Raw genomic sequence first — 43,906 nt, 5'->3', positions numbered from 1 at the left:
CAGTAATCTGTCCTCGGTCATCGGGAACTCCTCTTCGTCACGGTTGAAGTGTGCAAACTCCACCATAACGATGAACCCGGTGGCCACCAGCGACGCCGCATTCCGGGGTGGGGCATGCCCCACCCCGGAATACACCATCGCCTACACCGGAAATTACACCACGAGCGCGGACGCTAACTCCCCGCTGGAGCTTTCATAGGCAGCCGCCGCATCGCCAAAGCGCAGTCCGCCAATCTGAAACTCATGCAGGTGGTAATTCCACCAGTTAAACGCCGCTTGGATCGTCAGGTGCAATTGCTCCAGATTCCAGTCGATCGGTACGATCAGACGCCTCCAAGCAGGAGGGTCAATACCGTCGATTGACACACGAATCTGAACTGCGTTGAAGGGTGCAAACATATCGGCGGCAAGCCTTCGCATGATGACTGCGTCAAGTTCTGTCGTCAGCATGAAGCGCTACGTCAGCACCAGCATCGTGGTCCGGCCATCGGTGTAGCTCCTAATCTGAAACTTCGCGACCCCCGCTTCAAATGCGCTGATCCTTGGTCCAACCGGGGGCCTGATGCCATCAACCCGTGAAGGGTCGGCTACGCCTTGGCGTGCCGCCGCTTCGTCTTCGCCTACGCGGTGATTGCGGCCCTCGGCCGGACACATCGGGCGCCTGTCAGCGGGGGATGGTCCTCCGCTCGAAACAGGAGCCGGACCGATGTCCCTCGACGCCGCTTATGCCTTCGCAAACAGCCTCGCTGGCACCCTGATGGTCGCCATCATCATCTTCCGGGCGGGCGACGGCACGCTGTCTGTCACTCCCTGCAACGAGTTTGACGGCGATGCCGAGGTCGTGGCCGAGATCGATCCGTTCGACGTCTGACGTCTGGCGGAACAGCTTCGCGGGCGGAGATCGGTTCGATTTCCGCTCCCGAAGCACGTCGAATTTCGCTATACTCTGCAAAGCGCCTTGGTGGTGGTGGTTGGCGCACCCGTCAGACCTTTCTCACGGAGGCCACCACCATGATCGTCTTCGCCATTCTCGGTTCGCTCGTCGCCATCGGCGTGCTTTGCTGGCTGTTGTTCACGCTCGCCGTCTTTGCCCTTCCAGCTTTCATCGGCGTCAGCGCGGGCATCTGGGCGCATCAGACCGGCGCCGGCCTGCTCGGTGCCATCGTCATCGGCGCCGTTGGTGCCGTTATCGCACTCGGCGTCGGCCAGCTTCTGCTCGCCATCCTGCGGCCAGCCTGGCTGAAACTCCTCGTCGCATTGGCTTTCGTCGCGCCCGCAGCCATCGCGGGCTTTCACGCGACGCATGGCATCGTGAAACACACCATGCCGTCGGAAACCTGGCAGCTCGTGTTCTCGGTCATCGGGGCGATTGCCGTTGCGATCACGACCTTCATCCGCGTGACGTCACTCACCCCGCCAGGATCGACCAGCCGGGGCGTTGCCAATGCCTGAATGCCGAACTGACCGCAGAGCCGGACCAGAAAGCCGACGTGCACCACGCACCAACCATCGACCGACCTGATGTGGGATCGGGCGAAGGGCGCGCACGTCAGTGCGCAACCTGTCATGGCGCAGTGCTCGCTGATCGTCTGATCCCAGGCTGCTCATTCGCCGACTGACCAAACGCAGGCTGACGGGCGTCACCGGTCAGGCGCCCCTCATCAGCAGGACGAGACGTGTCAGCTCAGAGCTCGGAAACGCCGATCACGTGAACCGCGCGTGCCAATTCGGCCGATGCCTTGCGCCGCCACGTCATCCCCTCGGGATCTAGCCAGATCGAGCGCACCCGAGCGGCCTCTTCAATGGCCTGATCTGGCCGAAGACCGGCTCACGCCTCGCTCGCCTATGGCGCAACAGCGGCGTCACAACTTTCTTCCCCTGCCGGCTGCGCCGTCATTCCTCGCGGGACAAGAAAGTTCCTCCTTTGCTGTCAGGCCCCAAGCCTACCCCAGCGAGCTGGGGACCCCAGGCAGGGGTGCGCCGTCGATCGTCTCCGGCCCGTCGATCGCCATCGAGGCCGCAATGGTGCGGGCTCGAGACTTCAGATCGAGGAGAAATGACATGGCCACCATCGGCACCTTCAAGAAGACCGGCACGAACGAGTTCACCGGCGAGATCGTCACCCTGAGCGTTCAGGCCAAGAACGTCCGCATCGTCCCCGAGACCCGGGCCACCGGCGAGAACGCCCCCAGCCACCGCGTCCTGGTCGGTCGCGCCGAGATCGGCGCCGCCTGGTCCAAGCGCTCCAACGAGGGCCGCGACTATCTTGGTCTCAAGCTGGACGACCCGAGCTTCAACGCCCCGATCTACGCCAACCTGTTCAACGACGAGGACGGCGAAGCTTTCAGCCTCATCTGGTCCCGCCCCAGCCGCCGCAACGGCGACTGAGGCTCCGGCGACGCCCCGTCCGGTCGATCCGGACGGGCCTTCGTCAGCCAAAGCATCCGAATCAGGTTGCGGCCTGAACTACTCGAGCGACCGCAATAGACGCTCTTCAGTCTGGCCCGAGAAGCCAAGAGCGACTATTATAGTCGTAGTTCTGGCGTGCGCTGAGGTCCGAGTGGAGGTGATCATGCATGATCACCGCCCGACTGTCGCGGGCCGCACGCGCGCTGCTGGGTTGGACACAGGAGACGCTCGCTGACGAAGCCCGTGTATCACTGACCGCGCTCAAGCGCCTCGAGTCGGAGAGCGACTTGAAGGTCTACGAGAGCACGCGCGATCAGGTGCGCCGGGCATTCGAAGCGCATGGCATCGTCCTCTTGCAGTCTGACCAAGGTGAAGGGGTGATGCTCGTCCATGGCCGAAAAGCCGCCAGCGACATGCGGAAGAGAAGCTAGCGCCGTTCCACGACGGCCAACCCGCGTTGCGGGCCAGCAGCCATACCAGTTGCCGTCGAAGTCGGGCTTGGTTAACGCCATGTCGACACGCAGGGGCTCTGTGATTCCAGGTGGGGCGTCGTGACCAAGGCAGACTTCCTCGAACGACCGCCGGAGAGCGCGTCGATCACCGACTATGATCGGGCGCACATGACGCTCTACCTCCGTCTCCTTGATGCCGCGTCGGACGGCGCTGCTTGGCAAGAGGCCGTGTCGATCCTGTTCGGCATAGACCCGGCCGCCGAACCGGAGCGCGCCCGGCGCATCCATGACAGCCATCTCGATCGTGCCAAATGGATGACCCTGCACGGCTACCGCGAGCTCGCACAAGAGCACCCGCGTCACTGATGCGGGGGTGATGCCGCAGCGGCATCGCCCGTTTCCATTTCTCCGGCTTCCACTTGTGCTTGCGTGGCGGAATCCTGCGCATCGAAGCTGCTGCAGGTTTGCTGGCGGAGGATGCATGACCCCCGACATCTCGCACTGGCGATCGTCCGAGCGCTACGAATACGTCGAAAGCCTCGTCTCGCCCGAACTCGCCTGGGAATGGCTGCGCCGGAACGAAGACTATCAGCGCGACTTCGAGGCCGCTCAGCTGGAACCGAACGCCGACACCGCAGCAACCGAGGCGACGAGGTCTCGATGGGGGCTGCGATTTCCTGTTGTCGCCCGCCCTCGACGCCAAAGAGGCCGCGCCCATCTGGGCGCCCACCGTGAACACTGGTGTCGTACTATTGACCGCACCGCCCGCCATCCTGCCGAAGGACGACACGTCACAATCCATTGACGCGCAGGCGCCCGGCCAATCAGACGCGCAAGGCTCCCACTTCGTTCATACCCTCACGAATGGCGAACGGCTCCAGATCCTGCGCCTCGGCGGATTCGGCGCGGACGAAGGCGCGGCGGCCGTCATCCCGCTCGGCCCCGAAGGCTTCGATCGGCTCGAGGCCGTCGCCCGTCTCCTGAGTTCGCTTCATGGTCGCGCGATCCCTGCCGACACACGGCTCACGCGGCAGCAACGTCAACGTGCGCGACGGATGTTGCAGGCCGTGGACGGTCGTCTCAGCGGCGCCAGCTACCGCGAAATCGCCGTGACACTGTTCGGCACGCGCGACCTTGCCGATGAACCGTGGAAAACATCCTCGCGCCGGTTCGCGACCATGGACCTCGTGCGCGGCGGCCTCGCCATGATCGCCGGCGGCTATCGACGCCTGCTGAGCCATCGCCGTCGACGCTAGCACGCCTGGTGTGGGGATTTGCTCCCGCCAGCTTCCCACTCCCTCCGCAACTTCGCGGTCCGCCAGGGTAGCCGCCAACCGCCGCTGTCCCCCTGCGGCTCTCGCGCAAACTCGGAGGCCCGATCATGTCACCCAATGGCGCCGGCGTGCCGCAACGCTTTCTCCGTACGCCTGAAGCGGCGCGCTTCCTCGGTCTCTCGGATCGCACGCTCGAGAAACACCGGACCTACGGCACCGGTCCCGCCTATCGCAAGCTCGGCGGGCGCGTCGTCTACGCGCTCGAGGACCTGAAAGCGTGGGCTGACCTCGGGTTTGTCACCTCGACGTCCGATCCGCGCGGGAGCGTCCTTCCCGCCAAGCGCCATGCCGCCGTCACGCCTGCCTTCGGCGGCGGCCAGGCCCGCTGAGCCGTCCGGCATGTCCCCGCGGCAGCGCCCCCTCTCCTTGAGCGAACGATCGCGGCTCGACCCGTTCATCGTCGCCACCGGCGACGCCAGTCCGCGCGACCAGCGCGATCTGATGGAGCGGCCCTTCTTCTCGCTCGCCAAGGCCAAGCGCACCTCACCGATCCACTACGAAGCCGGCGACGTCCGCGTCGAAGTCTTCGCGGTCCCGGAGCATGGCATGGCGACCATCTGGGACGCCGACATCCTGATCTGGGCCGCGAGCCAGATTGTCGAAGCCGCGAACCTAGGCTTTCAAACGTCACGCTTCCTGCGCTTCACGCCATATCAACTCCTGACTGCCATCGGGCGCCAGACCGGATCGCGCGACTATCGGCTCCTCAAGGGCGCTCTGGCGCGCCTTCAGTCGACGGTCATCCGCACCACGATCCGCAACGGCGAGCATTGGCGGCGTCAGCAATTCTCCTGGATAAACGAGTGGGGGGAATGCACGACGCGCGACGGCCGCGTGGAGGGCATGGAGTTCGTCCTGCCCGACTGGCTCTATCGCGGTGTCATTGACCGCTCGCTCGTCCTCGCCATCGATCCCGCCTATTTCCGACTGACCGGCGGCATCGAGCGCTGGCTCTATCGGGTCGCCCGCAAGCATGCCGGCCGTCAGCCCGCGGGCTGGACCTTCGAAATCGCGCACTTGCACGCCAAATCGGGCAGCCAGGCGCGTGTTTCCGACTTCGCCATCGACATCCGCCGCATCGTCGCCCGCCAGCCGCTGCCCGGCTATCGCTTGGCTCTGGAGCGCGCCGGTCGTCAGGAACGCCTGCACATCCGCCCCATCAACTTGTCCACAGGCCCTGTGGATGGCGTTGTGGATGCGATCGGGACTTCGGGCGCAAACGGTATCGGGATTTCGGGCGTTGCCGCCTCGGGACTTCGGGCGCGGAAATCGCAACTAACCCTCTGGCCTGAAACGGCGATTCCGAGCCTTAACTTAGAGTCTAACAACGAATCTAACTTCTTGTTGGAGCGGGGCAACGGTGGAAAACCACCCCGCGGCCGACGGAGCGCACGGTCATGATCGTCGCGTTGCTCAACCAGAAGGGCGGCGTTGGCAAGACGACGCTCGCCCTTCATCTCGCCGGCGAATGGGCCAGCCGCGATCAACGCGTCATGCTCATCGACGCCGATCCGCAGGGTTCTTCACTCGACTGGTCCGAAGCCCGCGCCCGTGAAGGCCTGCCTCGCCGGTTCGCCGTCATCGGACTGGCGCGCGACACCTTGCACCGCGAAGCGCCCGAACTGGCGCGCGGCGCCGATCATGTGGTGATCGATGGGCCGCCGCGCGTCGCCGGCCTCATGCGCTCGGCCCTGCTTGCCGCCGATCTCGTCCTCATCCCGGTTCAGCCGTCGCCCTTCGACGGATGGGCGTCAGCCGAGATGCTGGCACTGCTCCGCGAGGCACGCCTGTTCCGCCCGTCGCTTGTCGCCCGGTTCGTGCTCAACCGCTGTGGCGCGCGCACCATCATCGCACGCGAGACCGCGAAGGCACTCGCCGAACACGATCCGCCGGTGCTGGCGAGCGCGATAGGCCAACGCGTCGGCTTCGCGGATGCCGCGCAATCCGGCCGCCTGATCTCGGAGCTCGATGGCCAGCGTGCCGGCACGCGCGAGATCGCAGCGCTTTGCGCCGAAGTTGGAAGGCTCGCACCATGACCAGGCGCAGCTTCGCCGCGCGGCCCGGCGACCCGGACACTTGGATCAAGACCGCCGACGATCCGCGCGGCCGCAGGGCTGACGCCATCGCCTACACCGCGCGCCTCACGATCGACGTCACGCCGGACCTGCGCGGCCGGATCAAGGTCACCGCGTTCCAGCGCGGCCAAACCGTCGCCGACATGCTGCGCGAGCTCCTCGCGGGCGCGTTTCCTGCCGAGGGGGACGCGCCATGAGCGCACCCTCACTTCATGGCGCAGCGGGCGTTCGGCCGTCATCACCTCCCGGTCGGCTCACCGAGGTCGAACTGGTTTGGCGCGAGAAGCAGATCGAGCACTGGATCCGCTTCGGCCATGCGGTCCACGAACAGATCCTCGACCGACGGCGCCGCGTCCTCAGCTTCCCCGCCGGGGCTGTCTTCGCCTTCGTCCGCTGGGCATCAAATGGCTTTGGCACCGTCGTCTCGCGCATCGACATCCTGCGCGCCGTCAGCGTGAGCGAAGGCTATCAGACGCTACCCTCGGTGCGACCCGGTGGTGAAATCCTGCTGCAAACAAGCGGCTGGCCGAGCGTCGAACGCGTGCTGCTTCTGATCGACGCGATCGAAGCGCTCGACATCGACCCCGCCGAAGCTGCCCCCGACTACTGGCGCCATGTCCACAACCGGCTCGCCGCCGGCGACGCCCCGCGATCCTACTGCCGACAGCAGCACCGCGCCTGGCGCTTGCGACAGAGGGCCGAGCCATGACGCGCGCCGGCTACCTGCTGACGGCCACGGGCGCCGCGCTCCTGCTGATCACGCTGGCCATGGTGCACGTTGCACCGCGGCTCGTCTGGAACGCATCGGCCAGCGTCCCGGTCGGTCTCTACGAGATCGGCCCGGCGACACCGCTCGAGGTCACCGACCTTGTCGCGGTCAATGCGCCGGAGCCGCTTACCGCATTCCTCGCGGACCGGGGTTATCTGCCACGCGGCGTGCCGCTCTTGAAACGCGTTGCCGCACTTCCCGGGCAAACGGTCTGCCGTTCGGGTGGCGACATTACCGTCGACGGAATCACAGTCGGCAATGCGCTCGACCGCGACCGTCTGGGGCGCACGCTGCCCATCTGGCAGGGCTGCCACAGGCTCGGCGCGAGCGAACTCTTCCTCATGAACATCGGCGTCCGGGACAGCCTGGACGGCCGCTACTTCGGGCCTCTCGCCTTCACCACCGTGATCGGCCGGGCCACGCCTCTGTACACCGACGAAGACGGCGAAGGTCGCTTCGTTTGGCGCGCGCCGACGCGGTGACGGCGCAGCCATGACCCGTTCCACCGCATCGCCAAGGAGGTCGCCATGAGCCTGATCGGAGAATTCACCCGCACCAAGAGCGGCTATGGCGGCCGCATTCGCACGCTCGCCCTCGACGCCACTCTGGTGCTCGTGCCGGCGGAGCACTCCGACGCCGAGAACGCGCCCGACTATCGCGTTCACCTCGGCGACGACGCCGATGGGCCGGAAGTGGGCGCGGGATGGAAGCGCACCGGCGAGAAGGCCGGCGAGTATGTGTCGTTGCAGTTCGACGATCCGACCTTCGCGCAGCCAATCCGAGCCAACCTGTTCCAGTCGGCCGACAACAAATCAGCATGGGGTCTCTACTGGAACAGGCCGACCAAGCGCAGCGAGCGGGACTGATCGATGCGCGTCTCCCGTCGCCAGCCCGCTGCCGGACCGAAAGTGGCCGCCCGCCGACTGCCCTTCCTTCTCCTTTCCGGCCTGGCCTTTGCCGGCGCGATGCCCGCGCCGTCTCTGGCGCAGACCTCGGTCATCGAGCGACCCGCGGCAGGCTCGCCACACACACAAGCGGTCGCCGAGGCAGCGCAGCGGTTCGGCATTCCCGAGCGCTGGATCTGGGCAGTCATGCGCGTCGAGAGCGGCGGTCGTGTCCGCGCGGTTTCGCCCAAGGGCGCGATGGGACTCATGCAGATCATGCCCGCGACCTGGGCGGACCTGCGGGCGCGCCACGGTCTGGGGGCCGATCCCTTTGACCCGCGCGACAACATCCTCGCTGGTTCAGCCTATCTGCGCGAAATGCACGACCGCTACGGCGCGCCGGGCTTCCTCGCGGCCTACAATGCCGGCCCCGGGCGCTACGATGACTATCTCTCGGCTGGCCGCGCGCTGCCCGCCGAGACCATCGCCTACGTGGCCGCGATCGCGCCGTTGGTCGGCAGTGAGCCGCTCGCTGCCGGCGTCGCGGTCGAGACCGCCGACCCGCTCGCGTGGACTCGGTCTCCGTTGTTCGTCGCGCGCTCCAACGGCAGCGTTGCAGCAGAACGATCGCAGCCCGATCGTCAAAGGAACGGCAGCCGAACCGCAGATCCGCAGCAACCCCCAATCGCCGGTTCGACGCAGACGGCAGGCATCTTCGTGACCCGCGCCGATGATAGGGGGCGCCCATGACAAGAAACGCACTCCGGCGCGGTGTAGCGAGTTCCCGGAAAGAGGCGGCAGGGGGTGGTTGGGGCGAAACAGACACGACCAACAGACGGCGAGATAAAAGCGGCTCGCCACTCGCGCACAAGCCATTGCTTTCGCATGGCTTTTCACGTGCCGGTCGGTCGGGGACAGTGCCGCTTCCGGCTATTTTCCACGCTATTTCAAGGACATTGCCGGCACTGTCCGGCGTTTTGCCTGCCGGAGGCCGGCGATGAGCGAGGGCGACAGCGACTTCCGGGTCCGGCCAGGCCGCATCGGTTCGACGCGGGCGCCGAAACCCAAGAGCTTCATCAACCAGGTCCTGCGCGCCGCCAAGCGCTCGGGGCATGTCGGCACTGGCGGCGGTCAGGGCCGCAGGGCATCCGGCTATGGCCGTTCGAGCTTCGGGCGCGGACGGATCGCGTTCAGCCGCGCGCGGCTTTTCAGCTCGTCGCGCCGCGTCGTCGTCAAGGCGCGGATCGCCCGCCACCAGGGCCGGGCCTTCCGGTCTGCGCCGCTCAATGCCCACCTCTCTTATCTCAAGCGCGACGGCGTCACGCGCGACGGTGAAAAGGCCGTGATGTTCGATGCCGACAGCGACCGCGCCGATGACGCTGGTTTCGCCGCGCGCTCGAAGGACGACCGGCACCATTTCCGCTTCATCATCTCGCCCGAGGACGCCGGCGAGATGACGGACCTGCGCGCCTTCACGCGCGACCTCGCGCGTCAGATGGAAGCCGACCTCGGGACCCGGCTCGATTGGGCCGCGGTCGATCACTGGAACACCGACAATCCCCACGTCCACCTGCTGGTGCGAGGCGTTGACGCCCAGGGCGCCGACCTCGTCATCTCACGCGACTACATCAGCCGCGGCTTGCGATCCCGGGCCGAGGATCTCGTGTCGATCGAACTCGGCCCGAAGCCGGAGCACGAAATCAAAACGGCGCTCGAGCGCGAAATCACGGCCGAGCGCTGGACTCGTCTCGATGTCGAGGTTCGCATAGCCGCCGACGAGACGGGCTTCATCGATCTTCGTCCCGAGCAATCCGGTGCTGCTGATCCCCAGACCCGGCGGCTCATGATCGGCCGACTCCAGTACCTGGAGAAGATGGGCCTTGCGTCATCCGCCAGCCCCGGCGAGTGGATGGTCGGCCTCGACGCCGAACGCCACCTGCGCGACCTCGGGCTTCGCGGGGACATCATCAAGACCATGCACCGCGCCTTCGCCGAGCGTGGTGAGGATCGCGCTGTCGCCGACTATGTCATCGAAGGCGGCAGCGGACAGGCGCCGATCATCGGGCGGCTGGTCGATCGCGGCCTGCACGACGAGTTGACGGGCGAAGCCTATGCGGTGATCGATGGCACCGATGGCCGGGCCCACCATGTCCGGTTCCGCGGTGTCGAGGCCTTCGAGCATGCGCCTGCGATCGGCGGCATCGTGGAGGTTCGGCGCTTTGGCCGAGCCGATGAGCCGCGCCCGACGCTTGTTCTCGCGAGCCGGTCAGACCTCGAACTCGGCCAGCAGATCAAGGCGCCGGGGGCCACCTGGCTGGACCATCGGCTTGTGGAGGCGGACCCCATGCCGCTGTCGATGGGAGGCTTCGGGCGAGAGGTGCGCGAAGCCCTGCAGGCACGGGCCGAGCATCTCGCCGACCAAGGCCTCGGTCGACGCCAAGGCCAGCGGATCATCCTGCAACGCGACCTCCTCGCCACGCTGCGGCGGCGCGAACTGGATGCGGTCGGGGCGCGCCTCTCCGCCGAGACCGGTCTGGCGCACATGAAGCCGACCGCCGGTGATCAGGTCGCGGGCATCTATCGCCAGCGTCTCGACCTCTCCTCCGGCCGGTTCGCGATGATCGACAACGGCCTCGGCTTCCAGCTTGTACCCTGGTCCCGCGAGATCGAACGCAAGCTCGGCCAGCATGTCGCTGGCGCCGTGAAGGATGGCGGCGGCATCGAATGGGGCCTCGGCCGCAAGCGCGGGCTCGCCCTCTAGCCAGCAAGGAAGAAAGCACCGCCACCGATGTCCGCGACGAAAATCCTCTGGGGCCAAATCACCACAGTGTTCCTCATCGTGCTGCTCACGACCTGGGGCGCGACCCAATGGACCGCCTGGCGGCTCGGCTTTCAGGCGCAGCTCGGCACGCCGTGGTTCGAGCTGGCGGGTTGGCCGGTCTACTATCCACCCGCCTTCTTCTGGTGGTGGTACTTCTACGACGCCTATGCCCCGCCGATCTTTGTTGAAGGTGCCATCATCGCCGCCTCAGGCGGCTTCATCTCCATCGCCGTCGCCATAGCGATGTCGGTATGGCGTGCCCGTGAGGCGAAGAATGTGGAGACCTATGGCTCGGCCCGCTGGGCTGAACTCCGGGAGGTGAAGGCAGCGGGCCTGCTCGGACCCGATGGCGTCGTCCTGGGAAAGCTCGGCGACGACTATCTCCGGCACGATGGACCGGAGCATGTCTTGTGCTTCGCACCGACCCGATCGGGTAAGGGTGTCGGCCTCGTCGTTCCCACGCTCCTCACCTGGCCGGGCTCCGCCATCGTCCACGACATCAAGGGCGAGAACTGGCAGCTGACCGCCGGCTTCCGCGCGAGGCACGGCCGCGTCCTGCTGTTCGATCCCACCAACGCCAAGTCGGCCGCCTACAACCCGCTCCTGGAAGTGCGGCGCGGCGAGTGGGAAGTCCGCGACGTGCAGAATGTCGCCGACGTTCTCGTCGACCCCGAGGGCTCGCTCGACAAGCGCAATCACTGGGAGAAGACGAGCCATTCTTTGCTCGTCGGCGCCATCCTGCATGTGCTGTACGCGGAAGAGGAGAAGACGCTCGCCGGTGTCGCCGCCTTCCTGTCGGATCCGCGCCGTCCGATCGAGGCGACGCTGAAGGCCATGATGACGACGCCGCATCTCGGCCCTGGCGGCCCTCATCCCGTGGTGGCGTCGACGGCGCGCGAACTCCTCAACAAGAGCGACAACGAGCGCTCAGGCGTCCTGTCCACCGCCATGTCCTTCTTGGGCCTCTATCGCGACCCGGTGGTGGCGGAAGTGACGCGCCGCTGCGACTGGCGGATCGCCGACCTCATCGCCGATGAGAAGCCAGCAACGCTCTACCTCGTGGTTCCGCCATCCGACATCTCCCGGACGAAGCCGTTGATCCGGCTCGTGCTCAACCAGATCGGCCGACGCCTGACCGAGGATCTGCATGCGCGAGACCGGCGGCATCGCGTGCTGATGATGCTCGACGAGTTCCCGGCGCTCGGCCGCCTCGACTTCTTCGAGTCCGCGCTCGCCTTCATGGCGGGTTACGGCCTGAAGTCATTCCTCATCGCCCAGTCATTGAACCAGATCGAAAAGGCCTATGGCCCGAACAACGCGATCCTCGACAACTGCCATGTGCGCGTGAGCTTCGCCACCAATGACGAACGCACCGCCAAGCGTGTGAGCGACGCGCTCGGCACGGCGACCGAGATGAAGGCGATGCGGAACTATGCCGGGCATCGGCTCAGCCCGTGGCTCGGTCATCTGATGGTCTCGCGCTCAGAGACGGCGCGGCCGCTCCTCACACCCGGCGAGGTGATGCAGCTGCCGGCCACAGACGAGATCGTCATGGCCGCCGGTGTCCATCCCATCCGAGCCAAGAAGGCCCGTTACTTCGAGGATCGCCGCTTCAAGGAGCGCATCCTGCCATCGCCCGACCCGGCGAAATGCGGGCGTTCGGCCCGAAAGGACGCATGGTCCGAGTTGAAGCCGCAGCGGCCCGACGCAGTGCTCGCGGCTGAGCTCGACAAGGCGGAGGACGCTGCCAATGGCGGGCTGCGGCGCGAGCCGGAGCTGCCCGACCATGTCGCGATCGCCAAGGAAACAACCGGACCTGCCGCGGCCGACGAGTTTTCCATCATGCTGGACGATGAGCCGGAAGACGCGGCGCGGCAGCGTCAGGCGCTGCGCCAGCAGATGCGCGGCGTGGCGAGACAGGTCGCGCTCGATCCCAATGACGGCATCGATCTGTGAGGCAACCATGCGCGACCGGATGAACGTTTATTTCCCGCCCGAGATGCTCCGCCAGATCGCCGATCTCGCCGACCGTAAGAAGCTCTCCCGCTCCGCGATCGTCGAAGCGGCGGTTGCGTCATTCCTGTCACCTGATGGCGCGGACAAGCGCGAGGCCGCGTTCGCGCGCCGCCTCGATCGCCTGTCGCGCCAGGTGCAGCGCTTGGAGCGCGACCTCGGCGTCACCGCAGAGACACTGGCCCTCTTCGTCCGGTTCTGGCTGACGATCACGCCGCCCTTGCCGAACGATGCTCAACCATCAGCACAGGCCAAAGGGCGGGAACGCTACGAGGGATTCATCGAGACGCTAGGGCGGCGCCTGCAGAAGGGGCAGAGTTTCCTTCGGGAGATCCCACAAGACGTGGCCGGTGCAAATGATCCCGATCATTGAAGAGGAAATTCCACACTCAGCCGCCGCGAGAGGCCGAGATAGACGCAACGTCGCGGCCTTTCAATGCAACAAATAGCGCGCTGGACGCATCAAACGCGCTTGACGCGCACCAGAAAAGGGCCTACACGCATCATCTTAGCGAGACAGCGCATCGCGCCGCCAGGAATCACCAATGGACCACTTCTCGATCATTCAGGCCCTATGTCGCGCGGCAATGGCCGACGCTTCACCCGCCCTACGTAAGCAGATCGAGCGACTTCGCGACGCTTTGGCTAAGGATGGGGAGGCGAAGCAGTCCGCTGCTCTGACCAGCATCCTCACGACCGCTGATCGGACGAAGGAGCTTTCGCCAAGCCGGATCGAGCGCTCCAAGGCACAGATCTCGGGTGAGCCGCTGACGCGGAACACGCCTGTTCCGGTCGACCGTGAAACAGCCGCACCGTTGGCGGAGATTATCTTCCCGGCGGACATTCAACCGACCGCGCCGCTCTTCAACTCGACCGTCAGTCGTGCCATCGAGACAGTTATCGAAGAATGGGCCAACTTCGACGCACTATCAGAGATCGACATTCGGCCGTCCAAAACCTGCCTTGTTTACGGAGCTCCAGGGACTGGAAAGACAAGGCTGGCGCTTTGGATCGCGCAACAGCTCGATCTCCCCGTCGTGCTGGTGAAGCTGGACGGGCTCGTTTCGTCGTTCCTCGGCACGACCGCGCGCAATATCGGAAACTTGTTCGCATTCGCGAACCGTCACCGCTGCATCCTTCTACTCGACGAATTCGACGCGATCGCGAAAGTTCGTGACGATCCCCAGGAGGTTGGCGAGATCAAGCGCGTCGTAAACGCACTTCTGCAGAATCTCGATACGCGCCGCGATGTCGGCTTCACGATTGGCATCACCAATCACCCGAAACTCTTGGACACCGCCGTCTGGCGGCGTTTCGAGGTTCAGCTTGAGATTCCCAAGCCGGACTTCGAAATGCGAAAGGCAATCGCCGCGCATTTCATGCCACCAGTAAAGGCCCCGGACATCCACTTGCGCCTAATCGCATGGTTTACCGAAGGTTCGACTGGCGCTGAGATCGAGTCTCTCGTGCGCACATATAAGAAGGCCACCACCGTTCGTGAGGAGGACAAGCGCGGGCTACTCGATACGCTTCGCCAATTCGCCACGTTGAACGCGGCTCGGGTCCAAAGCGAACGCCGCGCGTTGCTATTCGACGACTCCAGCAATCTGTTTCGGGCGATGCGGGATGATCCGATCCTCGGCTTCTCAATGGCCGACATCGGTGAGATTGCCGGCAAGGACAAATCGACGGTCAGTCGTCAGCTCGGCCGCGCGGCCAAGTCTGGCGAGGCGGAGACGCTAAATGGCTAGTCCCATCCAGATCGTCCTCAATCCTGAAAACTATGAGGAAGCGCGTGACGCTGGTGGTGGAGGCGGTCGGAAGGACTTCTTCGCCCACCGCGATGCGGAATTCACCGCCCATCGCACCGCGCTGATGGGCCAAATCGACACTATTGCTGGCGTTCTCAGCGCGCAAGCACAGGGCGATATCGGCTTCGTGAAGGTTATTCTTCGTCGTGAGGCTTGGGCTAAAAGCCATCGCCCGATCGCCAGCCTGTTTCGGCACGATCGCACCCCTATAGTTGGCGGGGGAGATCTCGGAGTTATGCTCGTCGAAGCCCGGCCTGGCACGCTGCGCCAGGTGGCAGCAGAGATTGCCAAGGCCGAAACCCACACCGAAATGCGCTTCAACGAGCAAAAGCAGAAGGACGAACCTTATCCGTCTGCCCGAAAGAGCGAGGTCGGTGCCATCGACCGGATCGAACTCTACGGGCCAAGTGATCGGCGCAGCTTCTCGGTCGATGAGGCTGTAGCGTGGCTCTCCAATCCGATGACGGGCAGCAGCTATCAAGTCGAGCTGTTTGACAGCCCGCCGCCGCGCTCGGAGTGGGACCGCCTCGACCCGAGCCATCGGCGCCTAGTCGAGAGCTTCGTTGCCGGCTTCGCCGCACTAGATCGCGGCCTCGCCGTCGAGCGTTTGCCGAACCGTCGCCACAAACAGCCGATCCTCTCTGTCCGACTGGATCAGTCCGGAGATCAGCCGGTTCTGCGGCTGAATGATGCCCCGGTCAGCGAACGGCGGCGCGAGCTTGCCGCATTCAATCCCGACGTGGGTCGACACCTCCGGCTGCTCGCCTTCCTTGACAGCCATCCGCTTGTGCGCCGGATCGAACTTCCTGGCATCGTCGTGCGGGCCGCAAGACCCAGCACGGCAGTCGCGCGCGCACGGCCTACCGATGTCACCATTCCCGTCCGAGACAGCCGCCGCAGTCATCCCCGGCTTGGGATCATCGACGGCGGAATCGGCGAAGCGCTGTCAGACTGGATCATCGACCGGTGGGACGTTCTCGCAGAGGAAGATACCGACCTTGCGCATGGGACGTTCATCGGCGGATTGGCCGCCCTGGGCGGCGCGCTAAACGGCGCGGAGATTTGCCCCGAGCCCGACGGCGCGGAGTTGGTCGACGTTGCAGTCTTCCCGAACGAACGCAAAGCCGGAGCCTTTGCGTCCTATTATCCCGATGGCTTGCCGCAATTCTTCGACGAAATGGAGACAGCCATTTCGGACGCTCGCGCTCGACATGGGGTGCGCGTGTTCAACATGAGCCTGAACATCCTTCAGCCTGCGGCGCCAGATCGTTACAGTCCCCACGCAGCGCGGCTTGATCAGATCGCTGAGAGCAACAACGCCATCGTTTTCATTTCAGCTGGCAACATACAACCGCAAGACCTGCGCCCTGAATGGCCTGCTGACGCCACGGCGGCGCTCGGCAACCTTGCCACCTCACGCAACGATGGTCTTCTTACGCCGGCCGAGAGCGCGCGCAACGTCGCTGTGGGAGCTCTCAACCCGCCAGGCCATGATGGATGCCTTCCGTTCGCTCCGACGCGCTACAGCCGACGTGGCCCCGGACTGCGCGCAGGTGTTAAGCCCGACTTGGCTCACATCGGAGGCGCAGGGTCCCAGCACCCTAAACTTGGCCACGGGCTCTTCTCGATCCTGCCCGACGGCACCATCGTCGATGGCTGCGGAACTAGCTATGCAGCGCCCCTTGCCGCGAAGACCGCCGCTGTCCTGGATCACGCTATTGAGGGCGAGGTCTCTCGTGAAACCCTGATCGGTCTGCTTGTTCACCATGCCGAAATGCCGACCCTTTTACAGGATAAGACGCTGGCGCCTATCGCCAAACATATGGTCGGATTCGGAATGCCGCCTTCTGCCGATCGCATCCTGGAAACGGGCGACCACACGATTACTCTCGTTTTCGCATCGCGCATCCAACGTGACCAACAGATCAACTTCCGTTTCCAATGGCCGGCGTCACTGGTCGGCCCCGAAGGCAAGTGCCGTGGTCGCGCAAAGATCACGCTCGTCTCCACCCCCCCGCTCGACGCCCGTTTTGGATCGGAGTTCGTCCGGGTCAACATCAACGCTGTCCTCCAGCAGGAACAAGCCAATGGCGGGTGGAAAGGACGGCTTGAACCACTTTATCTCCCGTCACGGCGGGAGGCTCCTCCGATTGAGGCGGAGCGCATCGAACATGACCTCAAATGGAGCCCGGTAAAGGTCTTGGCGAAAACCTTCCCTCAGGGCGTGGGTCCCTCGTCGAACTGGCGTCTCTTCGTTGAATACTTGACGCGCGCGGGCGAGGTCATGCCCGAAGAAGGCGTGCCCTTCACAGTGATCGTGACCATCAGTGATCCAGACGCCGAGCAACCGGTTTTCAACGATATGCGTCAAAATCTGCAGGCTCTTGGCATCCAGATCGCCGATATCCGTACCGCAGCGCGTATTACTCCCCGGGTTTAACCGACGATGGGCGGCTCTTTATCGACCGCGTTATCGCATGGCTCCCGCGATCGTCAAAGCGCAGCGATCGGCGCGGTCACGGATCATGTTGGCAAACTGCTCGATAGCCGTTCGGTCCAACTCAGGGCGCGCAAGTTCCTCTGCGACGGCGGTTGCTTTCTCCAGGACGCCTTTGCTGATCTCCGCGACCCGCCTGCGCATCAGCGGCAGGCCGATACCCACGTCCGCCGCGAACGCTGCCCACCCCTTCGCGTCCAGTTCGGCAAGTGTCGCCCGCTTCCCGATCTTCATGGCGAACTTCGGCGAGAGATCGGGATAGGCAACGGTCGCAAGCAAATCATACAGCGGGGCGAGGCGTGGGCCTTCGTCGCCGTAGAGGATCGAAAAATTCTTGCCGTGTGCGTCGGCGTTCCCGGCGATCACATTGAAAATCACTGCATCGAGAAGCTTCAGCACATCGACCGCGGGCCTTGCGGCGACGCGGCGGAGCAGCCCGAAGCAATCCTTGAAGGTCGGGCCGCCTTCGCTCGCGTATTTGGTCTCCGGTGGCACGCCGAGCGCCTGGCAGAAATCCTCCTGATGGATCCGGCGCACAAAGCCATCGTCGCCAATGGCGCGATCATAGCGCTGGACCAGCAGAAATGTTCGATCCTGAACGATGCGGGCTTCTACCGGCGCGACATCGAGACCGATTGCGGCAGCAAGGCGCATCACGAACGCCTCGTTCTCGGTCGTCGCCGCGAACCGCGATATCGGCGGTTTCAGAATATGCGTCGTGGGCTGGCCCGGCGCAGGCAACGCCACCGCGCCATCCACCAGAACCAGCGGCACCTTCGATTGGGCACCAGCGAGAGAGAGCCGCAAGCCTTCCTCGCCCGCGAGCAATGGGCGGACGGGCAGCGCGTCCAGCACCCGGATCAAGCCTGCATCGTCAAGCGGGGTTGGCCGTTGATCGGGGGCAGGAGCGGTCGGACCTTCGCCGGGCGGCAGAAGCTGGAGCGCGCCTGCCACATCGCCGCCGAGGCGATCAAGAAGGGCGAAATCATTGGCGCGCGACACGCCGAGTGCCTGAGCCGCGGCGTCGCGCTGGCTTTCCTCCGGCAAGAGACCGCCGAAAAACGGGCGGCACTCGCGGCGAGTGAACGGCTCCGCCCGCTTTGGCAGTGAGGCGGACAAGGGCTGCGCCGCCTCGTCGTCGAGCCAAGCCCGCGCATAGGCGAAGCCGAGTTCACCGTGCTTGTCCTGGGTCAACTGGCCCACCAGGCGCCTGTCCCACCAGATATCGAGGACGCGCGTCATGGCTGCTGAGGATCTTTTGGCCGCGCTCCTTTGGGGTCGGGCGGCGGTGTGATATCGAGCGAGCAGCCCAGCGCTGAAAGGACCTGAAGCGTCTTGCCGATCTGTGCGGTCGGCTTGCCCGCTTCGAGATCGACGATGAAGCGCAAGCCGACGCCAGCTGCGCCGGCAAGCTCGTCCTGCCGCAGGCCAGCGGCCTTTCGGGTGGTTCGCACAATGTCGCCGATCTCGGCGGTGGTGAGGTTGCGTCTGGCCATGATATTTACCGAACGGGAAAGTATCATGGATTTCGGAAGCATGTCTATAAGAATTTCCCGCTCGGGAAAGCTTGCGCCTCGGGGTAGCTCCTGGGTCTGAATTATTCCCGCTCGGGAAAACGCGCCGGTCGGGAGCCTCAGATGCTGCCGCGGCTCAACGCCGGACCGCCGATCACCTGTCTTTCTTCGCCACAGTACGACGACCCCCTGAGCGTTGTTGCAACGCCCCAATTCCTGCCTTTCTTACTCATCCCCGATCCAGGGCCGCGCATCGCGCGGGCCCGCAAGCGAACGGGGACGACGTGGCGGTCAACCATCAGCAATCGGAAGCAGCCTCACGCGGTGCACGCATGCTGCGCACCGCGCTGGGGCCTGCGGTCGCCCGATTCCTGGAAGACCCCGCGATCGTCGAGGTCATGCTCAACCCCGATGGGCGGCTCTGGGTCGACCGGCTCTCTGACGGCCTGTCCGATACGGGGGAACGACTTTCGGCAGCCGATGGCGAACGCATCATCCGCCTCGTCGCCCATCATGTCGGTGCCGAGGTGCATGACCGACGGCCGCGTGTCTCGGCCGAGCTTCCCGAAACCGGCGAGCGCTTCGAAGGCCTGCTGCCGCCGGTCGTGACGGCTCCGGTCTTTGCGATTCGCAAGCCTGCCGTCGCCGTCTTCACGCTCGACGACTATGTCGCCGCGGGCATCATGACGGCCGACCAGGCCGTCATCCTCCGGCAGGCGGTCGCAGCGCGCGCCAACGTCCTCGTTGCCGGCGGAACCAGCACCGGCAAGACCACGCTGACCAATGCCCTGCTGGCCGAGGTCGCGAAGACAACCGACCGCGTCATCGTCATCGAAGACACCCGCGAGCTGCAATGCCGGGCGCAGAACATCATCGCCATGCGCACCAAGGACGGCGTCGCGACCCTGTCCGACCTTGTGCGCTCCTCGCTGCGGCTGCGGCCGGATCGGATCCCGATCGGCGAGGTGCGTGGGGCTGAGGCGCTCGATCTCCTGAAGGCCTGGGGCACCGGCCATCCCGGCGGGATCGGCACGATCCACGCGGGCACCGCGCTCGGCGCGCTGCGCCGCCTCGAGCAGCTCATCCAGGAAGCTGTCGTCACCGTCCCCCGGGCGCTGATCGCCGAGACCATCGATCTGGTGGCTGTGCTCTCCGGTCGCGGCGCTGCGCGGCGTCTCACAGAACTCGCCCGCGTCGAAGGGATCGGGACGGACACCGACTACCGCCTTTCCCCCGCAACCCAGCCTCCCGACCCAAAAGGAGAACCCACATGATCCGACATATCGCGCGCGGCCATCAGCGCCTCGCAACCGCCGCCACGGCGCTGACCCTGAGCTTTCTTCTGGCGCCCGCCGCCCACGCATCCGGCTCCTCGATGCCATGGGAAGCGCCGCTGCAGTCCATCCTCCAGTCGATCGAGGGACCGGTCGCCAAGATCATCGCGGTGATCATCATCATCGTCACCGGCCTGACGCTGGCGTTCGGCGACACGAGCGGAGGATTTCGGCGTCTCATCCAGATCGTCTTCGGCCTGTCGATCGCCTTCGCGGCGTCCAGCTTCTTCCTGTCGTTCTTCTCGTTCGGCGGCGGGGCGCTCGTCTGATGGCGGGCCTCCTGCATCATCCCGATGAAGTCGCGGGCTTCTCGGTTCCGGTCCACCGCGCGCTGACCGAGCATATCCTGCTGGGCGGCGCACCGCGCAGCATCGCCATCATGAACGGGACACTCGCCGGCGCTGTCGGTCTCGGATTGCGGCTATGGCTGGTTGGTCTCCTCATCTGGGCGATCGGCCATTTCGCCGCCGTTTGGGCAGCAAAGCGCGATCCGCTCTTTGTCGAAGTGGGCCGCCGGCATCTGCGCATTCCGGGCCATCTCTCGGTCTGAGGCGTGGCCATGATGAACCTCGCCGAATATCGCCGAACCGCGACCCGTCTCGCTGATTTCCTGCCCTGGGCGGCGCTGGTCGGCGAAGGCGTCGTGCTTAACAAGGACGGCAGCTTCCAGCGCACCGCGCGCTTTCGTGGTCCCGATCTCGACTCAGCTGTGGCCGCCGAACTGGTGGCCGTCGCCAGTCGCCTCAACAACGCCTTCCGGCGTCTAGGCTCGGGCTGGGCGATCTTCGTCGAAGCGCAGCGTCACGAAGCCGCCTCCTATCCGGCAAGCCGCTTCGCGGACGCCGCCTCCGCCCTCGTTGATGCGGAGCGCAAGGCCGACTTCGAGGAAGCGGACGCGCATTACGAGTCGAGCTACTTCTTGACCTTTCTCTATCTCCCGCCTGCCGAGGACGCCGCGCGGGCGGAGACCTGGCTCTACGAGGGTCGCCAACAGTCGGGCGTCGATCCCCATGAAGCCCTCGCGGCCTTCATTGACCGTACAAACCGCGTCCTCCAACTCGTCGATGGCTTCATGCCGGAATGCCGGTGGCTCGATGACGCTGAGACCCTGACTTACCTGCACTCGACCGTCTCGACGAAGCGCCACCGCGTCCGCGTGCCCGAAACACCGATCTACCTCGATGCGCTTCTCGCCGATGAGCCGCTGACCGGCGGCCTCGAGCCGCGGCTCGGCGCCGCCCATCTGCGCGTACTGACGATCAACGGCTTTCCGACCGCGACGACGCCAGGGATTCTCGACGATCTCAACCGGCTCGCCTTTCCCTATCGCTGGTCCACGCGGGCGATCCTCCTCGACAAGACGGACGCCACGAAACTGCTGACGCGCATCCGGCGGCAGTGGTTCGCCAAGCGCAAGTCAATCGCCGCGATTTTGAAAGAGGTGATGACCAACGAGGCCTCCGCGCTTGTCGATACGGACGCTGCGAACAAGGCGGCCGATGCCGACATGGCCCTGCAGGAGCTTGGCGCCGACTATGCCGGTCAGGCCTATGTGACCGCCACCGTCACCGTTTGGGATGCCGATCCGCGCACCGCCGACGAAAAGCTCCGCCTTGTGGAAAAGGTGATCCAGGGCCGCGACTTCACCGCGATGTCCGAGACCATCAATGCCGTCGATGCGTGGCTCGGGTCGCTGCCCGGCCATGTCTACGCCAACGTCCGCCAGCCACCGATCTCCACTCTAAACCTCGCCCACATGATTCCGCTCTCGGCGGTCTGGGCAGGGCCGGAACGGGACGAGCATTTTGGTGCGCCGCCGCTGCTTTACGGCAAGACCGAAGGCAGCACGCCGTTTCGCTTTTCGTTGCATGTCGGCGATGTCGGTCACACGCTGGTTGTCGGACCGACCGGCGCGGGCAAGTCCGTCCTGCTCGCGCTTATCGCGCTTCAGTTCCGGCGCTATCCGGGAAGCCAAGTCTTCGCCTTCGACTTTGGCGGCTCGATCCGCGCAGCCGCGCTCGCCATGGGAGGCGATTGGCACGACCTCGGCGGCAGCCTGACGGACGGCGCCGCGTCGTCGGTGTCCCTCCAACCACTCGCGCGCGTTCACGAGACCCACGAGCGTGCCTGGGCAGCCGACTGGATCGCGGCCATCCTAGCCCGCGAGGGCGTCACGATTACGCCGGAGGTTAAAGAACATCTTTGGACGGCGCTGACCTCGCTGGCGTCCGCGCCGGTCACAGAGCGCACGCTGACGGGCCTCGCCGTCCTCCTCCAGTCGAACGATCTCAAGCAAGCGCTGCGCCCCTTTTGCGTGGGCGGCGCCTACGGACGGCTGCTGGACGCCGAAGGCGAGCAGCTAGGGGAAGCTGAGGTCCAGGCCTTTGAAACCGAGGGGCTGATCGGCGGCGGCGCGGCGCCGGCGGTCCTCGCCTATCTCTTCCATCGGATCGGCGACCGTCTGGATGGACGGCCCACGCTCCTGATCGTCGACGAAGGCTGGCTCGCGCTCGACGATGACGGCTTCGCGGCGCAACTGCGCGAATGGCTGAAGACGCTGCGCAAGAAGAACGCGTCGGTCGTCTTCGCCACGCAATCGCTGGCCGACATCGATGGGAGCGCGATCGCTCCGGCCATCATCGAAAGCTGCCAGACGCGCCTTTTGCTGCCGAACGAACGCGCGATCGAACCCCAGATCACCACGATCTACCGGCGCTTCGGCTTGAACGACCGCCAGATCGAGATCCTCAGCCGGGCGACGCCCAAGCGCGACTATTACTGCCAGTCGCGGCGCGGCAACCGGCTGTTCGAGTTGGGGCTCTCCGAAGTCGCCCTCGCGCTCTGCGCGGCATCCTCGAAAACTGATCAGGCCGCCATCGAGGCGATCCTCGCCGAGCATGGCCGCGACGGCTTCCTGTCCGCCTGGCTGCGCGCCCGCGATGTCGGATGGGCCGCCGACCTCATTCCCGATCTCACCAACCTGGAGCCCAAGCCATGATGATCCGACGCTCTCGCGCGGCGCTGTTCGCCGCAACCATCCTGTCGCTGCCCGTCGCCTTCTCGCCCGTGTTCGTGACCCCGGCAGCGGCGCAGTGGGTCGTTTATGATCCGACCAACTACGTCCAGAATGTCCTATCGGCCGCGCGGGCGCTCGAGCAGATCAACAACCAGATCCAGAGCCTCCAAAACGAAGCGCAGATGCTGATCAACCAGGCCCGCAATCTCGCGAGCCTGCCCTATTCCTCGCTTCATCAGCTCCAGCAATCGGTGCAGCGCACGCAAGCGCTTCTGGGTCAGGCACAGCGCATCGCCTTCGACGTGCAGCAGATCGACCAAGCCTTTCAGAGCCAGTACAGCAACATCTCGCTGTCCACTTCGGATCAGCGTCTCGTCTCCGATGCACGATCGCGCTGGCAGAATACGGTCGGCGGCCTTCAGGACGCGCTGCGCGTGCAGGCCGGTGTCGTCGGCAATATCGACACCAACCGCGCCGAGATGGCGGCTCTGGTCGGGCAGAGCCAGGGTGCGACCGGCGCGCTTCAGGCAACCCAGGCCGGCAACCAGTTGCTCGCATTGCAGGCGCAGCAACTCGCAGACCTGGTCGCTGTGGTCGCTGCGAACGGCCGAGCGCAGGCGCTTGTCGATGCCGAGCGAGCCGCAGCCGCCGAACAAGGCCGTGAACAGCGCCGCCGGTTCTTGACGCCCGGCTCCGGCTATCAGCCCGGCAACGCCCGGATGTTCCCGAACGGCAACTGAGGACAGCAGGATGGACGGCAAGACGCTGGCCCGCGTGGGCGCAATCATCTTCGTCTCCGTCGCGATCACCGCAACGGCGATCGAGATGACCCGGAAAGAGGAAAGGCCAGCGGTTCGGCCGACGCCCGTGCTTGAGGAGGCGGAGGACCCGCTGCGCGAGGGCCAGCGTCGGTGCCAGCAGATGGGGGAAGCCGCAGCCAGAGACAGCGAGTGTCTGCGCATCTGGGCCGAAACCCGCGACCGTTTCCTTGGCACCCGCACCGCGCCGCGACGCGCCGACGAAGGGCGGTGAGCCATGGGCGGCAGCGGCGTCATCGACAATTTCCTCGGGGTCTTCACCTCCTACATCGACAGCGGATTCGGCCTGCTCGGCGGCGAGGTGGCGTTCATCGCGACGACGCTGATCGTCATCGACGTCACGCTGGCCGCCCTGTTTTGGAGCTGGGGCGCGGATGACGACATCATCGCGCGTCTGGTGAAGAAGACGCTGTTTGTGGGCGTCTTCGCCTACATCATCGGCAACTGGAACAACCTCGCACGGATCGTCTTCGAAAGCTTCGCCGGCCTCGGACTTCAGGCGTCTGGCACCGGGTTTTCCATCCAGGACCTGATGCGCCCGGGCCGGGTCGCGCAGACGGGTCTCGATGCAGCAAGGCCGCTGCTCGAATCCATCTCAAACCTGATGGGCTGGATCGCCTTCTTCGAAAACTTCATCCAGATCGCCTGCCTGCTCTTCGCCTGGGCGCTGGTGCTGCTCGCCTTCTTCATCCTCGCCATCCAGCTCTTCATCACGCTGATCGAATTCAAGCTGACCACGTTGGCTGGCTTTGTCCTGATCCCGTTCGGCCTGTTCGGGAAGACCGCCTTCATGGCCGAGCGCGTGCTGGGCAACGTCATCTCGTCTGGGATCAAGGTGCTGGTGCTCGCCGTTATCATCGGCATCGGCTCGACACTGTTCAGTCAGTTCACGGCAGGATTCGGCGGTCAGCCACCGACCATCGACGACGCGATGGCCGTCGTATTGGCGGCGCTGTCGCTTCTCGGTCTCGGCATCTTTGGTCCGGGTATCGCCAACGGCATCGTTTCCGGCGGCCCGCAACTCGGCGCAGGCTCCGCCATCGGCACCGGCCTCGTCGCGGGCGGCGCAGCCATGGCTGCCGGCGGCGCGGCCGGGCTCGCCTTGCGCGGTGGCGCGAGCGCCATTTCCGGCGGCGCCACCGCCGTGCGCGGTGGAGCCACCGCGGCGGGAGCCGCCTCCGCTGCCTACAGTCTCGGTTCCCTCGGCCAGTGGGGCGCCGCCGGCGTCGCGTCGGGCCTCGGCGGCGTCGCACGAGCGGCCGGCGGCGCGGCAGCCTCTCCGCTGCGCCGGGCCGCGCAAAGCCTTCGCTCGAGCTTCGCCGACGGCGTCAAAAGCGGCTTCGGAGCCACCGGCGGTTCCTCGAGCATGGGAACGGTCGCGAATGATGCCGGTTCAGCCGCACCGGCAGCCACAGGCTCTGCCGCCAGCCCGCCGGCTTGGGCGCAGCGCATGCGACGTGGGCAGACCATGAGCCACGGCGTCACGCTCGCGGCACACGCGATCCGATCGGGCGACAGCCACGGCGGCGGCTCTTCCATCAATCTCTCCGGAGGCGACCGCACATGAGCTTCTTCAAGCGACCTGCAACCCACTATGGAAAGACGCCCGAGCCCGAGACGCCGTATCAGCGCGCGGGGCAGATCTGGGATGATAGAATCGGCTCAGCGCGTGTCCAGGCCCGAAACTGGCGGCTCATGGCCTTCGGCTGCCTGATCCTCTCCGCCGGCTTCGCTGCCGCGCTGGTCTGGCAGTCGGCGCGCGGGACCATCGTCCCGTGGGTGGTGCAGGTCGACAATCTCGGCCAGGCGCAGGCGGTCGCGCCAGCGCAGGCCGACTACCGCCCCACCGACCCGCAGGTGGCCTGGCATCTGGCGCGGTTCATCGAGCAGGTCCGCTCGATCCCGGCCGACGCCATCGTCGTGCGGCAGAATTGGCTGCGCGCCTACGAGTTCACGACCGATCGCGGCGCGGCGGCCCTCAATGACTTCGCCCGCGCCAACGATCCGTTTACCCGCGTCGGGAAGCAGCAGGTGTCGGTCGAAGTGTCGAGCGTGATCCGCGCGTCGCCTGACAGCTTCCGCGTTGCCTGGACCGAACGCCAGTACGAGAACGGCCAGCTCTCCACGACACAGCGCTGGACAGCCATCCTGACCATCGTGATCCAACCCCCGCGCGACGCAGAGCGGCTGCGGGCTAATCCGCTTGGGATCTACGTCAACGCCATCAACTGGTCTCGGGAGATGGGGCAATGAGAAATCATCTCCGCCGACCCGCGAGCCGCGGCTTCCGCCTATCCGGCTCTGCGCTTTTGCTGATCTCCGGATTGGCGCTGGCCGGCTGCGCGACCAACCGACCGCCACAGATCAGCTATGACGTCGATGTGCCGCCGCTTCCCCCTGTGCCGGCTGCCGTCACGGAGGCGCCACCTAGGCCGCTTCACACACCGCCCGCCTGGACACCCGCGCGCGGTGGCGCTGCCGCAGGGACGCCGGCGGGCCGCGTGGAGAATGCCAACGCCGCCGCGCGCGTCGAACCACGCCGCGAGGGGTATTACAACTCGATCCAGATCTATCCCTGGAGCGAGGGCGCGCTCTATCAGGTCTATGCCGCTCCCGGGCAGATCACCAACATCGCGCTGGAACCAGGCGAGAGCCTGACCGGCGCCGGCCCGATCGCTGCGGGCGACACGGCGCGCTGGATCATCGGCGACACCGAGAGCGGCTCGGGGATCACTCGCCGCGTCCATGTCCTCGTGAAGCCGACACGGCCAGACATCACGACCAATCTGGTCATCACCACCGACCGTCGCATCTACATGATCGAGCTGCGCTCGGGCGAACGCCCCTATATGCCGGCCGTCGCCTGGGCCTATCCCCAGCCGCCCGCCTCGCAGAGACAGGCAGTGCCCGCTACGCCAGTGATCCCGGCCGTTGCGGCACGGAACTATCGCTACGGCCTCACGGGCGACACGCCGCCGTGGCGGCCAATTTCGGTCTACGACGACGGGCGCCGCGTCTATGTCGAGTTCCCGCGTGGGATCGTTCAGGGCGAGATGCCGCCGCTCTTCGTCATCGGCGCAGATGGCGAACCGCAGATCGCCAACAGCCGGATCCACCAGAACATCCTGATCGTCGACCGCTTGTTCGGCGCCGCCGAGCTCCGTCTCGGCAGTGGCGAGCGCCAGCAGACGGTCCGGATCGTTCGCACCGATGGGAGGCCCGCGTCATGAGCGAGCGCGACACGCCCAACGAAGCCGACGCACAGCTGGTCGGCACACAGCCCGGCGACGCCGCTGCGCCGATGCGGCTGCGCGCCGAACCGCCCCGGGTCACCCGACTGTCGCGAAAGGTGCTGGGCGGCATCAGTCTCGTCGCCGCCCTCGGGGTCGGTGGCGCGCTCATCTATGCGCTTCAGACGCGCAATATCGGTCCTGGCAGTGAGGAGCTTTACTCCACGCAAAATCGGCGAACCGCGGACGGGCTCGCCGGCCTGCCACGCGACTACACCGGTCCGGTGCTTGGGCCTCCGCTGCCCGGGGATCTGGGGCGCCCCATCCTCGATGCGCAGAACCGTGGCCAGCCCGTCACGCCGCCGATGGCAGCAGCGCCCACCGTCGATCCGGTCGAGCAACGCAGACGCGCGGAAGAAGAAGCTGCCCGAACGAGCCGCGTCTTCTTCCAGACGGAGGCGCGCGTCGCAGCTCCGATTGCGACAGTTGGTGGACCAGGCAGCCCGAGCCTCTCTGGGCTAGGTCTTCCGGGCCAGCCAGGTGCAGCGACGGCGCAGGATCGCCAGCTCGCGTTCCTGAATGCGGGCGTGGACCGCCGCACGGTCTCGCCAGATCGCGTGATGGGTCCGGCATCGCCCTATGTGCTTCAGACCGGCGCCGTCATCGCCGCGGCCCTCATCACCGGCATCCGATCCGACCTGCCGGGCCAGATCACCGCGCAGGTCACGGAGCATGTCTACGACAGCCCGACCGGGCGCATCCTGCTCGTCCCACAGGGCACGCGGCTGATCGGCGAGTACAGCAACGATGTCGGCTTCGGTCAGCGCCGGGTGCTGCTCGTCTGGAAGCGGCTCATCCTTCCGAATGGCCGTTCGATCGTCCTGGAACGTCAACCCGGAGCCGACGCGCAAGGCTATGCGGGTCTTCAGGATGGCGTCGACTATCACTGGTGGGATCTCGCCAAGGCAGCCGGCCTGTCGACACTGCTGTCGGTCGGCGCCGAACTCGCCGTTGACGATCAGGATCGGCTGCTCCGGGCGATCCGCAACGGCGGGCAGGACACCATCAACGACGCAGGGCAGCAGATCATCCGTCGGCAACTCAATGTCGCGCCGACCCTGACGATCAGACCGGGGTTCCCCGTGCGCGTCATCGTCACCCGCGACCTCGTGCTCGAACCTTATGGAGGGTTGTGATGACCAAGCTGAAGCTCGGCCCGATCATCGACGACAAGCCGGTGAAGGTGACGATTGAACTCCCTGCGCCGCTGCATCGGGACCTCGTCGCCTACGCCGCAGCACTCGGCCGCGAACAAGGCCAGACCATCGGCGACCCGACGAAGCTGATTGTGCCCATGCTCGAGCGCTTCATTGCAACCGATCGGGGGTTCGCCCGCGCGCGCCGCGATGGCAGTCAACTTGCGGCACGCGCCGATGCTCAGGGCGCATGAGCCGTTGCCGGGCGAACCAAGCGTCATCTCGCTCCGAGAAAGACTTTGCCAGCGCCAGCAGGCGCTCGAGGTTCCGATGGAGCGCCCCTCGCGGTTGGACAGCACCATAGCGGAGAACAGCATCCTCGATCAGGCGAAAAGCAATGCCTGGCACTCCGTGACGGACATGCGCGCTGCCTGCGATGGTGACGCCGTCCCCATGCGCGACGATCTGCATCAGAGATTCCCGAGTGACGGACAATTGCTCGATCTGTAGGTCTCCGGGCGAAGTCTGGAGGTTTCGCATCAGGTAGCCCTTCGCGAAATCGCCGGTCGGTAAATCAGTCACGACAAAGTGCCGATCACGCAGGTCATCCCACCGGAGTGCCTTCTGATCGGCGAGTGGGTCACCGTCCGGCAATGCCGCGTACACGGGCTCGGCCCACAGAGGCGTCACGTCAAAGCCCTTCCCGGGCGATGCTTCGGCGACGACACCGACATCAAGCTGCCCCCGCCGCACGGCCGCGATAAGTTCGGGACAGCTGCCCTCGCTGAACCGCAGCTTGACCCCCGGTCGGTCACCCCGGAAGGCCCCGAAGAGCTCGGACAGAAAGCCTATGGTCAGAGGCCCGAACACGCCGATCCGAAGATGCCGTCCTCTGTTCGCCACCGTTCTTGCGCCGTCGAGCGCCGATCCGATCTGGCGAGCCCCAGAAGCGGCCTGATTCAGGAATTGTTTGCCGATGTCCGTCAGGTCGACGCCGGCAGGATGACGGCGGAACAGCTGTGCGCCGATCTCATCCTCGACATCCCGGATGCGGCGGCTGATCGCCGACTGCTCGACGCCGAGATCTTGTGCCGCGCGCCGGAAGCTGCCGCTTTCCGCGGCGGCGATGATGTAGCGCACATGGCGCAGCTCGATCTTCGATCTCGGCACGATGGTTCCCCATGATGCAAAGGTCTTTGCAAACGTAGCCCCGTCAGCCCCCGAGAACTGTTCCGATCAAATTATGGGTCTTCTCCGCCTCCTCGCTACCGCCGCCCACGAAATCCTTAAGTGTCACACATTCGACTGTTGCTACGTCGCTAGCGGACTTCCGGATCGCATCTCGCCGGTGCAAGCAGTAAATGGTGCGTGATCTGAACAGCGCAATTACGGCGCGGAACGCGTGCGGCGAGTCGTGCAGATTCTGTGGGCTGACGGATGTCCGGCCGCGCTGTCAGGACTGAAAATGACCCGCCGATTTCTACGCCAGAGCCCGAAATTGCCGCACGCCACTCGGGAGGGACTTCCGGCATCGGCACCTATCGTTCTCAATCGCCTGCGACAGCCGCTAAGGAGATTGGGTATGGTCCAAAACGAGCCTTTGGAGATCACGAAGACCATCCGGCGGCACCAACTGCGCGAGATGGTGCCCCTGGCCGACAGCACAATCTACGAGATGGAGCAGCGCGGCGAATTCCCACGCCGCTTCGCGCTGTCGCCGCGCTGCATCGTCTGGGACCTCGCCGAGGTCCACGCCTGGTTGCTGGCGCGGCGCGCGAAGCCAATCCCTCGCGCACAGCATCCCGACGTCACCAAGCGCAAGTCCCGCCCAGTCAAAGGGCAGGATCGAGCGCGATAGACGGCATGACTGTCGGCAGCAGCGTCGGAACATACTTCCGCCCCTCAACCCAGGCATCGACGGTGTCGGCCCATTCCTGCATCATGTGGCGACGCTGAACCTCGTATTCGGCCTTGTTGTAGACGCCGCGTGATGAACGCCCGTCCTCGTGCGCCAGGCACTTTTCGATCCAGTCGCGGTTGAAGCCCAACTCATTGAGCAGCGTCGAGCCCGTGCGGCGCAGGTCATGCACGGTGAACGGCTCCAGCGGCAGCCCCTCCTTCTTGGCCTGTTCGACGACAGCGTAAGTGACCCGGTTGAAGGTCGCCCGCGACATCGGCGCATCCGCATCGTAGCGGGACGGCAGCAGATACCGGGAATTACCGGCGCAGGTCTTGAGCGCGATCATGATGTCGAGGGTCTGCCGGCACAGGTAGACATTGTGCGGCTTCGATCGCTTCATGCGCTCCTTCGGGATCGTCCAGACAGCGTTTTCGAAATCGACTTCATCCCAGACCGCGTCCTGTAGTTCGCTCTTCCGGACCATGGTGAGGAGGTAGAGCTTCATGCCGAGCCGGATCGTCGGCAGCGTCGCGACATGCTCGAGTTGCTTGAGCATGATGCGGATCTCGGTCGGGGAAAGCGCCCGGTCCTTGGGCGTAAAGGTGGCAATCGAAGCAGGGCCGACATCATCGGCCGGGTTCGCGACCTTCTCGCCGTGGAGGATGGCGAAGGCGTAGATCTGCTTCAGGATATCCCGCACATGGATGGCCGTCGCGGGCGCGCCCCGTTCCACGATCTTGGCGCAGTGGGCGCGCAGGTCATCAGGCGTGATTTCGGTCAGCAAACGGTTCTGCCAGACCGGCTTGAGTTCACGCTCGAATATGGCGCGGCGCATGGCGCGCGTGCTGTCAGCCATGGGCGCGCCCGTCAACCACTTCTCGCCGAACTCGCCGAAGCTCTTGGCCTCCTTGATCCGGCGCTTCTCCCGCTGCTTCTCGATGGCAGGGGACCGCCCCTCGGCAATCATGCGTTTCGCGTCCAGGCACAATTCGCGAGCCCGGGCGAGCGAGATCCCATCTCGGGCGTACTTGCCGAGATGGACGGTCTCCCGCCTGCCGTTCAGCCGATAGTCGAGCCTGAACGAGATGCCGCCTGTCGGCGCGACACGCACATACATGCCGTCACGATCGGTCACCTTGTACATTTTGGCTTTTGGTTTCAGGCACTTGAGTGCCGCATCCGTCAACATTCTGGGCCTCCTCGCGGAAAAGTACCGTCACGCGGTTTTTGGAGGCTTTTGACGAAAATATCTGTTTATGTTCAGCGTATTAGGCTGAAAAAAGTACCGTCATTGGCCTCAGTCGCTATGACGGTACTTTCGATTTTCCGAATGATCAACGGGGGCAGGGTCCGTCAGCGGGCACGACAGACGCGTTTGATGCCCACCGATAGCTCTCGATAGGTCTCGGCTGAAATATTTTTGTTTTTCAGGTGGTTATGTCGTATTCTGGCGTAGTTTCGGATACCCTCGGATGGGCAAAAATTATTCCCACTCGATAGTGCCCGGCGGCTTCGAGGTATAATCGTACACCACGCGGTTGATGCCCTGCACCTCGTTGATGATGCGCGTCGCGCAGCGGCTGAGGAAGCTTGCGTCGAAGGGGTAGATGTCGGCGGTCATGCCGTCGGTCGAGGTCACGGCGCGCAGCGCGCAGACATGGTCGTAGGTGCGCCCGTCACCCATCACGCCGACGGTCTTGACAGGCAGCAGCACCGCGAAAGCCTGCCAGATCGCGTCGTAAAGCCCGGCATTGCGGATTTCGTCGAGATACACCGCATCGGCTTTGCGGAGGATATCGCAGCGTTCCTTCGACACTTCGCCGGGGATGCGGATTGCGAGGCCGGGGCCGGGGAAGGGGTGGCGGCCGACGAAGATGTCGGGGAGACCGAGTTCCTTGCCGAGCAGGCGGACCTCGTCCTTGAACAGTTCACGCAGCGGTTCGACGAGCTTCATGTTCATCCGCTCGGGAAGGCCGCCGACATTGTGGTGGCTCTTGATCGTGACGCTCGGCCCGCCGGTGAAGCTGACGCTCTCGATGACGTCCGGATAGAGCGTGCCTTGCGCGAGGAAATCGGCGCCGCCGATCTTCTTCGCTTCCTCCTCGAAGACGTTGATGAATTCGGCGCCGATGAATTTGCGCTTCTTTTCGGGGTCGGTGACCCCTGCGAGGCCCGCCATGAAGCGTTCCTCCGCATCGACGACGACAAGCGGGATGTTGTAATGGTCGCGGAACAGCCGTTCGACCTGCTCGCGCTCGTTCATGCGCAGCAGGCCATGGTCGACGAAGACACAGGTGAGTTGCTCGCCGATCGCTTCATGGATCAGCACCGCGGCGACCGCGCTGTCGACGCCGCCCGACAGGCCGCAGAGGACGCGCTGGTCGCCGACCTGCGCGCGGATTTCGGCGATCTTCGTGGCGCGGAACTCGGCCATCGTCCAGTCGCCGCTGCAACCGCAGACATGGCGCACGAAATTGGCGATCAGCTTGGCGCCGTCAGGCGTGTGGACGACCTCGGGGTGGAATTGCGTGCCGTAATAGCGGCGTTCGTCGTCGGCGATCAGCGCGAAGGGGGCGCCGTCGCTGACCGCGACGATGCGAAAGCCGGGGGCGAAGCGCGTGACGCGGTCGCCGTGGCTCATCCACACCTGATGCCGCTCGCCGACCTCCCACAATCCGTCGAAGAGCACGCAGGGTTCGGTGACGGTCAGGAAGGCGCGGCCGAATTCGCCGTCGCGCTCGCCGTCGGCGCCGCCGGGCTCGACCTGTCCGCCGAGCTGCTGGCTCATCACCTGCTGGCCGTAACAGATGCCGAGGATGGGGAGGCCGCTTTCGAATACCGATTGCGGGGCGCGCGGGCTGCCCGCCGCAGGGACCGATGCCGGTGAGCCCGAGAGGATCACGCCCTTGGGCTTCATCCGTTCGAGCGCGGCCTCGGCGGCGTTGAACGGAACGATCTCGCTGTAGACGCCGGCTTCGCGGACGCGGCGGGCGATGAGCTGGGTGACCTGGCTGCCGAAATCGACGATCAGGATCGATTCGGGGGCGGCGGAAGAGGCTGGAGTCGGCATGGCTGGCCGATACGGATGCCGGGGCCGACTGTCTAGGGTCAAGCCGGGCGGCCCAGCGCTTCGTCGGTCTGGAGGGGGCGTTGGTGGAAGCGCCCTCGCGATGCCATAGTGTTGCGACAAATAGCGAATAGCTGCCCGGCAAGGCGGTAATTCGCTTCATCGCCGGTTCAATCGGCGGCGGCATGATGATCAAAAGACAAGATAAAGGCTCTCCCCCACCATGTATGTTCGACCGCTCCTTCCCATGCGCGCCCTGTGGCTGACCGGCGCCGCGCTTGCGGCTGTTCCGGCCGCGATGGCGCAGGATCAGGCGGCGGTCCCCGTCGCTTCGAGCTCGGGTACCGCGACCGACGACGATATCGACTATGCCGATGAAATCGTCGTGACCGCGCCGCGGATCGCGGGGCAACTCGATACCGATATCGCTGCCGAGGCCGAACTCGATGAAGCCGCGATCGCCAGCTATGGCGCCTCGTCGATCGAGGAATTGTTGACGGCGCTCGAACCGATCACGCGGTCGGGGCGCGGGCGCGGCAGCGGGCGCCCCGTTATCCTGGTCAATGGGCGCCGGATCGGCGGCTTCGGCGCGGTGCGCAACCTTCCGCCCGAAGCGATCGCCAAGGTCGAGATTTTCCCCGAGGAAGTCGCGCTGCAATATGGTTATGCCGCGACCGATCGCGTGGTGAATTTCGTGCTCAAGCCCGATTTCAAACAGGTGTCGGTGGAGGGCGAGGCAGGCGTGCCGACGCAGGGCGGGCAGTTCAAGAGCGAGCTGGAACCCGCGGTCGTCGCGATCGGACAGAATGGCCGCTTCAACCTCAACGGGGGGTGGGAGCATCAGACGATGCTGCTCGAGCGCGAGCGCGACCTTGGCGACACGGGGCGCAGCCTCCTGCCGGCCAGCGACACCTATATCATCGACGGCACGATCGTCCGCAATCTTGACAAGGTCACCGACCTGTCGGCAAGCCTGCGGTTCGACCAGACCGACAGCCTCAGCCTCCTTGGCCCTGGCGCGGGCGGTGTCAGCGATCCGCTGCGCCGCGACAGCCGGACGCAGAACTGGACGGGTTCGGCAAGCGCCAACGGCATGCTCGGCGCGTGGCGCTGGTCGGTTACGGGCAATTATGCCGACAGCGATCAGCGGATCTTTACCGAACGTCTGAGTGGCGGGCGCGACCGTTTCGACAGCAGCCAGCAGAGCTTCGGCGGCAATGCCAATATCTCGGGCAGCGTGATCGAGGGCTGGGCCGGCCCGATCCGCGCATCGATCACCGGGGCCTATACCGGCCTGCGTTATGATAGCCGCGCCGACCGCAGCGGCGTCATCACGACGAGCGACCTCGCGCGCGACACGCCGAGCGTTTTCGGATCGCTGATGGTGCCGATCCTCGATCCCGACTATGATGTCGGCAAGATCGGCCGCATTTCGCTGACGCTGAACGGCCAGGTCGAAAACCCGAGCGATTTCGCCGCGCTCAAAAGCTGGGGCGCGACGCTCAATTGGGGGCTGACCGACAATCTGTCGTTGCTCGCAAGCTTCAACCGCGACGAGGCGGCGCCTTCGGTGACGCAGCTCGGCGCGGCGCCGCTGGTTACCGACAATGTCACCTACTACGACTTCCGCACCGGCCAGACGGTGCAGATCCAGACGACGACCGGCGGCAATCCTTTCCTCCTCGCCGAACAGCGCCGCGATGTGAAGCTCGGGCTCAACTGGTCGCCGCCGATGGTCGAGGGGTTGAACCTTTCGATCAACTACAACAGCAACCGTAGCGACGACACCAGCAACGGCTTCCCGCTGTTGACGCCCGAGATCGAGGCCGCTTTCCCGGATCGCGCGACGCGCGTCGGCGGCGTGCTTGTCGCGCTCGACCAGCGCCCGGTGAATTTCGACCGCGCAACCAATTCACAAATTCGCTGGGGGATCAATTTCGGCCGCAGTTTCGGCCAGTCGCAAGCGGGTCCGGGTGCGGGCCGCTTCGGTGGCGGTCGTCCGGCTGGCGGCGCCGAGCGACGTCCGCAGCCGGCGCAGGGCGACGCCCCGCCGCCGCCCGACGGGCAGGCCGCTAAACCCGCCGGATCGGGCGATGCGCCCGCCGCAGCGCCTGCACGCCCGCGTGGCCCCGGCGGCGGCTTTCGCGGCGGGCGCGGTGGTCCGGGCGGCATGTTCGGCGGACCGCAGGGCGGCCGCTGGCAATTGTCGCTCTATCACACGATCAAGCTGACCGACCGCGTGCTGATCCGGCCCGGCGTCCCCGAACTCGATCTGCTGAACGGATCGGCGACCGGCAATGGTGGCGGCAGCAACCGCAATCTGGTCGAACTCGACGGCGGCGTCTTTTACAAGGGCATCGGCGCACGGGTCAGCGCCAAATATGACAGCGGCAGCCGCGTCGTCGGCGGCGCCAACGGCGATCTGACCTTCCACGATCTTGCAACTTTCAATCTGCGCTTTTTCGTCGATTTCAACCAGAAGCCCGAACTGACCAAGGCGCTGCCGATCCTGAAGGGGTCGCGCCTGCGCCTGTCGATCGACAATCTGTTCGATGCGCAGCGCAAGGTCACCGACGCCAGCGGCGTCGTGCCGCTCACCTATGCGCCGGGCTATATCGACCCGCTCGGCCGCTATATCGAGCTGGAGTGGCGCAAGGCCTTCTAGAGTCCTGGCTGACTCTAAACCAGGCGGGCCGAAACCGTGGCCGGCGTCGTCGCGGATTCGGCGGGTACGAAGGTCAGTGCGCGCAGAAACTGCCGCGTGCAGTTCGGCCAGCTGTAGCGTTGGCCCAAGGCCGCGGCGCGGGCCGGATCGCGTGTCAGTGCCAGCGCGATCGCACGATCGAGATTGGTATCGAGAGCGCCAGCGTCGTCGGTGACGATGTCGGCCGGGCCGGCAACGGGATAGGCCGCGACGGGCGTGCCGCACGACAGCGCTTCGATGACGACAAGGCCGAAGGTGTCGGTACGGCTGGGGAAGACGAAGACGTCAGCGCCGGCATAGGCGCTGGCAAGACGCTCGCCGCCGAGCTTGCCGAGGAAACGGACATCCGGGAAGCGGGCGCGCAGATCATCGAGCGCCGGACCGTCCCCTACGATCACCTTCGTTCCCGGATGTCGGGTTTCGAGAAATGCCTCGATGTTTTTTTCGACCGCGACGCGGCCGACATAGAGCTGGATCGGGCGGGCGAGGCCGGCGAAATCGGGATGGGACGTGCGATCGGGATGAAAGAGGGCGTGATCGACGCCGCGTTCCCACATCATCGTCTGCCCAAGACCCTGCTCCGCAAGCTCGCGTTTCAGCGAGCGCGTTGCGACCATGATGTGCTGCGCGGGGCGATGGAACCAGCGGATAAAGCGCCACACGAACTGCGGCGACACGGGGATGCGCGCCGCGACATATTCGGGAAAGCGCGTGTGATAGGCGGTGGTGAAGGGAAAGCCGGTATCGATGCACCAGCGCCGCGCCGCAAGGCCGAGCGGCCCCTCGGTCGAGATATGAATCGCCTCGGGTGCGAAGGCGCGTATGCGCCGTGCGACGGCGCGCTTGCCCGCGAAGGCCAGGCGGATCTCGCCATAGGTCGGGCAGGGGATTGACCGGAACAGATCGGGCGAGATCACCCCCACGACATGCCCCTGCGCGCGCAACTCGGCGATCGTCGCCTGCAGCGTGCGCACGACACCGTTGACCTGTGGCTCCCAGGCGTCGGTAACGATCAATATCCGCATGCGGCGCTCACGCGGCCTTTGCGGCAGCAGGAAGGCCGAGCGGGGCCGGCGCGTCGCGTGCGGCGACCTCTTCGGCCCAGTGCAGGATTTCCATGCGGCCGTCATGATGTTCGACCAGCGCGGTGCAACCCTCGACCCAGTCGCCGTCGTTGTAATAATCGACGCCGTCGATCGCCCGCATTTCGGCGCTGTGGATATGGCCGCACACCACCCCGTCGACCCCGCGTGAGCGCGCCGCATGGGCGACCACCTCTTCATAGTGGCCGATGAACTGGACGGCGTTCTTGACCTTGTGCTTGGCGACCATCGACAGCGACCAATAGGGGAGGCCGAGGCGGCTGCGGATCGCGTTGACGACCACATTGCACTTCATCAGCGCGGTGTAGGCTGCGTCGCCGACAAAGGCGAGCCAGCGGTGCGCGAGCATCACCGCATCGAACTCGTCGCCATGGACGATCAACAGCTTGCGGCCATCGGCGGTCTCGTGAACCGCCTCGCGCCGGATTTCGACGCCGCCGAAATCGAAGCCGTCGAACGGCTTGACCATCTCGTCGTGATTGCCGGGGACATAGACGACGCGCGTGCCGCGCTTCGCGCGCTTCAGCACGCGCCAGACGACGTCATTATGCTCGGGCGGCCAGAAATGCCGCTTCTTCAGCCGCCAGCCGTCGATGATGTCGCCGACGAGATAGAGCGTCTCGCAATCGACATGGTCGAAAAAGTCGATCAGCAGCCCGGCGTTGCAGCCGCGCGTTCCGAGGTGGATGTCGCTGACCCACACGGTGCGGTAATTGCGCCGCTCGCCGATCACCCGCTCGGGCACATGCGGTTCGGTGGTGAAGGGATCGGGAAAGCGGTTCGGGATCGGCAGGGTCGAGATCGAGGCCATGTCTCACTCCGTAGGCAGCCTTGGCTGCCCACGGCCTAGACACGAGTTTTGTTACATGCGCCGAATCAAAGCCGCGACAGTTTGAAGAATGTTTTGCGGCGGTTCGGTGACTATCGGCGGCTTCCATTCTGCGTCATTGCGAGCTTCGCTCGCAATGACGCAGTTATTCAGGATCAGACGCGCCGGATCACCAGATTGCGGATTTCGCTCATATCTTCCATCGCGAAACGGATGCCTTCGCGCCCGAGGCCCGAATCCTTGACCCCGCCATAGGGCATATTGTCGACGCGGTAGGAGGAGACGTCATTGACGACGATGCCGCCGACGTCGAGGTCGTCCCACGCTTCCAATATCTTGTGAATGTCGCGGGTGAAGATCCCGGCCTGCAAGCCGAATTTGCTGTCGTTGACCTCCGCCAGTGCGGCGTTCCAGTCGGTGAAGCGCGACAGGACGACCACCGGGCCGAAGGCTTCCTCGCGCACCACGTCCGCCCCCTCGGGCACATTTTCGAGCAGCGTCGCCTCGAGCATATTGCCCTCGCAACCGCCACCGGCGAGCAACGTCGCCCCGGCCGCGACCGCGTCGTCGATCCAGCCCTTGAGCCGCTCTGCTTCCTTTGCCGAAATCATCGGGCCGATGAAGGTGTCGCGCTTTTTGGGATCGCCCGATTTGAGCGTCTTCACCTTGGCGGCAAGCATGTCGCGGAAACGGTCGTAGATGTCGGCGTGGATGATGACGCGCTGCACATGGATGCAGCTTTGCCCCGACTGGTAATAGCCACCGAAGATGATCCGCGCGAGCGCATGATCGAGGTCGGCGTCCTTGTCGACGATCACGGCGGCATTGCCGCCGAGTTCGAGCACGACCTTCTTCTTGCCGGCCTTTGCCTTGAGGTCCCAACCGACGCCGGGCGAGCCGGTGAAGCTCAGCAATTTCAGCCGTTCGTCGGTGGTGAACAGATCGGCGCCGTCGCGGCTCGCGGGCAGGATGCTGAACGCGCCTTCGGGCAATATGTCGCACTCGGCGAGCACCTCGCCCATGATAATCGCGCCCAGCGGCGTCATCGAGGCGGGCTTCATCACGAAGGGGCAGCCCATCGCGATCGCCGGCGCGATCTTGTGCGCCGCAAGGTTGAGCGGAAAATTGAACGGCGAGATAAAGCTGCACGGGCCGATCGGCACCCGCTTCCACATCCCCATATAGCCCTTGGCGCGCGCCGATATGTCGAGCGGCTGGATCTCGCCATAGTTGCGCGTCGCCTCTTCGGCGGCGATGCGGAAGGTGTCGATCAGGCGCCCGACCTCGCCCTCGCTGTCGGCGATCGGCTTTCCCGCTTCGACGCACAGCGCATAGGCAAGCTCGTCGAAGCGTTCCTTGAAGCGCGCGACGCAATGATTGAGGACATCCTGCTTCTCGTAACTCGCGAGCCGCGCCATCGGCTCGGCGGCGCGCACCGCGCCGGCGATGGCTTCATCGATGACGTCGGGGGTCGCCAGTGCGGTACGGAAAGCGATTTCGCCGGTGAATTTGTCGATCACCTTGAGGTCGGTGTTCGGCTGCACCGCCTTGTTGTTGAGATAGAGCGGGTAGACGTCCTTGAGTTTCACAATCATTCTCCAACATGCTGGCGCGCGCTCCGCCACCCCCCATTGTCATCCCCGCGAAAGCGGGGACCCAGGGCGACATGCTCAGCCGTTAATCCGATCATATAGGTCGAGCCATTGCGGATTGCCCCGTTCGATGAGTTCCAGTTTCCATGCCCGGCGCCATTTCTTTACAGCTTTCTCGCGGGCGATCGCTGCGTTCACGTCGGCAAATGCTTCGATGTGAACCAGACGAGTAACGCCGTATTTTGTCGTAAACTTTGAACCTTCGCCGTCGCGATGCTGTTCCATCCGCTGCGCCAGATCTCCCGTCACACCGGTATAGAGCGTTCCGTTGCGCCCGCTGGCGAGGATATAAACATGATAGGTTCGGCTCATCCAACTCCTGGGTCCCCGCTTTCGCGGGGATGACAAGAAAAGCGAGTTCGCGACCGTCAGAGTTCCTTCGACAGCTTCTTGATGTCGATGTTCAAAATCTGGTCATTCTCCGAATAATCTACTGGGCAATCGATCAGGTGCACACCGGGAGTATCGCGCGTATGCGCAAGAAGTTCCTTGAGGTGCGCCGCGCTTTCGACGCGGTGGCCGTGCGCGCCATAGCTTTCAGCATATTTGACGAAATCGGGGTTGCCATAGGTCAGCCCCCAATCCTTGAACCCCATATTCGCCTGTTTCCAGCGGATCATGCCATAGCTTGAATCGTTGAGGATCAGCACGGTCAGGTTGAGCCCCAGGCGAACCGCGGTCTCCATTTCCTGACTGTTCATCATGAAGCCGCCGTCGCCGCAGATCGCCATGACCTTGCGGTCGGGGTAGACCATCGCCGACATCATAGCGCTGGGCAGGCCTGCGCCCATCGTCGCGAGCGCATTGTCGAGCAGCACGGTGTTCGGGCGGTAGGCGGTGTAGCCGCGCGCGAACCAGATCTTGTAGACGCCATTGTCGAGGCAGATGATGCCGTCGTCGGGCATCGCGTCGCGGACCTGCTGCACCAGATGCGGCGGAAAGATCGGGAAGCGCGTGTCGGCGGCGAGCGGGGCGGTATGCTCGACCTCGGCCTTGCGATAGGCGAGCATATGGTCGAACGACCAGCCGCCGTTCGGCACGATATCCTCCTTCATCTGCCAGATCGCATTGGCAATATCGCCAATGACTTCGATGCCGGGGAAATAGACCGGATCGACCTCGGCGGTCTTGGTGGACACATGGATAACGGTGGGCCCGCCGGGCTGCATGAAGAAGGGGGGCTTTTCAATCACATCGTGACCGATGTTGACAATGCAGTCCGACGCCTCGACCGCGCGGTGCACGAAATCGCCGGATGACAGTGCCGCGCACCCGAGGAATTTCGGATGCCGTTCGTCGATCACGCCCTTGCCGAGCTGGGTGGTCAGAAAGGGGATGCCGGTCTTTTCGATGAACTGCAGCAGCATCCGGCTGGTCATCGTGCGGTTCGCGCCCGCGCCGATTACCAGTACCGGCGCCTTCGCATTTTCGAGCGCCTTCACCGCCTCGCGGATCGATTTGACGTCGGCGGTCGGGCGGCGCGAATGGCTGCGCTTCAGCGGCAGGCTTTCGGTATGTTCGTCGGCGATATCCTCGGGCAGTTCGATATGCACCGCGCCGGGCTTTTCTTCCTCGGCCAGGCGAAAGGCCTCGCGCACGCGGCTCGGGATATTGTCCGACGAGGCCATCTGGTGCGTATATTTGGTGATCGGTCCCATCATCGCGACGACGTCGAGGATCTGGAACCGGCCCTGCTTCGATTTCTTGATCGGTTTCTGCCCGGTGATCATCATCATCGGCATGCCGCCAAGCTGGGCATAAGCCGCCGCGGTCACGAAATTGGTCGCGCCAGGGCCCAGCGTCGCAAGGCACACCCCGGTCTTGCCGGTGTGACGGCCATAGGTCGCGGCCATGAAGCCCGCCCCCTGCTCATGGCGGGTCAGGATCAGCTTGATTTTTTGCGAACGCGACAGGCTGTCGAGAAAGTCGAGATTTTCCTCGCCCGGAACGCCGAAGATATATTCGACGCCTTCTTCTTCCAGGCATTCGATGAACAGGTCAGATGCTTTTTTCACGGTCACTCGCCCCCTTCAGCAGCGCACCCCAAATCGGTGCGGCCCAAGCCCGTGCCGGCGACCATCGGCCGTCAATCGGCGCAGCGAGTCCCGTCGTGGGGCTGCGAGTCCCTGCGGCGCCGGCGGCAATGTGTAACCGGCGGCGAAGGGGTTGTCACCAGCGCTCAAGCACATCCAAAAGTGATTGAATTGCTCTTGTTGGTCACATCCCTTCGTGGCAATCGGCGCCTGTAAGTTTTTAAGGGGGATATTGTGGGGCGTTTTGCAAATTATCTTGCGGTTACTGGGTTGGTCATTCTTGCCCCCTATCCCGCCCAAGCGGAGACGCTGTCGAACGACACCATCGTATTGCTCCATAATGCCGGCATCAGCGACGAGGCGATCATCGCAAAGATCGCGAATGAGGATGCGGAATTTGATACATCCACAGATGCTTTGATCCAACTTAGTGGCAAGGGCATTACCGGATCGGTGATCGCGGCGATGATTGAACGGAATGCCGCGAAGGCACCGCCACCTTCGTCACTGTCGCTCGACTCGCCTGATCCGATGATACCTCACCCTGCTGGGTTGTATATTCTTCAAAGTGATGCCGCGCCCCGGATGCACAGGATCGACTACACGGTCTCAAATCAAGCGAAGACAGGTGGCATTTTTGGGTATGCGCTTACCGGGGGCATCGCGTCCATGAGCATAAAAGTTGCGATCGCTAACGAAAGCGCGCGGACCATCACCACTTCGAAACGGCCCATCTTCTACTTCTTTTTTGACGAGTCCAATCCAGCCACAGCCAGTAATGTCAGTCCGTGGGCCGGCGCCACGGTGGCCGCTGCGGCGTCGCCTAACGAATTTTCTCTGATCGGGCTGATGCCAAAGAAGGGGCGACGTGAGGCAAGGGTCGGAAGCATGAATATCGGTGGCAGCAAAATGGGGGTAATGGACAAGGATCGTCTGTCTTTCGATTATGATCTGGTTCGTCCGGGCGTCTATAAAGTTACGCCGACAGTCGACCTTTCTCCCGGAGAATATGGGTTCATCCAAGCGATGCCTGGTGCTGCAGTCGGTGGTGCAATGACAGCTCGTGTGTTTGATTTCACGGTTAAATGATGTTGCTTTTCCCTATTTTTTTGATGCTCGCGGGAACCGGAGACCAGTTACCAGTAGATTTGGCGATCGAGGGTGAACGCAAGGTAGGGAGCGTAAAAAAGGGCTTGGTTTGCGTTCCGGCGGGAGCCCTTAAGGCGCGCGACATCGCGCTTCCGTCTCGACGCGATGTGGCTGAGCGTGTTGGCACGGATGACGCCCTCCCTAGCATTGTCAATATCGAGGCAAGCGTGTGCACGGCGTACATGGGCATTGGGAAGGCGCCAAAATCCCAACTTAGAATCCAGGTAAAATGGAGTTCCGCATCGGGGTCGTTGTGCGAAAAGTCGTGGGAAGGCGAAGCCAAGATCAAAGGGCGAGATTTGCGCGATGATCCAACCGTTATGCTTGAGGCAATAGACGTATCGTTCAAGCGGTGGGAAGCGGGGCGAGCGAGCTCTGCGGACTGCTCAGGCTAGGGTCAGGACCTATTAATTCCACGATCGAGGCGCCGAAGTGGCGAAGATATCGGGCCTTTGCGGGTGCAGCGGGGAGCATCGCTACCCGCAAGGCCGGCAAGGTTCGAGATCGAAGCCATTTCGGCGTCCCTGCGGGATTTGACCGATTTTGCCCATGGCGTCGTCGAAAAGCCTTGAAATATATTCATATTCCTTCGCCTTTTCTCCTCGCCCCGAGCGAAATCGCTTCAAACCTCGAACGCGGAATTAATGGGTCCTGACCCTAGCGTCCTCCCCTCCGCTACGCTCATTCTATGTCGAACAATCCCGCCAATTGTTCGACCATCGTGCCGCCCAATTGCTCGGCATCCATGATGGTCACGGCGCGGCTGTAATAACGGGTTACGTCGTGGCCAATGCCGATCGCGCAAAGCTCGACCGGCGATTTCTTTTCGATCCAATCGATCACCTGGCGCAGATGCTGGTCGAGATAGGCGCCGTGATTGACCGACAGCGTGCTGTCGTCGACCGGCGCGCCGTCGCTGATCACCATCAGGATGCGGCGTTCCTCGGGGCGATTGACGATGCGGGTGTGCGCCCACATCAGCGCTTCGCCGTCGATATTCTCTTTCAGCAGCCCCTCGCGCATCATCAGGCCGAGCGACTTGCGGGCGCGGCGATAGGGTTCGTCGGCGGGCTTGTAGATGATGTGCCGCAGGTCGTTGAGGCGGCCGGGGTGCGGCGGGCGTCCGGCGGCGAGCCAGTCCTCGCGGCTCTGCCCGCCCTTCCACGTCCGCGTCGTGAAGCCCAGAATCTCGGTCTTCACGCCGCAGCGTTCGAGCGTGCGGGCCAGAATGTCGGCGCTGATCGCCGCAATGCTGATCGGCCGCCCGCGCATCGACCCGCTGTTGTCGAGGAGCAG

Annotated in this window: 47 protein-coding genes (1 of these 47 only partly in view); 35 read left to right on the top strand and 12 right to left on the bottom strand. The window is 64.6% G+C overall.

What is annotated here, in order from left to right; translation table 11 throughout:
• Window positions 1-153: 153 nt before the first annotated feature.
• Window positions 154-450, bottom strand: a complete 297-nt coding sequence (locus tag STE01S_RS05795) for a plasmid pRiA4b ORF-3 family protein (protein ID WP_218016971.1) — start codon at window positions 448-450, stop codon at window positions 154-156.
• A gap of 256 nt (window positions 451-706) precedes the next feature.
• Here STE01S_RS05795 and STE01S_RS20290 point away from each other — a divergent pair, with 256 nt between their 5' ends.
• The 20 genes from STE01S_RS20290 (at window position 707) to STE01S_RS05705 (ending at window position 17,008) form a co-directional block, all read left to right on the top strand.
• A complete protein-coding gene (locus tag STE01S_RS20290) occupies window positions 707-871 on the top strand; it encodes a hypothetical protein (protein WP_011579877.1) in 165 nt (54 codons plus the stop codon).
• Window positions 872-1,011: 140 nt separating this feature from the next.
• Window positions 1,012-1,452 (top strand): hypothetical protein, encoded by a 441-nt coding sequence (locus STE01S_RS05790; protein WP_062765799.1) that lies wholly within the window; start codon window positions 1,012-1,014, stop codon window positions 1,450-1,452.
• Between the two features lie 609 nt (window positions 1,453-2,061).
• Window positions 2,062-2,388 carry a DUF736 domain-containing protein gene (locus STE01S_RS05785; protein ID WP_062765796.1) on the top strand — a complete coding sequence of 109 codons (327 nt, stop codon included), beginning with the start codon at window positions 2,062-2,064 and terminating at the stop codon, window positions 2,386-2,388.
• 188 nt (window positions 2,389-2,576) lie between these two features.
• Window positions 2,577-2,840 (top strand): helix-turn-helix domain-containing protein, encoded by a 264-nt coding sequence (locus STE01S_RS05780; protein ID WP_062765793.1) that lies wholly within the window; start codon window positions 2,577-2,579, stop codon window positions 2,838-2,840.
• A 120-nt stretch (window positions 2,841-2,960) separates the two neighbouring features.
• Window positions 2,961-3,227 (top strand): DNA -binding domain-containing protein, encoded by a 267-nt coding sequence (locus STE01S_RS05775; RefSeq protein ID WP_062765790.1) that lies wholly within the window; start codon window positions 2,961-2,963, stop codon window positions 3,225-3,227.
• Window positions 3,228-3,342: 115 nt separating this feature from the next.
• Entirely contained in the window at window positions 3,343-3,666 is a 324-nt protein-coding gene (locus STE01S_RS20285) for a transcriptional regulator domain-containing protein (RefSeq protein ID WP_162928203.1), read from the top strand.
• Window positions 3,614-4,117 carry a DUF2285 domain-containing protein gene (locus STE01S_RS20745; protein ID WP_255265890.1) on the top strand — a complete coding sequence of 168 codons (504 nt, stop codon included), beginning with the start codon at window positions 3,614-3,616 and terminating at the stop codon, window positions 4,115-4,117. Before STE01S_RS20285 ends, STE01S_RS20745 begins: the two co-directional genes overlap by 53 nt.
• A 125-nt stretch (window positions 4,118-4,242) precedes the next feature.
• The gene (locus STE01S_RS05765) at window positions 4,243-4,524 is read left to right on the top strand and encodes a helix-turn-helix transcriptional regulator (RefSeq protein WP_062765788.1); all 282 of its coding nucleotides are present in this window, start codon (window positions 4,243-4,245) and stop codon (window positions 4,522-4,524) included.
• 37 nt (window positions 4,525-4,561) lie between these two features.
• On the top strand, window positions 4,562-5,596 hold the full coding sequence (locus STE01S_RS05760) for a replication initiator protein A (RefSeq protein WP_255265889.1): 1,035 nt from the start codon (window positions 4,562-4,564) through the stop codon (window positions 5,594-5,596).
• On the top strand, window positions 5,593-6,231 hold the full coding sequence (gene parA, locus STE01S_RS05755) for a ParA family partition ATPase (protein WP_062765783.1): 639 nt from the start codon (window positions 5,593-5,595) through the stop codon (window positions 6,229-6,231). The genes STE01S_RS05760 and parA overlap by 4 nt, the downstream gene beginning before the upstream one ends.
• Complete coding sequence (locus STE01S_RS05750) at window positions 6,228-6,467, top strand: ribbon-helix-helix protein (protein ID WP_062765781.1); 240 nt, start codon at window positions 6,228-6,230, stop codon at window positions 6,465-6,467. The genes parA and STE01S_RS05750 overlap by 4 nt, the downstream gene beginning before the upstream one ends.
• Window positions 6,464-6,979, top strand: coding sequence for a DUF2840 domain-containing protein (locus STE01S_RS05745; protein ID WP_062765779.1), 516 nt, complete (start codon window positions 6,464-6,466; stop codon window positions 6,977-6,979). Before STE01S_RS05750 ends, STE01S_RS05745 begins: the two co-directional genes overlap by 4 nt.
• Window positions 6,976-7,521 (top strand): S26 family signal peptidase, encoded by a 546-nt coding sequence (locus STE01S_RS05740; RefSeq protein WP_062765776.1) that lies wholly within the window; start codon window positions 6,976-6,978, stop codon window positions 7,519-7,521. Before STE01S_RS05745 ends, STE01S_RS05740 begins: the two co-directional genes overlap by 4 nt.
• A gap of 45 nt (window positions 7,522-7,566) precedes the next feature.
• On the top strand, window positions 7,567-7,905 hold the full coding sequence (locus STE01S_RS05735; protein ID WP_062765773.1) for a DUF736 domain-containing protein: 339 nt from the start codon (window positions 7,567-7,569) through the stop codon (window positions 7,903-7,905).
• Between the two features lie 3 nt (window positions 7,906-7,908).
• On the top strand, window positions 7,909-8,673 hold the full coding sequence (locus STE01S_RS05730; RefSeq protein ID WP_062765765.1) for a lytic transglycosylase domain-containing protein: 765 nt from the start codon (window positions 7,909-7,911) through the stop codon (window positions 8,671-8,673).
• A gap of 247 nt (window positions 8,674-8,920) precedes the next feature.
• Complete coding sequence (locus STE01S_RS05725) at window positions 8,921-10,684, top strand: relaxase/mobilization nuclease domain-containing protein (RefSeq protein ID WP_062765762.1); 1,764 nt, start codon at window positions 8,921-8,923, stop codon at window positions 10,682-10,684.
• A gap of 27 nt (window positions 10,685-10,711) precedes the next feature.
• Window positions 10,712-12,700 carry a conjugal transfer protein TraG gene (locus STE01S_RS05720; protein WP_062765759.1) on the top strand — a complete coding sequence of 663 codons (1,989 nt, stop codon included), beginning with the start codon at window positions 10,712-10,714 and terminating at the stop codon, window positions 12,698-12,700.
• On the top strand, window positions 12,681-13,130 hold the full coding sequence (locus STE01S_RS05715; RefSeq protein WP_457920833.1) for a CopG family transcriptional regulator: 450 nt from the start codon (window positions 12,681-12,683) through the stop codon (window positions 13,128-13,130). The genes STE01S_RS05720 and STE01S_RS05715 overlap by 20 nt, the downstream gene beginning before the upstream one ends.
• 172 nt (window positions 13,131-13,302) lie before the next feature.
• Window positions 13,303-14,508: an AAA family ATPase gene (locus STE01S_RS05710; protein ID WP_062765754.1), complete on the top strand. Its 1,206-nt coding sequence runs from the start codon at window positions 13,303-13,305 to the stop codon at window positions 14,506-14,508.
• Complete coding sequence (locus tag STE01S_RS05705; RefSeq protein WP_062765751.1) at window positions 14,501-17,008, top strand: S8 family serine peptidase; 2,508 nt, start codon at window positions 14,501-14,503, stop codon at window positions 17,006-17,008. Before STE01S_RS05710 ends, STE01S_RS05705 begins: the two co-directional genes overlap by 8 nt.
• 30 nt (window positions 17,009-17,038) lie before the next feature.
• On the opposite strand, the gene STE01S_RS05700 is transcribed toward STE01S_RS05705, so the two are convergent.
• Both STE01S_RS05700 and STE01S_RS05695 read right to left on the bottom strand, forming a co-directional pair.
• Window positions 17,039-18,307, bottom strand: coding sequence for a type II toxin-antitoxin system HipA family toxin (locus tag STE01S_RS05700; protein WP_062765748.1), 1,269 nt, complete (start codon window positions 18,305-18,307; stop codon window positions 17,039-17,041).
• Window positions 18,304-18,603: a helix-turn-helix transcriptional regulator gene (locus tag STE01S_RS05695; protein WP_291842751.1), complete on the bottom strand. Its 300-nt coding sequence runs from the start codon at window positions 18,601-18,603 to the stop codon at window positions 18,304-18,306. The genes STE01S_RS05700 and STE01S_RS05695 overlap by 4 nt, the downstream gene beginning before the upstream one ends.
• Before the next feature lie 260 nt (window positions 18,604-18,863).
• On the opposite strand from STE01S_RS05695, the gene trbB reads away from it, so the two are divergent.
• The 11 genes from trbB (at window position 18,864) to STE01S_RS05640 (ending at window position 28,427) form a co-directional block, all read left to right on the top strand.
• Window positions 18,864-19,853, top strand: a complete 990-nt coding sequence (trbB, locus tag STE01S_RS05690) for a P-type conjugative transfer ATPase TrbB (RefSeq protein ID WP_062765741.1) — start codon at window positions 18,864-18,866, stop codon at window positions 19,851-19,853.
• Entirely contained in the window at window positions 19,850-20,182 is a 333-nt protein-coding gene (locus STE01S_RS05685; RefSeq protein WP_035599872.1) for a TrbC/VirB2 family type IV secretion system protein, read from the top strand. Before trbB ends, STE01S_RS05685 begins: the two co-directional genes overlap by 4 nt.
• Window positions 20,182-20,463 carry a VirB3 family type IV secretion system protein gene (locus tag STE01S_RS05680; protein ID WP_062765738.1) on the top strand — a complete coding sequence of 94 codons (282 nt, stop codon included), beginning with the start codon at window positions 20,182-20,184 and terminating at the stop codon, window positions 20,461-20,463. Before STE01S_RS05685 ends, STE01S_RS05680 begins: the two co-directional genes overlap by 1 nt.
• Window positions 20,464-20,472: 9 nt before the next feature.
• Window positions 20,473-22,911 carry a conjugal transfer protein TrbE gene (trbE, locus tag STE01S_RS05675; protein ID WP_062765735.1) on the top strand — a complete coding sequence of 813 codons (2,439 nt, stop codon included), beginning with the start codon at window positions 20,473-20,475 and terminating at the stop codon, window positions 22,909-22,911.
• The gene (gene trbJ / locus STE01S_RS05670) at window positions 22,908-23,669 is read left to right on the top strand and encodes a P-type conjugative transfer protein TrbJ (RefSeq protein ID WP_062765732.1); all 762 of its coding nucleotides are present in this window, start codon (window positions 22,908-22,910) and stop codon (window positions 23,667-23,669) included. The genes trbE and trbJ overlap by 4 nt, the downstream gene beginning before the upstream one ends.
• Before the next feature lie 10 nt (window positions 23,670-23,679).
• Window positions 23,680-23,961 carry a putative entry exclusion protein TrbK-alt gene (trbK-alt, locus tag STE01S_RS05665; protein ID WP_062765729.1) on the top strand — a complete coding sequence of 94 codons (282 nt, stop codon included), beginning with the start codon at window positions 23,680-23,682 and terminating at the stop codon, window positions 23,959-23,961.
• A 3-nt stretch (window positions 23,962-23,964) separates the two neighbouring features.
• The gene (gene trbL / locus STE01S_RS05660; protein WP_062765726.1) at window positions 23,965-25,314 is read left to right on the top strand and encodes a P-type conjugative transfer protein TrbL; all 1,350 of its coding nucleotides are present in this window, start codon (window positions 23,965-23,967) and stop codon (window positions 25,312-25,314) included.
• A complete protein-coding gene (gene trbF / locus STE01S_RS05655) occupies window positions 25,311-26,000 on the top strand; it encodes a conjugal transfer protein TrbF (RefSeq protein WP_062765723.1) in 690 nt (229 codons plus the stop codon). Before trbL ends, trbF begins: the two co-directional genes overlap by 4 nt.
• Window positions 25,997-26,977 (top strand): P-type conjugative transfer protein TrbG, encoded by a 981-nt coding sequence (gene trbG, locus STE01S_RS05650; protein WP_062765720.1) that lies wholly within the window; start codon window positions 25,997-25,999, stop codon window positions 26,975-26,977. The genes trbF and trbG overlap by 4 nt, the downstream gene beginning before the upstream one ends.
• Before the next feature lie 71 nt (window positions 26,978-27,048).
• Complete coding sequence (locus STE01S_RS05645) at window positions 27,049-28,173, top strand: TraB/TrbI/VirB10 family type IV secretion system protein (RefSeq protein ID WP_218016972.1); 1,125 nt, start codon at window positions 27,049-27,051, stop codon at window positions 28,171-28,173.
• On the top strand, window positions 28,173-28,427 hold the full coding sequence (locus tag STE01S_RS05640; RefSeq protein WP_062765717.1) for a DUF2274 domain-containing protein: 255 nt from the start codon (window positions 28,173-28,175) through the stop codon (window positions 28,425-28,427). Before STE01S_RS05645 ends, STE01S_RS05640 begins: the two co-directional genes overlap by 1 nt.
• Here STE01S_RS05640 and STE01S_RS19525 read toward each other — a convergent pair.
• Window positions 28,345-29,343, bottom strand: a complete 999-nt coding sequence (locus STE01S_RS19525; protein ID WP_082813230.1) for a LysR family transcriptional regulator — start codon at window positions 29,341-29,343, stop codon at window positions 28,345-28,347. The two genes, STE01S_RS05640 and STE01S_RS19525, sit on opposite strands and share 83 nt — an antisense overlap.
• A gap of 412 nt (window positions 29,344-29,755) precedes the next feature.
• On the opposite strand from STE01S_RS19525, the gene STE01S_RS05625 reads away from it, so the two are divergent.
• Window positions 29,756-30,031, top strand: a complete 276-nt coding sequence (locus STE01S_RS05625; protein WP_062765709.1) for a helix-turn-helix transcriptional regulator — start codon at window positions 29,756-29,758, stop codon at window positions 30,029-30,031.
• On the opposite strand, the gene STE01S_RS05620 is transcribed toward STE01S_RS05625, so the two are convergent.
• Entirely contained in the window at window positions 30,006-31,262 is a 1,257-nt protein-coding gene (locus tag STE01S_RS05620; protein ID WP_062765706.1) for a tyrosine-type recombinase/integrase, read from the bottom strand. The genes STE01S_RS05625 and STE01S_RS05620 overlap by 26 nt on opposite strands.
• A gap of 294 nt (window positions 31,263-31,556) precedes the next feature.
• Window positions 31,557-33,143, bottom strand: a complete 1,587-nt coding sequence (guaA, locus tag STE01S_RS05615; RefSeq protein WP_062765703.1) for a glutamine-hydrolyzing GMP synthase — start codon at window positions 33,141-33,143, stop codon at window positions 31,557-31,559.
• 244 nt (window positions 33,144-33,387) lie between these two features.
• Between guaA and STE01S_RS05610 the strand changes: the two genes are divergently transcribed.
• A complete protein-coding gene (locus STE01S_RS05610; RefSeq protein ID WP_255265888.1) occupies window positions 33,388-35,805 on the top strand; it encodes a TonB-dependent receptor plug domain-containing protein in 2,418 nt (805 codons plus the stop codon).
• A gap of 14 nt (window positions 35,806-35,819) precedes the next feature.
• Here the strand turns inward: STE01S_RS05610 and STE01S_RS05605 are convergent, their stop codons facing one another.
• The 5 genes from STE01S_RS05605 to STE01S_RS05585 all read right to left on the bottom strand — a co-directional run bounded on the left by STE01S_RS05605 (window position 35,820) and on the right by STE01S_RS05585 (window position 41,443).
• Window positions 35,820-36,869, bottom strand: a complete 1,050-nt coding sequence (locus STE01S_RS05605) for a glycosyltransferase family 4 protein (protein WP_062765698.1) — start codon at window positions 36,867-36,869, stop codon at window positions 35,820-35,822.
• Window positions 36,870-36,876: 7 nt separating this feature from the next.
• Window positions 36,877-37,758: a UDP-2,3-diacylglucosamine diphosphatase gene (locus STE01S_RS05600; protein WP_062765695.1), complete on the bottom strand. Its 882-nt coding sequence runs from the start codon at window positions 37,756-37,758 to the stop codon at window positions 36,877-36,879.
• Window positions 37,759-37,931: 173 nt separating this feature from the next.
• Window positions 37,932-39,371 (bottom strand): aldehyde dehydrogenase family protein, encoded by a 1,440-nt coding sequence (locus tag STE01S_RS05595; protein ID WP_062765692.1) that lies wholly within the window; start codon window positions 39,369-39,371, stop codon window positions 37,932-37,934.
• Between the two features lie 75 nt (window positions 39,372-39,446).
• A complete protein-coding gene (locus STE01S_RS05590; RefSeq protein WP_062765689.1) occupies window positions 39,447-39,740 on the bottom strand; it encodes a GIY-YIG nuclease family protein in 294 nt (97 codons plus the stop codon).
• A gap of 56 nt (window positions 39,741-39,796) precedes the next feature.
• Entirely contained in the window at window positions 39,797-41,443 is a 1,647-nt protein-coding gene (locus tag STE01S_RS05585; protein WP_174531826.1) for an acetolactate synthase large subunit, read from the bottom strand.
• Window positions 41,444-41,695: 252 nt separating this feature from the next.
• Between STE01S_RS05585 and STE01S_RS05580 the strand changes: the two genes are divergently transcribed.
• Together STE01S_RS05580 and STE01S_RS20675 are read left to right on the top strand one after the other, a co-directional pair.
• A complete protein-coding gene (locus STE01S_RS05580; protein ID WP_255265887.1) occupies window positions 41,696-42,550 on the top strand; it encodes a hypothetical protein in 855 nt (284 codons plus the stop codon).
• On the top strand, window positions 42,547-43,005 hold the full coding sequence (locus STE01S_RS20675) for a hypothetical protein (protein WP_062765681.1): 459 nt from the start codon (window positions 42,547-42,549) through the stop codon (window positions 43,003-43,005). The genes STE01S_RS05580 and STE01S_RS20675 overlap by 4 nt, the downstream gene beginning before the upstream one ends.
• Window positions 43,006-43,291: 286 nt before the next feature.
• Here the strand turns inward: STE01S_RS20675 and cobT are convergent, their stop codons facing one another.
• Window positions 43,292-43,906, bottom strand: the final stretch of a protein-coding gene (gene cobT / locus STE01S_RS05570) for a cobaltochelatase subunit CobT (protein WP_003049002.1). 1,209 nt of this gene lie beyond the right edge of the window; 615 of the gene's 1,824 nt are visible here — the last part of the coding sequence; its start codon lies beyond the right edge, outside the window; the stop codon is at window positions 43,292-43,294.

The sequence above is a fragment of the Sphingopyxis terrae subsp. terrae NBRC 15098 genome (assembly GCF_001598815.1).
Lineage (GTDB): Bacteria > Pseudomonadota > Alphaproteobacteria > Sphingomonadales > Sphingomonadaceae > Sphingopyxis > Sphingopyxis terrae.
The sequence above is the reverse complement of the archived record's forward strand: the minus strand, read 5'-3'. Positions and strand labels throughout refer to the sequence as shown.

Coding starts and splice junctions, on each gene's coding strand:
- STE01S_RS05680 (WP_062765738.1), top strand. CDS start 20,182: ATGGCGGGCCTCCTGCATCATCCCGATGAAGTCGCGGGCTTCTCGGTT.
- STE01S_RS05730 (WP_062765765.1), top strand. CDS start 7,909: ATGCGCGTCTCCCGTCGCCAGCCCGCTGCCGGACCGAAAGTGGCCGCC.
- STE01S_RS05685 (WP_035599872.1), top strand. CDS start 19,850: ATGATCCGACATATCGCGCGCGGCCATCAGCGCCTCGCAACCGCCGCC.
- STE01S_RS05765 (WP_062765788.1), top strand. CDS start 4,243: ATGTCACCCAATGGCGCCGGCGTGCCGCAACGCTTTCTCCGTACGCCT.
- parA (WP_062765783.1), top strand. CDS start 5,593: ATGATCGTCGCGTTGCTCAACCAGAAGGGCGGCGTTGGCAAGACGACG.
- STE01S_RS05710 (WP_062765754.1), top strand. CDS start 13,303: ATGGACCACTTCTCGATCATTCAGGCCCTATGTCGCGCGGCAATGGCC.
- STE01S_RS05625 (WP_062765709.1), top strand. CDS start 29,756: ATGGTCCAAAACGAGCCTTTGGAGATCACGAAGACCATCCGGCGGCAC.
- trbK-alt (WP_062765729.1), top strand. CDS start 23,680: ATGGACGGCAAGACGCTGGCCCGCGTGGGCGCAATCATCTTCGTCTCC.
- STE01S_RS05750 (WP_062765781.1), top strand. CDS start 6,228: ATGACCAGGCGCAGCTTCGCCGCGCGGCCCGGCGACCCGGACACTTGG.
- STE01S_RS05795 (WP_218016971.1), bottom strand. CDS start 450: ATGCTGACGACAGAACTTGACGCAGTCATCATGCGAAGGCTTGCCGCC.
- STE01S_RS05640 (WP_062765717.1), top strand. CDS start 28,173: ATGACCAAGCTGAAGCTCGGCCCGATCATCGACGACAAGCCGGTGAAG.
- STE01S_RS05740 (WP_062765776.1), top strand. CDS start 6,976: ATGACGCGCGCCGGCTACCTGCTGACGGCCACGGGCGCCGCGCTCCTG.
- STE01S_RS05720 (WP_062765759.1), top strand. CDS start 10,712: ATGTCCGCGACGAAAATCCTCTGGGGCCAAATCACCACAGTGTTCCTC.
- STE01S_RS05785 (WP_062765796.1), top strand. CDS start 2,062: ATGGCCACCATCGGCACCTTCAAGAAGACCGGCACGAACGAGTTCACC.
- trbF (WP_062765723.1), top strand. CDS start 25,311: ATGAGCTTCTTCAAGCGACCTGCAACCCACTATGGAAAGACGCCCGAG.
- STE01S_RS05595 (WP_062765692.1), bottom strand. CDS start 39,371: ATGATTGTGAAACTCAAGGACGTCTACCCGCTCTATCTCAACAACAAG.
- STE01S_RS05590 (WP_062765689.1), bottom strand. CDS start 39,740: ATGAGCCGAACCTATCATGTTTATATCCTCGCCAGCGGGCGCAACGGA.
- STE01S_RS05725 (WP_062765762.1), top strand. CDS start 8,921: ATGAGCGAGGGCGACAGCGACTTCCGGGTCCGGCCAGGCCGCATCGGT.
- guaA (WP_062765703.1), bottom strand. CDS start 33,143: ATGCCGACTCCAGCCTCTTCCGCCGCCCCCGAATCGATCCTGATCGTC.
- STE01S_RS05610 (WP_255265888.1), top strand. CDS start 33,388: ATGCGCGCCCTGTGGCTGACCGGCGCCGCGCTTGCGGCTGTTCCGGCC.
- STE01S_RS05715 (WP_457920833.1), top strand. CDS start 12,681: ATGACGGCATCGATCTGTGAGGCAACCATGCGCGACCGGATGAACGTT.
- STE01S_RS20675 (WP_062765681.1), top strand. CDS start 42,547: ATGATGTTGCTTTTCCCTATTTTTTTGATGCTCGCGGGAACCGGAGAC.
- STE01S_RS05605 (WP_062765698.1), bottom strand. CDS start 36,869: ATGCGGATATTGATCGTTACCGACGCCTGGGAGCCACAGGTCAACGGT.
- STE01S_RS05790 (WP_062765799.1), top strand. CDS start 1,012: ATGATCGTCTTCGCCATTCTCGGTTCGCTCGTCGCCATCGGCGTGCTT.
- trbJ (WP_062765732.1), top strand. CDS start 22,908: ATGATGATCCGACGCTCTCGCGCGGCGCTGTTCGCCGCAACCATCCTG.
- STE01S_RS05780 (WP_062765793.1), top strand. CDS start 2,577: ATGATCACCGCCCGACTGTCGCGGGCCGCACGCGCGCTGCTGGGTTGG.
- STE01S_RS05735 (WP_062765773.1), top strand. CDS start 7,567: ATGAGCCTGATCGGAGAATTCACCCGCACCAAGAGCGGCTATGGCGGC.
- STE01S_RS05695 (WP_291842751.1), bottom strand. CDS start 18,603: ATGCTTCCGAAATCCATGATACTTTCCCGTTCGGTAAATATCATGGCC.
- STE01S_RS05705 (WP_062765751.1), top strand. CDS start 14,501: ATGGCTAGTCCCATCCAGATCGTCCTCAATCCTGAAAACTATGAGGAA.
- STE01S_RS05645 (WP_218016972.1), top strand. CDS start 27,049: ATGCGGCTGCGCGCCGAACCGCCCCGGGTCACCCGACTGTCGCGAAAG.
- STE01S_RS05745 (WP_062765779.1), top strand. CDS start 6,464: ATGAGCGCACCCTCACTTCATGGCGCAGCGGGCGTTCGGCCGTCATCA.
- STE01S_RS05600 (WP_062765695.1), bottom strand. CDS start 37,758: ATGGCCTCGATCTCGACCCTGCCGATCCCGAACCGCTTTCCCGATCCC.
- STE01S_RS20290 (WP_011579877.1), top strand. CDS start 707: ATGTCCCTCGACGCCGCTTATGCCTTCGCAAACAGCCTCGCTGGCACC.
- trbE (WP_062765735.1), top strand. CDS start 20,473: ATGATGAACCTCGCCGAATATCGCCGAACCGCGACCCGTCTCGCTGAT.
- STE01S_RS05700 (WP_062765748.1), bottom strand. CDS start 18,307: ATGACGCGCGTCCTCGATATCTGGTGGGACAGGCGCCTGGTGGGCCAG.
- STE01S_RS05620 (WP_062765706.1), bottom strand. CDS start 31,262: ATGTTGACGGATGCGGCACTCAAGTGCCTGAAACCAAAAGCCAAAATG.
- trbL (WP_062765726.1), top strand. CDS start 23,965: ATGGGCGGCAGCGGCGTCATCGACAATTTCCTCGGGGTCTTCACCTCC.
- STE01S_RS20285 (WP_162928203.1), top strand. CDS start 3,343: ATGACCCCCGACATCTCGCACTGGCGATCGTCCGAGCGCTACGAATAC.
- trbG (WP_062765720.1), top strand. CDS start 25,997: ATGAGAAATCATCTCCGCCGACCCGCGAGCCGCGGCTTCCGCCTATCC.